The sequence below is a fragment of the Actinophytocola glycyrrhizae genome, assembly GCF_042653545.1.
Classification (GTDB): Bacteria; Actinomycetota; Actinomycetes; order Mycobacteriales; family Pseudonocardiaceae; genus Actinophytocola; species Actinophytocola glycyrrhizae.
This window is the reverse complement of record NZ_JBHSIS010000006.1, coordinates 1,023,966-1,081,636: the sequence shown is the minus strand read 5'-3', so window position 1 is coordinate 1,081,636 and position 57,671 is coordinate 1,023,966. Positions and strand designations below refer to the sequence as shown.

Annotated in this window: 49 protein-coding genes (2 of these 49 cut by a window edge); 26 read left to right on the top strand and 23 right to left on the bottom strand. The window is 70.9% G+C overall.

Annotated elements, in window-relative coordinates; translation table 11 throughout:
• A protein-coding gene (locus ACFPCV_RS15875; RefSeq protein WP_378056894.1) for an ESX secretion-associated protein EspG crosses the window boundary here: on the top strand, positions 1-140 show its final stretch. The gene continues 610 nt to the left of window position 1, outside the view; only the last 140 of its 750 coding nucleotides appear in the window; its start codon lies off the left edge, out of view; its stop codon occupies positions 138-140.
• Here ACFPCV_RS15875 and ACFPCV_RS15870 read toward each other — a convergent pair.
• On the bottom strand, positions 129-1,226 hold the full coding sequence (locus ACFPCV_RS15870; RefSeq protein ID WP_378056893.1) for an MFS transporter: 1,098 nt from the start codon (positions 1,224-1,226) through the stop codon (positions 129-131). The genes ACFPCV_RS15875 and ACFPCV_RS15870 overlap by 12 nt on opposite strands.
• Before the next feature lie 80 nt (positions 1,227-1,306).
• Between ACFPCV_RS15870 and ACFPCV_RS15865 the strand changes: the two genes are divergently transcribed.
• Positions 1,307-2,359 carry an ADP-ribosylglycohydrolase family protein gene (locus ACFPCV_RS15865; protein ID WP_378056892.1) on the top strand — a complete coding sequence of 351 codons (1,053 nt, stop codon included), beginning with the start codon at positions 1,307-1,309 and terminating at the stop codon, positions 2,357-2,359.
• A gap of 10 nt (positions 2,360-2,369) precedes the next feature.
• Here ACFPCV_RS15865 and ACFPCV_RS15860 read toward each other — a convergent pair whose 3' ends face one another.
• Positions 2,370-3,797, bottom strand: coding sequence for a M20/M25/M40 family metallo-hydrolase (locus ACFPCV_RS15860; RefSeq protein WP_378056891.1), 1,428 nt, complete (start codon positions 3,795-3,797; stop codon positions 2,370-2,372).
• Between the two features lie 14 nt (positions 3,798-3,811).
• Positions 3,812-3,961, bottom strand: coding sequence for a hypothetical protein (locus ACFPCV_RS15855; RefSeq protein ID WP_378056890.1), 150 nt, complete (start codon positions 3,959-3,961; stop codon positions 3,812-3,814).
• Positions 3,962-4,390: 429 nt separating this feature from the next.
• On the opposite strand from ACFPCV_RS15855, the gene pdhA reads away from it, so the two are divergent.
• Genes pdhA through ACFPCV_RS15840 form a run of 3 tightly spaced genes read left to right on the top strand, consistent with a single transcriptional unit; the run spans position 4,391 to position 7,932 of the window.
• Positions 4,391-5,596: a pyruvate dehydrogenase (acetyl-transferring) E1 component subunit alpha gene (pdhA, locus tag ACFPCV_RS15850; protein WP_378056889.1), complete on the top strand. Its 1,206-nt coding sequence runs from the start codon at positions 4,391-4,393 to the stop codon at positions 5,594-5,596.
• Positions 5,596-6,612: an alpha-ketoacid dehydrogenase subunit beta gene (locus ACFPCV_RS15845; RefSeq protein WP_378056888.1), complete on the top strand. Its 1,017-nt coding sequence runs from the start codon at positions 5,596-5,598 to the stop codon at positions 6,610-6,612. Before pdhA ends, ACFPCV_RS15845 begins: the two co-directional genes overlap by 1 nt.
• A gap of 3 nt (positions 6,613-6,615) precedes the next feature.
• Positions 6,616-7,932, top strand: a complete 1,317-nt coding sequence (locus ACFPCV_RS15840) for a dihydrolipoamide acetyltransferase family protein (protein ID WP_378056887.1) — start codon at positions 6,616-6,618, stop codon at positions 7,930-7,932.
• Positions 7,933-7,976: 44 nt separating this feature from the next.
• On the opposite strand, the gene ACFPCV_RS15835 is transcribed toward ACFPCV_RS15840, so the two are convergent.
• On the bottom strand, positions 7,977-8,597 hold the full coding sequence (locus tag ACFPCV_RS15835) for an SCP2 sterol-binding domain-containing protein (protein ID WP_378056886.1): 621 nt from the start codon (positions 8,595-8,597) through the stop codon (positions 7,977-7,979).
• Between the two features lie 80 nt (positions 8,598-8,677).
• Here ACFPCV_RS15835 and ACFPCV_RS15830 point away from each other — a divergent pair, with 80 nt between their 5' ends.
• Positions 8,678-9,319: a TetR/AcrR family transcriptional regulator gene (locus ACFPCV_RS15830; protein WP_378056885.1), complete on the top strand. Its 642-nt coding sequence runs from the start codon at positions 8,678-8,680 to the stop codon at positions 9,317-9,319.
• 116 nt (positions 9,320-9,435) lie between these two features.
• On the opposite strand, the gene ACFPCV_RS15825 is transcribed toward ACFPCV_RS15830, so the two are convergent.
• Both ACFPCV_RS15825 and ACFPCV_RS15820 read right to left on the bottom strand, forming a co-directional pair.
• Positions 9,436-10,308: a MaoC family dehydratase gene (locus ACFPCV_RS15825; protein WP_378056954.1), complete on the bottom strand. Its 873-nt coding sequence runs from the start codon at positions 10,306-10,308 to the stop codon at positions 9,436-9,438.
• The gene (locus ACFPCV_RS15820) at positions 10,308-11,642 is read right to left on the bottom strand and encodes a 3-oxoacyl-ACP reductase (protein ID WP_378056884.1); all 1,335 of its coding nucleotides are present in this window, start codon (positions 11,640-11,642) and stop codon (positions 10,308-10,310) included. The genes ACFPCV_RS15825 and ACFPCV_RS15820 overlap by 1 nt, the downstream gene beginning before the upstream one ends.
• 105 nt (positions 11,643-11,747) lie before the next feature.
• On the opposite strand from ACFPCV_RS15820, the gene ACFPCV_RS15815 reads away from it, so the two are divergent.
• Positions 11,748-13,019 carry an acetyl-CoA C-acetyltransferase gene (locus ACFPCV_RS15815; protein ID WP_378056883.1) on the top strand — a complete coding sequence of 424 codons (1,272 nt, stop codon included), beginning with the start codon at positions 11,748-11,750 and terminating at the stop codon, positions 13,017-13,019.
• An 815-nt stretch (positions 13,020-13,834) separates the two neighbouring features.
• Here ACFPCV_RS15815 and ACFPCV_RS15810 read toward each other — a convergent pair.
• The gene (locus ACFPCV_RS15810) at positions 13,835-13,981 is read right to left on the bottom strand and encodes a hypothetical protein (protein ID WP_378056882.1); all 147 of its coding nucleotides are present in this window, start codon (positions 13,979-13,981) and stop codon (positions 13,835-13,837) included.
• A 228-nt stretch (positions 13,982-14,209) separates the two neighbouring features.
• Complete coding sequence (locus ACFPCV_RS15805) at positions 14,210-15,406, bottom strand: AAA family ATPase (RefSeq protein ID WP_378056881.1); 1,197 nt, start codon at positions 15,404-15,406, stop codon at positions 14,210-14,212.
• 168 nt (positions 15,407-15,574) lie between these two features.
• On the opposite strand from ACFPCV_RS15805, the gene ACFPCV_RS15800 reads away from it, so the two are divergent.
• From ACFPCV_RS15800 to ACFPCV_RS15785, 4 genes are read left to right on the top strand one after another with little or no spacing between them, the layout of a single operon-like run.
• Entirely contained in the window at positions 15,575-19,714 is a 4,140-nt protein-coding gene (locus ACFPCV_RS15800) for a glycoside hydrolase family 38 N-terminal domain-containing protein (RefSeq protein ID WP_378056880.1), read from the top strand.
• Entirely contained in the window at positions 19,711-20,469 is a 759-nt protein-coding gene (locus tag ACFPCV_RS15795; RefSeq protein WP_378056879.1) for a peptidylprolyl isomerase, read from the top strand. Before ACFPCV_RS15800 ends, ACFPCV_RS15795 begins: the two co-directional genes overlap by 4 nt.
• 2 nt (positions 20,470-20,471) lie before the next feature.
• On the top strand, positions 20,472-21,341 hold the full coding sequence (locus ACFPCV_RS15790; protein WP_378056878.1) for an ROK family protein: 870 nt from the start codon (positions 20,472-20,474) through the stop codon (positions 21,339-21,341).
• A gap of 34 nt (positions 21,342-21,375) precedes the next feature.
• Entirely contained in the window at positions 21,376-22,308 is a 933-nt protein-coding gene (locus ACFPCV_RS15785) for a bifunctional helix-turn-helix transcriptional regulator/GNAT family N-acetyltransferase (RefSeq protein WP_378056877.1), read from the top strand.
• Here the strand turns inward: ACFPCV_RS15785 and ACFPCV_RS15780 are convergent.
• From ACFPCV_RS15780 to ACFPCV_RS15755, 6 genes are all read right to left on the bottom strand, one after another.
• Positions 22,298-22,879 (bottom strand): peroxidase-related enzyme, encoded by a 582-nt coding sequence (locus tag ACFPCV_RS15780; RefSeq protein WP_378056876.1) that lies wholly within the window; start codon positions 22,877-22,879, stop codon positions 22,298-22,300. The two genes, ACFPCV_RS15785 and ACFPCV_RS15780, sit on opposite strands and share 11 nt — an antisense overlap.
• Before the next feature lie 417 nt (positions 22,880-23,296).
• Positions 23,297-25,120 (bottom strand): phosphoenolpyruvate carboxykinase (GTP), encoded by a 1,824-nt coding sequence (locus tag ACFPCV_RS15775; RefSeq protein ID WP_378056875.1) that lies wholly within the window; start codon positions 25,118-25,120, stop codon positions 23,297-23,299.
• Positions 25,121-25,435: 315 nt separating this feature from the next.
• Positions 25,436-26,206 (bottom strand): DUF6802 family protein, encoded by a 771-nt coding sequence (locus ACFPCV_RS15770; RefSeq protein ID WP_378056874.1) that lies wholly within the window; start codon positions 26,204-26,206, stop codon positions 25,436-25,438.
• A gap of 85 nt (positions 26,207-26,291) precedes the next feature.
• Positions 26,292-28,127, bottom strand: a complete 1,836-nt coding sequence (locus tag ACFPCV_RS15765; protein ID WP_378056873.1) for a dynamin family protein — start codon at positions 28,125-28,127, stop codon at positions 26,292-26,294.
• On the bottom strand, positions 28,124-28,666 hold the full coding sequence (gene grpE, locus ACFPCV_RS15760) for a nucleotide exchange factor GrpE (RefSeq protein ID WP_378056872.1): 543 nt from the start codon (positions 28,664-28,666) through the stop codon (positions 28,124-28,126). The genes ACFPCV_RS15765 and grpE overlap by 4 nt, the downstream gene beginning before the upstream one ends.
• A 5-nt stretch (positions 28,667-28,671) precedes the next feature.
• A complete protein-coding gene (locus tag ACFPCV_RS15755; RefSeq protein ID WP_378056871.1) occupies positions 28,672-30,258 on the bottom strand; it encodes a dynamin family protein in 1,587 nt (528 codons plus the stop codon).
• A gap of 920 nt (positions 30,259-31,178) precedes the next feature.
• Here ACFPCV_RS15755 and ACFPCV_RS15750 point away from each other — a divergent pair.
• The 8 genes from ACFPCV_RS15750 (at position 31,179) to ACFPCV_RS15715 (ending at position 39,151) form a co-directional block, all read left to right on the top strand.
• Positions 31,179-32,336, top strand: a complete 1,158-nt coding sequence (locus tag ACFPCV_RS15750; RefSeq protein ID WP_465251562.1) for a sensor histidine kinase — start codon at positions 31,179-31,181, stop codon at positions 32,334-32,336.
• A 103-nt stretch (positions 32,337-32,439) separates the two neighbouring features.
• A complete protein-coding gene (locus ACFPCV_RS15745) occupies positions 32,440-33,096 on the top strand; it encodes a response regulator (RefSeq protein WP_378056952.1) in 657 nt (218 codons plus the stop codon).
• Positions 33,097-33,292: 196 nt separating this feature from the next.
• Positions 33,293-34,243 carry an ABC transporter ATP-binding protein gene (locus ACFPCV_RS15740; protein WP_378056870.1) on the top strand — a complete coding sequence of 317 codons (951 nt, stop codon included), beginning with the start codon at positions 33,293-33,295 and terminating at the stop codon, positions 34,241-34,243.
• 4 nt (positions 34,244-34,247) lie between these two features.
• A complete protein-coding gene (locus ACFPCV_RS15735; protein WP_378056869.1) occupies positions 34,248-35,009 on the top strand; it encodes an ABC transporter permease in 762 nt (253 codons plus the stop codon).
• 323 nt (positions 35,010-35,332) lie between these two features.
• The gene (locus ACFPCV_RS15730) at positions 35,333-35,941 is read left to right on the top strand and encodes a hypothetical protein (protein ID WP_378056868.1); all 609 of its coding nucleotides are present in this window, start codon (positions 35,333-35,335) and stop codon (positions 35,939-35,941) included.
• 62 nt (positions 35,942-36,003) lie between these two features.
• Entirely contained in the window at positions 36,004-36,648 is a 645-nt protein-coding gene (gene trmB, locus ACFPCV_RS15725) for a tRNA (guanosine(46)-N7)-methyltransferase TrmB (protein ID WP_378056951.1), read from the top strand.
• Positions 36,649-36,794: 146 nt separating this feature from the next.
• On the top strand, positions 36,795-37,835 hold the full coding sequence (locus tag ACFPCV_RS15720) for a nitric oxide synthase oxygenase (protein ID WP_378056867.1): 1,041 nt from the start codon (positions 36,795-36,797) through the stop codon (positions 37,833-37,835).
• Positions 37,836-37,855: 20 nt separating this feature from the next.
• Positions 37,856-39,151 (top strand): amidohydrolase family protein, encoded by a 1,296-nt coding sequence (locus ACFPCV_RS15715; RefSeq protein ID WP_378056866.1) that lies wholly within the window; start codon positions 37,856-37,858, stop codon positions 39,149-39,151.
• On the opposite strand, the gene ACFPCV_RS15710 is transcribed toward ACFPCV_RS15715, so the two are convergent.
• The 5 genes from ACFPCV_RS15710 to ACFPCV_RS15690 all read right to left on the bottom strand — a co-directional run bounded on the left by ACFPCV_RS15710 (position 39,148) and on the right by ACFPCV_RS15690 (position 45,405).
• On the bottom strand, positions 39,148-39,783 hold the full coding sequence (locus ACFPCV_RS15710) for a hypothetical protein (protein WP_378056865.1): 636 nt from the start codon (positions 39,781-39,783) through the stop codon (positions 39,148-39,150). The genes ACFPCV_RS15715 and ACFPCV_RS15710 overlap by 4 nt on opposite strands.
• On the bottom strand, positions 39,783-40,472 hold the full coding sequence (locus tag ACFPCV_RS15705) for an SDR family oxidoreductase (RefSeq protein WP_378056864.1): 690 nt from the start codon (positions 40,470-40,472) through the stop codon (positions 39,783-39,785). Before ACFPCV_RS15705 ends, ACFPCV_RS15710 begins: the two co-directional genes overlap by 1 nt.
• A 9-nt stretch (positions 40,473-40,481) precedes the next feature.
• Positions 40,482-42,506: a PhoX family protein gene (locus tag ACFPCV_RS15700; protein WP_378056863.1), complete on the bottom strand. Its 2,025-nt coding sequence runs from the start codon at positions 42,504-42,506 to the stop codon at positions 40,482-40,484.
• A gap of 45 nt (positions 42,507-42,551) precedes the next feature.
• A complete protein-coding gene (locus tag ACFPCV_RS15695; RefSeq protein WP_378056862.1) occupies positions 42,552-44,591 on the bottom strand; it encodes a PhoX family protein in 2,040 nt (679 codons plus the stop codon).
• 172 nt (positions 44,592-44,763) lie between these two features.
• Positions 44,764-45,405 carry an LUD domain-containing protein gene (locus ACFPCV_RS15690; RefSeq protein WP_378056861.1) on the bottom strand — a complete coding sequence of 214 codons (642 nt, stop codon included), beginning with the start codon at positions 45,403-45,405 and terminating at the stop codon, positions 44,764-44,766.
• Between the two features lie 110 nt (positions 45,406-45,515).
• Between ACFPCV_RS15690 and ACFPCV_RS15685 the strand changes: the two genes are divergently transcribed.
• A complete protein-coding gene (locus ACFPCV_RS15685; RefSeq protein ID WP_378056860.1) occupies positions 45,516-45,914 on the top strand; it encodes a winged helix-turn-helix transcriptional regulator in 399 nt (132 codons plus the stop codon).
• Here ACFPCV_RS15685 and ACFPCV_RS15680 read toward each other — a convergent pair.
• Positions 45,889-46,980 carry an inositol-3-phosphate synthase gene (locus tag ACFPCV_RS15680; RefSeq protein ID WP_378056859.1) on the bottom strand — a complete coding sequence of 364 codons (1,092 nt, stop codon included), beginning with the start codon at positions 46,978-46,980 and terminating at the stop codon, positions 45,889-45,891. The genes ACFPCV_RS15685 and ACFPCV_RS15680 overlap by 26 nt on opposite strands.
• A 93-nt stretch (positions 46,981-47,073) precedes the next feature.
• The gene (locus ACFPCV_RS15675; protein ID WP_378056858.1) at positions 47,074-47,646 is read right to left on the bottom strand and encodes a PadR family transcriptional regulator; all 573 of its coding nucleotides are present in this window, start codon (positions 47,644-47,646) and stop codon (positions 47,074-47,076) included.
• Between the two features lie 265 nt (positions 47,647-47,911).
• Here ACFPCV_RS15675 and ACFPCV_RS15670 point away from each other — a divergent pair, with 265 nt between their 5' ends.
• From ACFPCV_RS15670 to ACFPCV_RS15660, 3 genes are all read left to right on the top strand, one after another.
• Positions 47,912-48,316: a DUF5318 domain-containing protein gene (locus ACFPCV_RS15670; RefSeq protein WP_378056857.1), complete on the top strand. Its 405-nt coding sequence runs from the start codon at positions 47,912-47,914 to the stop codon at positions 48,314-48,316.
• A gap of 82 nt (positions 48,317-48,398) precedes the next feature.
• Positions 48,399-51,287 (top strand): transglycosylase domain-containing protein, encoded by a 2,889-nt coding sequence (locus ACFPCV_RS15665; protein ID WP_378056856.1) that lies wholly within the window; start codon positions 48,399-48,401, stop codon positions 51,285-51,287.
• A 92-nt stretch (positions 51,288-51,379) separates the two neighbouring features.
• Positions 51,380-52,960 carry a glycosyltransferase family 87 protein gene (locus tag ACFPCV_RS15660; RefSeq protein WP_378056855.1) on the top strand — a complete coding sequence of 527 codons (1,581 nt, stop codon included), beginning with the start codon at positions 51,380-51,382 and terminating at the stop codon, positions 52,958-52,960.
• Positions 52,961-53,374: 414 nt separating this feature from the next.
• On the opposite strand, the gene ACFPCV_RS15655 is transcribed toward ACFPCV_RS15660, so the two are convergent.
• Together ACFPCV_RS15655 and ACFPCV_RS15650 are read right to left on the bottom strand one after the other, a co-directional pair.
• Positions 53,375-54,832, bottom strand: a complete 1,458-nt coding sequence (locus ACFPCV_RS15655; RefSeq protein ID WP_378056854.1) for a glycosyltransferase family 87 protein — start codon at positions 54,830-54,832, stop codon at positions 53,375-53,377.
• Positions 54,829-55,599 carry a deoxyribonuclease IV gene (locus ACFPCV_RS15650; protein WP_378056853.1) on the bottom strand — a complete coding sequence of 257 codons (771 nt, stop codon included), beginning with the start codon at positions 55,597-55,599 and terminating at the stop codon, positions 54,829-54,831. The genes ACFPCV_RS15655 and ACFPCV_RS15650 overlap by 4 nt, the downstream gene beginning before the upstream one ends.
• 190 nt (positions 55,600-55,789) lie before the next feature.
• Here ACFPCV_RS15650 and ACFPCV_RS15645 point away from each other — a divergent pair, with 190 nt between their 5' ends.
• The 3 genes from ACFPCV_RS15645 to ACFPCV_RS15635 all read left to right on the top strand — a co-directional run.
• Positions 55,790-56,812, top strand: a complete 1,023-nt coding sequence (locus tag ACFPCV_RS15645; RefSeq protein ID WP_378056852.1) for a hypothetical protein — start codon at positions 55,790-55,792, stop codon at positions 56,810-56,812.
• Between the two features lie 73 nt (positions 56,813-56,885).
• Positions 56,886-57,182, top strand: coding sequence for a 30S ribosomal protein S6 (gene rpsF / locus ACFPCV_RS15640; RefSeq protein ID WP_378056851.1), 297 nt, complete (start codon positions 56,886-56,888; stop codon positions 57,180-57,182).
• A 17-nt stretch (positions 57,183-57,199) separates the two neighbouring features.
• Positions 57,200-57,671, top strand: the 5' portion of a protein-coding gene (locus ACFPCV_RS15635; RefSeq protein WP_378056850.1) for a single-stranded DNA-binding protein. 29 nt of this gene lie beyond the right edge of the window; 472 of the gene's 501 nt are visible here — the first part of the coding sequence; its start codon is at positions 57,200-57,202; the stop codon falls past the right edge of the window.

Sequence of the window (57,671 nt, the reverse complement as noted above, 5' to 3'; positions counted from 1 at the left end):
AGCGCTGGCTCACCGTGCTCGACCTGGTCGACGGGCGGTGGGCGCTGTCGGTCGCGCAGGCGCGCGGACAGCGGTGGATCCACGTCGCGCCGGGAACGCACCAGCACATCGGCGACCGGGTGCTCGAACTAGCGCGCTGACACCACGAACACCACCGCCACCGCGCAGTACAGCCACATCGCCGGACCCAGTCCCGTGTGGTCGGCCATCAGGCCGATCACCAGCGGGGTCGTCACGCCGATCTGGCTCACGGCCTCCGCGACCGACGACGTGGCACCGGCCTCGCCGGGACGCAGCGTCATGTACCGCGCCTGCAGGATGATCCACGCCAGGTTCACCGCAGCCCCCACCAGCGCCATCGAGATCGCCGCCGTGACCGGGGTCGGCACCAGCACCAGCAGGAACACGCCGGCCGCCAGCACGAACGCGCACGGCCGCAGACCGACCCGCCTGCGGCCGGTGCGGCTCGCCCACGCCGCCGCGGCCACCCCGCCCGTCAGGCCCGCACCCGTGGCGACCGTCGCCAGTGCCGGGCTCAGGTCCTGGCCGGTGATCAGGAACGCCACCGCGAACCCGATGAAGGTGTCGTCGAACGCCACGATCACCGCGACCAGCAGGCCCGCGACGATCACCCTGCGGTCGCGGACGACCGACATCAGCGCATCGAACGCGCTCGGCTCGTCCTCGTCGCGCACCGGGCGGGGCAGCGGTCGCGTCGCCAGCAGCACCCCGTACGCGACCATCATCACGCCTGCCGCCCAGAACGCCGCCCGCCAGCCGAGACCAGACCACAGCGCGGTCGCCAGCAGCAGCGGCCCGGCCAGATCGCCCACGGCCGCGAGGAGGTTCGCGCGGGCCAGCGCCGGTTCCGCGTTGTCGCCCGCGATCTCCACCAGCGACACCTCGCCCGCGGTCACCAGGAGGTCGCCCAGCGTCCCCATGACGCACACGGCCGCGAACAGCGCCCAGAAGTCGTCCCCCGCCGCGAACAGGAACAGGCCCGCGCCGTAGCCGAGGCCGCCGACCGCGGCGAGCACCCGGCGGTCGCACCGGTCGACGAGCACACCGAGTGGTGTGGTCAGCAGTCCGATACCGGGGTACAGGAACAGCAGGAACCCGGCCTGTGCGTACGTCAGGTCGACGTCCGCGCGGATGGACTCCACCGCCGCGTACGGCAGGTAGGCCACCGTCTCGTCGAAGAAGCGCACCAGGAGAAGCGACGCCACCAGCGTCGCCGGGAACCTCGGTGCTAGGTCAGATCAATGTCGGAACCATGCGCGCATGCCGTTGATCGTAGCCTTGCCCCATGATCGACGACGACCGTTTTATGGGCTGCGTTCTCGCGGGCGCGGTGGGCGACGCCCTCGGTGCGCCCGTCGAGTTCCTCACCATCGAGACCATCCGCCACCGGTTCGGGCCGGACGGCACGACCGGTTACGAGGAGGAGTACGGCGGCCGCGGCACCATCACCGACGACACCCAGATGACCCTCTTCACGCTCGAAGGGCTCATCCGGGGACACCGCGGTGAGCACGAGGACCCCTTCGCGCCGATGCAGCACGCCTACCAGCGCTGGCTCCACACGCAGGGCATCGAGGTGGACTGGGCCCGCAACGGCGGCGTGTTCGCCACGAAACCGGAGCCGGACGGCTGGCTGATCACCAACAGGGGCCTGTTCGCGATGCGTGCTCCGGGCAACACGGTCACCCGCGCGCTGCGTGCCTTCGCGGATGGCGGGCGGCGCGGCTCGTTCGACAACCGGCTCAACGACTCCAAGGGCTGCGGCGCGGTCATGCGTGCCGCGCCGTACGCGCTGCTGGGCGAGGACGCGTTCGCGTTCGCCGTCGGCAACGGGCTGCTGACCCACAGCCACCCGAGCGGTTACCTGTCCGCGGGCGCGCTGGCGCACCTGGTGCACCTGCTGCTGGCCGACGTCCCGCTGCCCGACGCGGTCGCCGGGACCAGGGCGAAGCTGCTGACCTGGGACGGGCACGAGGAGCAGGTCGCCGCGCTCGACGCCGCGGTCGCGCACGGCAGGCCGACGCCGGAGTCGATCGCCGACCGGCTCGGCGGGGGCTGGACCGGCGAGGAGGCGCTCGCGATCGCCGTCGCCGCCGCGCTCGCGGCGGAGGACCTGCGGGACGGGCTGCTGCTGGCGGTCAACCACTCCGGCGACAGCGACTCGACCGGCGCGATCTGCGGCAACCTCCTTGGCGCCGTGCAGGGCACGAAGGCGATCCCGCCGGAGTGGCTGGCGGAGCTGGAGCTGCGGGACGTGATCGAACAGGTGACCAGGGACGCGCTCGCCGAGTTCGGTGCCGCGCCCCCGGCCTGGGGTGACCGCTACCCGGCCACCTGAGCGGAGCGGGTCAGAGCGTGGTCGCGTGCGCGTCCAGCAGGTGCGCGACCGACTCCGTCACGCGCTTGGCGTGCGGGACGTGCAGCCACTCGTCCGGCACGTGCGGGTTGCTGTCGCCGGCGAGCGCGCCGGTGACCACGAACTGGGCCTCCGGGTACGCCTCCGCCAGTGAGCCCATGAACGGGATCGAGCCACCGAGCCCCAAGGTCAGCCACTGGTTGCCGCCGAACACGGCCTCGCTCAGCGAGTCGAGCGCCGAACGCAGCCACGGCGCGGTCGGCGGCGCGTTCCACCCGGGGCCGACCTCCGGGCCGGACACGGTGACCTTCGCGCCGTACGGCACGTCGGTGGTCAGCGCCCGCTCGACCGCGGCGAGCGCGGCCTTCGGGTCGGCCGTCGGCGGCAGGCGGAAGCTCAGCTTCAGCGTCGTGAACGGGCGCAGCACGTTGCCCGCGTCCTCCGGCTGCGGCAGACCGGCCGCGCCGATGACCGACAGCGTCGGCCGCCACGAGTTGTTCGCCATCAGCTCGTAGTCGTCGTCCGAGACCGCCGACATGCCATCGACCAGCTGGAACGCCGCCTTCGCCGCACCGGGCGCGAGGTCGGCGAGCGCCTTGATCTCCGCGTCGCGCTCCGGCGGGATCGCGCCGTGCAGCTCGGGCAGCAGGATCTCGCCGGTGCCCGCGTCCTCGATGCGGTCCAGCAGCTGCCGCATGATCCGGAACGAGCTGGGCACGACGCCGCTCGCCGAACCGGAGTGCTGACCGGACTCCATGACCCGCACGGTGACCGTGGTCGACACGAGCCCGCGCAGCGACGTGGTCAGCCACAGCCGTTCGTAGTCCTGGCCGCCGGAGTCCAGGCACACGACCAGCGAGATGTCGCCGAGCCGCTCACGGTAGGCGTCCAGGTACGCGTCCAGGTCCGGGCTGCCGGACTCCTCGCTCAGTTCGAGTAGCACCAGGCAGCGCGCGTGCCTGCCACCGGCCGCGCGCAGCGCCTCGATGGCGGTCGCCGCGGCGTAGCCGGAGTAGCCGTCGTCGGCGGACCCGCGCCCGTACAGCCGGTCGCCGCGGCGCACCGGGGTCCACGGGCCGAGGCCCTCGGACCAGCCACCGACCGGCGGCTGCTTGTCGAGGTGGCCGTACAGCAGCACGGTCCCGCCGTCCTCCGGCATGCCCTCGGACGCCGGCACGTCCATCAGCACCACCGGGGTGCGTTCCGGCAGCCGGAGGATCTCGACGGTGGCGCCGGGGATGTCCCGCGCGGCGAGCCAGGCGCGGACGTGTTCGGCGGCGGTGTCGAGGTGGCCGTGCTCGGCCCACTTCGCGTCGAACACCACCGACACCGCGGGGATCCTCACCAGCTCGGACAGGCTCGGCAGGATCTCCGCGTCCCATGTCCGTTCGACCGTTGTGCGTACCTGTGCGTTGTCCACCGGGCGATAGTGCCTCACCACGCGTCGCGCAGCACCGACGGCTCCGGATCGGGTTCCGGCAGCTGCCGGGGCGCGATGGACGAGAGGATCTCCTCGGCCGCCTGTGCCGCGTCCTCCAGGGCCTCCTCGGCCCGTCGCACCCGATCGTCTCGCCAGTCCACCATCACCAAAGGGTAGTTCGGCTCCCGCTGCCGTCGAGCGGAGACGGCTACGATGGGTGGTGACGCAGATCACTTCGGCTGCGGAGGTGGTCCGCCGGACGCCGGGACCGGCGCCGTGCGGGCCTGGGGACCGCACCCGCCCGCGACTGCTCTGAGCTGCCGTGTTCACAGCCCGCCAGGAGGTGGTCACAGCCGCGCCGATGAACGCCCTACTGTCGGTTGTCCTACGGTTTCCGCAGCTCAGCGCCTCGTGGACGCCAAGATGCCAACGTTCGGACCTCACCGGACCGGGCGAACGCATGCCAGGATGAACCCCGAAACCGTCAGCGCCAGCGGCGGTAGAGCCACCCCTTACCCGGGCTGGTGACCGCCGGTGGCGCGGCCGCGCGGGCGCCACAAGCGAACGCCCGGTGTCGACAACTAGGAGAACGCATGTCGTCCCCAGAACAGTGGACGCACCCGGAACCCGGCGTCGGGCCGGCCGCCACCGCGGCCAAACCGACCGCGGAGCAGGTGATCGCCGGTTTGCGCGCAACGAGCGAGGGTGGCCCGGAGCTGGTGCAGCTCCTCACGCCGGAAGGCGAGCGGGTCCCCAACGCCCAGTGGGACCCCTTCGTCGCCGACGTCACCGCGGAGGACCTGCGGAACCTCTACCGCGACATGGTCCTCACGAGGCGGGTCGACCGTGAGGCGAACGCACTGCAGCGGCAGGGCCAGCTGGGCATCTGGGTGCCGCTGCTCGGCCAGGAGGCCGCGCAGATCGGTTCCGGCCGGGCACTGAAGCCGAATGACATGGCCTTCCCGAGCTACCGGGAGCACGGTGTCGCCTGGACCCGCGGGGTCAAGCCGACGGAGCTGCTCGGCATCTTCCGCGGGACCGACCACGGCAGCTGGGACCCCATCGAGAAGCGCTTCCACCTGTACACGATCGTCATCGGCAACCAGGTGCTGAACGCCGCTGGCTACGCGATGGGGCAGCGCTTCGAGGGCAAGGTCGGTGACGACGACGGCGAGGCCACGATCTGCTACTTCGGTGACGGCGCCACCTCCCAGGGCGACGTGCACGAGGGTTTCGTGTGGGCGTCGGTGTACGACGCGCCGCTCGTGTTCTTCTGCCAGAACAACCAGTGGGCCATCTCCGAGCCGACCGAACGCCAGTCGCGGCTGCCGCTGTACCAGCGCGCACGCGGCTACGGCTTCCCCGGCATCCGCGTCGACGGCAACGACGTCCTCGCGACCCTGGCCGTGTCCCGGTGGGCGCTGGGCGAGTGCCGCCAGGGCAACGGCCCGGTCCTGATCGAGGCGTTCACCTACCGCATGGACGCGCACACCACGACCGACGACCCGACCCGCTACCGGCTGTCCGACGAGCTGGAGGCGTGGAAGCTGAAGGACCCGATCGAGCGGGTGCGGGTGCACCTGGTGCGCCACATGGACACCGACAACGACTTCTTCGACGCGGTGCAGGCCGAGTCCGACCAGGTCGCCGCCGAACTGCGCGAGTTCTGCCAGAACATGCCGGAACCGCCGCCAGAGCGGATGTTCTCGGAGGTGTACGCGGAGGCCAGTCCCGTGGTGGACGCCCAGCGCGACGCCTATCTCGAGTACGCGGCCGGGTTCGACGGAGGTGAGCACTGATGGCGGCGCCGGTCATGAACAAGACCCCCGAGTCCCAGAAGACGCAGACCGTCACGCTGGGCAAGAGCCTGAACATGGGCCTCCGTGCCGCCATGGAGGCGGACCCGAAGGTCATCGTCATGGGTGAGGACGTCGGCAAGCTCGGCGGCGTCTTCCGCATCACCGACGGGCTGCAGAAGGACTTCGGTGAGCAGCGCGTGCTGGACACGCCGCTCGCGGAGTCCGGGATCATCGGCACGGCCGTCGGTCTCGCGATCCGCGGTTTCCGGCCGGTGTGCGAGATCCAGTTCGACGGTTTCATCTTCCCCGCGTTCGACCAGATCGTGTCGCAGGTGGCGAAGCTGCGGTTCCGCAGCCAGGGCAGGATCAACCTGCCGATGGTGATCCGGGTCCCGTTCGGCGGCGGCATCGGCGCGGTGGAGCACCACTCCGAGTCGCCGGAGTCGTACTTCGCGCACACCGCCGGTCTCAAGGTCGTCTCGTGCGCCAACCCGGTCGACGCCTACTGGATGATCCAGCAGGCCATCCGGTGCGACGACCCGGTGCTGTTCTTCGAGCCGAAGCGGCGCTACTACGAGAAGGCGGAGCTGGACTTCGACGCGAAGCCCGAGCCGCTGTTCACCTCGCGGGTGCTGCGCAAGGGCACGCACGCCACGCTCGTCACGTACGGGCCGATGGTGAAGACGTGCCTGGAGTCGGCGGCCGCCGCGGCCGAGGAGGGCAAGGAGCTGGAGGTCATCGACCTCCGCGCGCTCTCGCCGATGGACCTGACGCCGGTGTTCGAGTCGGTGCGCCGCACCGGGCACCTGGTGGTCGTGTCGGAGGCGCCGTCGGAGGCGTCGCTGTCGTCGGAGATCGCCGCACGCGTGCAGCAGGAGTGCTTCTACTCGCTGGAGGCGCCGGTGCTGCGCGTGACGGGCTTCGACACGCCGTACCCGCCGTCGAAGCTCGAGGAGGAGTTCCTCCCCGACCTCGACCGGGTGCTGGACGCCGTCGACCGTTCGCTGGGCTGGTGAGGCATGCCTGACTTCAAGGTGTTCCCCCTGCCCGACACGGCGGAGGGGCTGGTCGACGCCGAGATCCTGACCTGGCACGTCAAGCCGGGGGACGAGGTGAAGGTCAACCAGATCATCGTCGAGATCGAGACGGCCAAGGCGGCGGTCGAGCTGCCGTGCCCGTGGGCCGGTGTGGTGACCGAGCTGCACGCGGAGCCCGGTCAGACGGTCAACGTGGGCGAGCCGATCGTGACCATCGACGTCGATCCCGGCGGTGCCGCCGCACCCACGTCCGCGCCCGCCCCGGCCGCCGCCGCACCGTCGGCGGAGAGCAACGGGCAGGCCATGCTCGTCGGCTACGGCCCGAAGGCGTCGACCGCGAAACGGCGGGCACGCAGGGACGCCACCTCGGCGCCGGTCGCGACCGCGCCACCGCCGGTCGCCGAGCCGGTCGCCGTGCCCGACTCGCCCGCGGCGCTGATGGAGCCGTCGGCGCTGGTGCCGCTGGCGAAGCCGCCGGTGCGCAAGCTGGCCAAGGACCTCGGCGTGGACCTGCGGTCGCTGGCCGGTTCCGGCGTGATCACCCGCGAGGACGTCGAACGCGCGGCCCGCGGGCCTGCCGCTCCCGCCGCCACCGCCGCCCCGGGTGCCCGCGAGCGGCGGGTGCCGGTCAAGGGTGTGCGGAAGATGACCGCGCAGGCGATGGTCGAGAGCGCGTACTCGGCACCGCACGTCACCGAGTTCTTGACGGTCGACGTCACGCCGATGATGGAGCTGCGGGCCAGGTTGAAGACCCACCCCGCGTTCCGCGACGTCAAGATCACCCCGCTGACGTTCGCCGCGAAGGCCGTGTGCCTCGCGGTGCGCCGCACCCCCGACGTCAACGCGACGTGGGCGGGCGAGGAGATCGTCTACAAGGACTACGTGCACCTGGGCATCGCGGCCGCCACGCCGCGCGGCCTGGTGGTCCCGAAGGTCCGCGACGCCGACGCCATGTCGCTGCGGGAGCTGGCCGTCGCGCTGGAGGAGCTGACGCGCACCGCGCGCGACGGCAGGACCACCCCGGCGGACATGCTCAACGGCACGATCACGATCACCAACGTCGGCGTGTTCGGTGTCGACACGGGAACGCCGATCATCAACCCCGGTGAGTCCGCGATCCTCGCGCTCGGCGCGATCAAGGACATGCCGTGGGTGGTGGACGGCGAGATCAGGGTGCGGAAGGTGTGCCAGCTGTCGCTGAGCTTCGACCACCGGGTGGTCGACGGCCAGCAGGGTTCGCAGTTCCTCGCGGACGTCGGCGCCGTCATGGCCGACCCCGCCATGGCCATCACGTTCTGACGGCTCTTTCCAGGGGCGTGCCGGACTCCCGGCACGCCCCTGGGTCACGTCTGGGCGGGCCGGGGGAGGTCGAAGTAGTTGATCAGGCCCGCCGCGAACGCGATGTCGCCCTTGACCTTCACCTTGCCGCGCATGAACAGGAGCGCGACGTTGACGCTGCCGGTGACCGCGCGCACGAAGTCCGTCGGCGCCAGGGTGAGCGTGACGCGGGCGTCGGCGGTCGGCGACTGGCCGGACCGGCACGTGCCGTTGTCGATCACGGTCTCGTAGCGGTCGTAGCCGCCGGGGCCCGCGCCGCCGGTCAGGCGCCAGTGCACGACCGCGCTGAGCGTCGCCGCCTTCTCCGGGTCGAGGTGCTCGCCCATGCGCCGGAAGATCTCCGCGAAGACGACGACGCGCAGGTGCGGGTGCGCCATCAGGTGTTCCAGCTGCGGGGTGGACGCGCGGGAGACGAACCAGACGAACGTGTCGGTGCGCATCGCGGCCAGCTCGATGCCCGTGCCGACCCGGCCCAGCATGTCGAGCACGTCGATCAGCTGCACGAACTGCTTCTCGTCGAGCCGTACCGGGTCGACCGCACGCGCGAACGCGTCGATGTCCACGGTGCTCGCCACCACCGGGCCGCTCACCACCAGCGAGTCGGCCGGTTTGCGCCTGAATCGCATATTCCACCTTATCTACTGGCGGGTAACGCTACGTTCGGCTCTGTACCCTGGCAAGGATTGATCGAACCGCAGGAGGATCGGTGACCGTGGAAGAGCGCCGGCGGGTCAAGCGACTGCCGCGCGAGGTTCGCGAACGGCAGATCCTCGACGCCGCGGTCCGGGTGTTCTCCGACCACGGCTACCACAACGCGTCGATGGACGAGGTCTCCGACGTCGCCGGTGTCTCCAAGCCGATGATCTACGCGTACCTCGGGTCGAAGGAGGACCTGTTCGCCGCGTGCATCCACCGCGAGGCCACCCAGCTGCTCGCCGCCGTCGCCGCCGGGGTGCGCACCGAGTTACCAGCGGACATGCAGCTCTGGCACGGGCTCGGCGCGTTCTTCGAGTACGTCGGCGCGCACCGGGAGAGCTGGCGTGTCCTGCACCGCCAGGCCATCTCGCAGGGGGGCCCGTTCTCCGAGGAGCTGCTCGACATGCGCCGCCAGGCGATCAGCCTGGTCGACACCCTCCTGGTCCGGGTCGCCACCAAGGAGGGCCTCGGCAGGGGCGCCACCGAGTCGCTGGCCGCCGCGCTGGTGGGCGCGGCCGAGTCGCTCGCGGACTGGTGGCTCGACAACCCCGACGTGCCCAGCCGGGCGGTCGCGTCGCGGCTGATGAACCTCGCGTGGATCGGCTTCGGCGGCCTCGTCGACGGCCGCACCTGGCACCCCAGCGCGGACTAGGTTCCAGGCTCGTCGGGAGTCGGCGCGGCATGTCCGCGAGGGCTTCGCCGGTCCCCCTCGTTCAGCTCGGCCGGTGCTGGTCGAGGCCGAGCGGCCCAGGCACCACCGCACCCGGTTCACGGTGGGCCACTGATGGTCCCCGTCAGGTGCGGCTTGCCGTTCTTCGCAGAGCTTGCGGAGCGAACATCGGGCACAGTCGCGCCGAACAGGTCGAACCGCCAGCCGTCCCCGTCCTCGCGGGCCGCGAAACCGACCTTCGCGGGCAGCAGTACCGGCAGCTTGAAAGCCACGTCGACGGTGTACGCGCCGGGCAGCCTGCCCTCGAACGCCGCCAGGCAGCGGGCCTTGGTCCACATGCCGTGCGCGATCGCCCTCGGGAAGCCGAACATCTTCGCGGTCACCTTGTACAGGTGTATCGGGTTGCGGTCGCCGGACACGTCGCCGTAGCGGCGGCCGATGTCGGCAGGCACGCGCCAGATCGCCGTCGGTGCGGGCGGTGCCGTGCGCTCCGACCGTTCGGACCGGCCGGTGCCACCGGCGCGGCGCAGGTAGGTGGACACGTCGGTCCACACGACCTCACCGTCCACCAGCGCCTCGCTGACCATGTCGAACTGGCGGCCGCGCGGGTGGTCACGCAGGTTCTCCAGGTGCACGCGCAGGTCGAGCCGCTCGTCGGCGCGCAGCGGGCGGGTCTGCGTGATCCGGTTGGCGACGTGCACCGACCCGACGAGCGGGAACGGGAAGTCGCCACCCGCCATCAGCTTGATCTGCAACGGGAACGCGAGCAGGTGCGGGTAGGTGGCGGGCAGTTCGTCGGTCAGCCGGAAGCCGCAGACCCGGTTGTAGGCGGCCAGGTGCGCGTGGTCGGTGCGCAGGCCGCCCAGTGTGTACACGGTGTCGGGCAGCTCGCCGCCCTTGCGGCGGAAGCCGGTGAGCACGGCCTTCGGGTACAGGACCTTCAGGCTCGGCGGTGAGGACAGCTCGACCATCACGCCCCCAGGAGGCTCTGTCCACAGACCCGCACGACGTTGCCGTTGACCGCGGCCGACGCGGGACTCGCGTACCAGGCGATGGTCTCGGCGACGTCGACCGGCAGGCCGCCCTGCGAAAGGCTGCTCATCCGGCGGCCCGCCTCCCGGATGAACAGCGGCACGGCCGCGGTCATCCTGGTCTCGATGAACCCCGGCGCGACCGCGTTGATCGTGGCGCCGCGCTCGGCGAGTACCGGCGCGAACGCGTCGACCATGCCGATCACGCCCGCCTTGCTGGTGCCGTAGTTGGTCTGGCCCTTGTTGCCCGCGATGCCCGCGATCGAGGAGACGCCGACGATCCGGCCGTCGCGCCTCAGCAGGTCCTCGGCGAGCAGCGCGTCGTTCACCGCGAGCTGGCTGGACAGGTTGACCGCGAGGACGGCGTCCCACGCGGCGTCGGACATGTTCGCGAGCGACTTGTCCCGGGTGATGCCCGCGTTGTGGACCACGATGTCGACGCCACCGTGCCGTTCCCGCAGGTACTGGGCGAGCTGCGCGGGTGCCGAACCGGCGGTGATGTCGAGCTGGAGCGCGGCGCCGGAAACCTTGTTGGCGACGTCGGACAGCTCGGCGCCCTGTGCGGGGATGTCGAGCGCGACCACGTGCGCGCCGTCGCGGGCCAGCACCTCGGCGATCGACGCGCCGATGCCGCGGGAGGCACCGGTGACGAGCGCGACCTTGCCCGCGAGGGGCCGCTCCCAGTCGCCGGGCGTGACGGGCTCACCGCCGTGGGTGCCGATGCGGATGACCTGCGCGTCGACGAAGGCCGACTTCGCGGAGAGGACGAATCGCAGTGTCGACTCGGCGGCGGCCTCGTACCCGGGTGCCACGTGGACGAGCTGGACGGTGGCGCCCTTGCGCAGCTCCTTGCCGACCGAACGGGTGAATCCTTCGAGCGCCCGCTGCGCGACGGCGTCCCGGCCACTGCCCGAGGGCGGGGTGCCGAGCACGACGAGCCGGCCGCAGGTGCCGACCTTGCGCATGAGCGGGTGGAAGAAGTCGTACAGCTCGCGCAGCCGGGCCGGGTCGTCGATGTCGGTGGCGTCGAAGACCAGCGCGGCGTAGCGGTCCGCGGTGTCGGCGTCGCGGACGACCTCCTTCGCGCCGATGGCCTTCAGCACGGTGTGCACGGTGTCGGTCAGCCTGCCCTTGCCGCCGACGAGCGCGGGCCCGTCGAGCGCGGGCGCGCCGGGCACGTGGCGCCGCAGCGGTGTCGGGTCGGGCAGTCCGAGCCGGCGGACGAGCTGCCGACCGAGGCCGGACCGGGCAAACTGCTGGTAGCGGTCGGTCATGATGCTCCGCATCTGAGAAGTTCGGGGCCTCACTCGACGCCAAGCCTACTCGTGAGTAGGTTAGGAGTGCCAGCCGGGACAAGTTCGCAGGGGTGTGATCGAGACATGACTCGCAAGGTGGCGATCGTCGGTGGCAACCGGATCCCGTTCGCCCGGTCGAACAAGCACTACGCCACGGCGTCGAACCAGGACATGTTCACCGCGGCGCTGGACGGCCTGGTGAGCCGCTTCGGCCTGCAGGACGAACGGCTGGGTGAGGTCGCGGCGGGTGCGGTGCTCAAGCACAGCAGGGACTTCAACCTGGCCCGCGAGAGCGTGCTCGGCTCCCGCCTGTCTCCGGAAACCCCGGCGAACGACGTGCAGCAGGCGTGCGGCACCGGCCTGCAGGCGGTGATCCAGGTGGCGAACAAGATCGCGCTGGGCCAGATCGAGTCCGGCGTGGCCGGCGGGGTGGACACCACGAGCGACGCCCCACTGGGCGTGAACGAGGACCTGCGCCAGGTCTTCCTGGAGCTGAACAGGGCCAGGTCGCTCGGCGCCCGCCTGAAGGCACTGGCCAGGATCCGCCCGACGCAGATCGTCCCGGACATCCCGAGGAACGCGGAGCCCCGCACCGGACTGTCGATGGGCGAACACGCGGCCATCACGGCCAGGGAGTGGGGGATCAGCCGGGAGGCGCAGGACGAGCTGGCCGCGGCCTCCCACCAGAAGCTGGCGGCGGCCTACGACCGCGGCTTCTTCGGCGACCTGCTCACCCCGTACCAGGGCCTGACCCGCGACGCGAACCTGCGCCAGGACTCCACGGCGGACAAGCTGGCGAAGCTGAAGCCCGCCTTCGGTGGCAAGGACGGCACGATGACCGCGGGCAACTCGACCCCGCTGACCGACGGCGCGTCGACGGTGCTGCTGGCGTCGGAGGAGTGGGCCCGCGAACGAAGCCTGCCGATCCTGGCGTACCTGACCCACTCGGAGACAGCGGCCGTCGACTACGTGCACGGCGCCGAGGGCCTGCTGATGGCCCCGGCGTACGCGGTGCCCAGGATGCTGGCGAGGGCGGGCGTGGCGTTGCAGGACTTCGACTTCTACGAGATCCACGAGGCGTTCGCGTCCCAGGTCCTGGCCACCCTGGCCGCGTGGGAGGACCCGGACTTCGCGAAGACCCGCCTTGGCCTGGACGAACCCCCCGGCGCGATCGACCGCACGAAGCTGAACGTGAACGGCTCGTCCCTGGCAGCAGGCCACCCGTTCGCCGCGACGGGCGGCCGCATCGTGGCCACACTGGCCAAACTCCTCCACGAGAAGGGCACCGGCCGAGGCCTGATCTCCATCTGCGCAGCAGGAGGCCAAGGCACGACAGCAATCCTGGAAGCCGCCTGACGCGTCGCGTTCGCCCTCGCCGGAGGGGTCTCCGGGGTTGTCTGTTCGTGGTTCGTCCTCGTCGGACTGGTCTCCGGTTGGTGGGTTTGTCCTCGCCGGACGGGCAGGTCTCGGGGGTGGCGGAGGGGCGGGTTGGCTGCGGTTTGGGCGGGTCTGCCTGCCATCCCGTCGACCTCCCAGGGGCTATCACACCGCGCCAAGGGGGGCCGGTTCTTGCTTGGTGTGATTCGGGCTTCCGGCCCCCCTTGACACGGTGTGATCGGGCTACGCCAGGTCGACGGGATGGCAGGGAGCCCCTTGGCGGTGGGCTGACGCCACCGTCGGGGTTGCGCAGGCAGGGCCCGCTTCGCGGGCCCGGCGCGCGGGCCGGGCGCGGAGCGCCCGCTTCGGTGCCGTGAAAGGCGCGTCACGGCACAACAAGTGCCGTCAATGGGCCATTCAGGGCGCTGAGCGCCCTAAACGCGCCTTTCAGGGCATTGCCACGCCGCCAACGCACCTTCACAGCACCAAGGCCGAGCGCAACAAGTGGCGAACCCCCATCCACAAAGCTGCACGAGCAGCCGAGCTGCGCGAGGCAGCGAGAGCAGCGGGAGGCAGCCAAGCTGGGTCAGGAACCAGCCGCACCGTGGGGGGTTTGGGGGGCTCGGCCCCCCAACATGATGACGAAGGGGTCCCTGCGAAGGTGCGCAAGCACCGAGCAGGGACAAGGAAACCCCGTAGCGCTGCCAGGTCGGGGGTCCGCCAGCACTACGGGGTCAACCGGAACATCGTGGGGCGAGCCACGGGTGTTACACGGCGTCGGGAAAAGTTTTTGGTTACCGGATCGTGGTGACCTGGCGCTGCGCCATGATCAGGATCTCGTCACGCATGGCCGGGGTGGCGGCGGTTGCGATCGCATGGTTCACCGCCCGGCGGTTGCGGGACTCGACGCGGCGGGCGCGGAGCTTGGCGGCGATGTTCATGGTGTTCTGCGCTCCCTCTTCGTGCTCTGCTGGCTTCTCCAGCTACTGACCATTATGCCTCTTGCAACGCGCTTTGGCACCCGTTTATTCGGTGAAGCGGCGCACACTCCGGTGAATCGTCGGCGTCTCTCGGGGAACGCCAGGACGTGGGACGATCCTACGATCGTGGTCGATGCAGGCTTATACCGCTCTCTAGCCACAGAGCTAGACAGCCGGATAAAGGTGGAGTCAGTCGTCCATGTTCAGCAGGTACCGGCCGAAGTGCGGCACGGTGAACGCGATGCGGCCGCGTTCGGCGGAGAAGATCAGGCCCTTCTTGATGAGGCTGTCGCGGGCCGGGGACAGCGACGACGGCTTCCTGCCGAGGTGACCCGCGATGTCCGCGGTCGCGGCGCCCTCGTCGGTCTTGCCCTTGGTCAGCTCCGCCATGGCACGCAGGTACTCGCGTTCCGCCGGGGTGGCGCGTTCGTAGCGGGAGCCGAAGAAGCCGACTGCCAGCTCGGCTTCCGCCTCCGGGGCCGCCACTGCGACGTCCTCCGCCGTGATCGGGTCGCTGGGGGCCGCGTCCCAGGCCGCTTTGCCGTACGCCTGGATGAAGTACGGGTAGCCGCCCGCGGCGTCGAACAGGGCGTCCAGTGCCTCGTCCGTGATGCCGGCCTCCTCGCGGGCGATGGGGGCGACCACCGCCTGGTCGGCGCCCGCGCGGTCGAGGCGGTCGATCCGCACGTAGCGGAACAGCCGCTCCGAGTACGACTTCGACGCCGACAGCACCGCGGGCAGGTGCGGCAGACCGGCGCCCACCACCACGAACGGCGCGCCGGACTGTGACAGCTCGTGGCACGCGGCGCACAGCGCGGAGATGTCGTCGGCCATGACGTCCTGCATCTCGTCGATCAGCAGCGCGACGCCCGTGCCGACGTCCTGTGCCAGCTCCGCGACGTCGGTGAACAGCTCGACCAGGTCGATCTCGATGTCGCCGGAGTCGGCGCGGCCCTGTGTCGGGGGCACGTCGATGCCCGGCTGCCACCGGTCGCGGAGCTTCGAGTCGCTGGGGCTCGCGCGCAGTGCGAACGCCTTCAGCACGCCGAGGACCTGCTCGACGCGGTCCGGTGCGCGGTGGCGGACCGCGAGGTCGCGGACCGCGCGGTGCAGCGCGGCCGACAGGGGGCGGCGGAGACCGGCGTCCGGGCGGGCCTCGATCTTGCCGGCGCCCCACCCGCGGCGGATGGCCATCGAACGCAGTTCGCCCAGCAACACCGTCTTGCCGACGCCGCGCAGGCCCGTGAGCACCAGGCTGCGTTCCGGGCGGCCGCGGGCGACCCGTTCCAGCACGACGTCGAACGCCGCGACTTCCTTCTCGCGGCCCGCCAGTTCTGGGGGTCGCTGTCCGGCTCCAGGAGCGAACGGGTTGCGCACCGGGTCCACGCATCAGACGGTATCCGGCTTTCTAGGAAGATCCCGATATTGAGGCAGAAAGACCTACGGCGTGTCGTGGGCCACACGGCGGCGAGGAGCGTGGCGACCGGCGGGACACGGTGGACAAGATCGCCTGGCCGGGTTGTGTCGTGTTGATCGAGGCACCACAGTGCGAGCATGGGTGTTGTCTCCGTGGAGTCGACCGAGTTGTTCGTCGGGTCGGTCGAGGCTCCGCTTCAGGTTGTCCGGGTGTCGTGGGGGGCGGCCGGGACCGCGCGGGTGTACGTCGAGGGCCGGGGGCTCTCGACGCCGGCGCCGGTCGAGGTCAGCGCGGAAGGGCACGTGGGGGTGGAGGTCGGGGTCGACACCCACGGCGCCGCGCCCGGCACGAGAATCCCCGCGCGGGTGGTGGTCGAGGGCACCGGCGAGACCGCGTTCGAGCTGGTCGTCGCCGAGCCGGGCTGGACCATGCACATGGTCTCCCACTTCCACTACGACCCGGTCTGGTGGAACACGCAGGCCGCCTACACGACCGCGTGGGACGAGCTGGACTTCCCCGGCTCGCACCGCGGTGCCCGGCAGCTCGCCGGGTTCGACCTGGTCCGGGCGCACCTGGACCTGGCGCTCGCGGAGCCGGACTACCGGTTCGTGCTCGCCGAGGTCGACTACCTGAAGCCGTACTGGGACACGTTTCCCGCCGACCGCGAGGTGCTGCGCCGCCTGCTCGCGCAGGGCCGCGTCGAGGTCATGGGCGGCGCGTACAACGAGCCGAACACCAACCTGACCGACCCCGAGACGACCGTGCGGAACTTCGTGCACGGCATGGGTTTCCAGCGCGACGTGTTCGGCGGGCGGCCCGACACCGCGTGGCAGCTCGACGCGTTCGGCCACGACCCGGCGTTCCCCGGGCTGGCCGCGGACGCCGGGCTGACCACCAGTTCGTGGGCGCGTGGCCCGTTCCACCAGTGGGGCCCGATGGAGCGGACCGCCGCGGGCAAGGGCGACCCGACGCGCATGCAGTTCCCGAGCGAGTTCGAGTGGATCTCGCCGTCGGGCAAGGGACTGCTGACCGCCTACATGGCCGACCACTACGGCTCGGGCTGGGCGATGGACTCGGCGACGACCCTCGAAGCGGCGAGCGCGGCCGCCTACGCGGAGTTCCTCGAGCTGAAGAAGGTCACCACCGCCAGGCACGTGCTGCTGCCGGTCGGCGGGGACTACACGCCACCCAACAAGTGGATCACCGAGCTGCACACGCACTGGGCGCGCCGTTACGTGTGGCCGAGGTTCGTGTGCTCGCTGCCGAGGGACTTCTTCGCCGCGGTCCGCGCGGAGCTCGCCGGCCGGGGCGTGGAGCCGACGCCGCAGACCAGGGACATGAACCCGATCTACACCGGCAAGGACGTCTCCTACATCGACACGAAACAGGCACAGCGCGCCGCTGAGGCCGCTGTGCTGGAGGCGGAGCCGTTCGCCGCGTTCGCCACGATCCTCGCGGGTGCGGACTACCCGGACGCGGCGCTCGCGAAGGCGTGGGTGCAGCTCGCGTACGGCGCGCACCACGACGCCATCACCGGCTCCGAGTCCGACCAGGTGTACCTGGACCTGCTCACGAGCTGGCGCGACGCGCACGACCTCGCGACCGGCGTCCGGGACCGCGCGCTGACCGTCCTGTCGGGACTGGTCGAGCTGCCGTCCGGGGACGGAAAGCCCGTGGTGGTCTGGAACCCGCTCAACCACGAGCGGACCGACACCGTCACGGTGCGCCTCGCCGCGCCGGTGGCGGGCGCGACGGTCACCGACGACACCGGCGTCGAACTGCCCGCGCTGGTGGCGGACGGCACGGTCACGTTCCTGGCGGCGGACGTGCCGCCGCTGGGCTGGCGGGTGTTCCGGCTCGTCGAGTCCACACAGGACGGTCAGGGCTGGACCGCGGTCGATGGCGATACCGCGGCGAGCGACCGGTTCCGGGTGACCGTCGACCCGGCACGCGGCGGCGGGGTGCGCAGCCTCGTCGAGCTGCCCGGTGGGCGGGAGCTGCTCACGCCGGGCGCGGTCGGCAACGAACTGGCCGTGTACGAGGAGTACCACGACCACCCGACGTTCGGGGAAGGCCCGTGGCACCTGCTGCCGAAGGGCCCGGTGACCACGTCGTCGGCGGCGGCGGCCGGGGTGACCGTCGAGCGCAGCCCCGTCGGCGAACGGATCACGGCGAAAGGCCGGGTCGGGACCGTCGGCTACACGCAGACGATCACGCTGTGGCACGGGGTGAACCGGGTCGAAGCCACCACGACGGTCGACGAGTTCACCGGCTCCGACCAGCTCCTCCGGGTGCGCTGGCCGTGCGCGGTGCCGGGGGCGCTGCCGGTCAGCGAGGTCGGGAACGCCGTGGTGGGCCGGGGTTTCGGGCTCGTCGACGTCGACTCGGCGCAGCACCCGTGGACGCTGGACAACCCGGCGCACACGTGGTTCGGCCTGTCCGCGGCGGCGTCGCTGAAGCTGGCGGACGGGGCGCTGCGGCCCATCGGCGTCGCCGAGATCATCGTGCCGACCGAGGCGGAGGCGGCGCCGCTGGCCCGTGAGCTGGCGGTCGCGCTCGCGCGGTCGGGGGTCACGTCCACGGTCAGCAGCGCGGCCGGTGCGCGCTACGGCGACCTGGGTGTCGACTCGAACCTGCCGGACGTGCGGATCACGCTCGGCGGACCGGAGGTCAACGCGTTCACCGCGGAGGTGGTGGCCCGGTCGGGGATCAGCGGTGACGGTGTCCACTGGGTGCCGCCGGAGAAGGCGCTGCCCGAGGTGTGGCAGCCGAGCGCGGACCTGCGGGACGCGCGGGCCCTCGGCGTGCTGGTGGTGCCGACCGACCGCATCCAGTCCGTTGTGGACGATCTGGCGGACAACGTGGTCGACGTTGGCGCCGGGTCGCCGGGGCAGGACGAGTACGCGGGCCGGTCCGTGGCACTGCTCAACCGCGGGCTGCCCGGGTTCGCCGTCGACACGGCGGGCACGTTGCACGCGTCGCTGCTGCGCTCGTGCACCGGCTGGCCCTCCGGCGTGTGGATCGACCCGCCGCGCCGCACGGCGCCCGACGGGTCGAACTTCCAGCTGCAGCACTGGACCCACGAGTTCCGGTACGCGCTCGCGGCCGGGGACGGGGACTGGCGCGGTGCCGGGATCGCCGAGAACAGCGCGGAGTTCAGCCGCCCGCTGCACGCGGTGGTCACGGCGGACGGTGGCCCGCGCGGGCTGCCCGCGCGGGGTTCGCTGCTGCGTGCCGAGCCCGCCGACCGGGTGCGGCTGGCCGCGGTGAAGGCCGCGGGCAACCCGTTGACCCGCGGTTCCGCCGCGCGGGCCGATCCGCGCGAGTGCCTCGCGGTGCGGATCGTCGCGCACACGGGTGCGCCGTCGGCCGCGACGCTCGCCTCCGACGTGGTCTCGTTGTCCGACCTCACATCGGCGAACCTGCTGGAGGAGCCCGGTTCCCCGATCTCAGGGCCGGTCGGGGTGGCGGGGTGCGACGCGGTCACCGTGCTCGCAAGGCCGACCACCGGATGGTCCACTGTGGACGGCGGCGCGCTCGGGCCGGAGTCAGAGCCCGTGCAGCCGCTGTACGCCAAGTACTGGCTGCACAACCGGGGGCCCGCGCCGCTGGGCGGGCTGCCGCTCGCGGTGCACGTCAACCCGGCCAGGGCCGAGGCCGGGCAACCGCTGACGGTGACCGTCGCGTCCGACGCCACCGACGCCGACCTGCACGGATACGTGCGGCTCGCGCTGCCCGACGGGTGGACCGCCGAGCCGGAGGTACTGCCGTTCGGCCTGCCGCCGGGCGGACATCTGGCCGAGGACGTCGTCGTGACCCCGCCCGCCCACGCCGAGCCGGGCCGCTACCCGGTGCGGGTGCGGGTCGAGCCGACGGGGGACGCGCTGCCGACGAGCTGGCGGCAGGTCGTGGAGGACGTCGTGATCGTGGCCGTCGGCCCGGCGCTCGACCAGGAGAAGCTCATCCGGCTGTCGGCCGACCCAGAACCGCTGCGGCTGGCGCGCGGCGAACGCGGGCGGCTGGCCGTGCGGGTGGCGTCGACGGCGAACGCGCCGGTCACGCTCGAGGCGGCGCTCGTGAGCCCGTGGGGGACCTGGGAGTTCGCCGGGCCCCGGCTCGTGGGCGCCGAAGTGCCCGCCCACGGCGAGGCGGAGCTGTCGTTCGACGTGGTCGTGCCGCCGTGGGCCGCGCCGGGCAGCTGGTGGGCGCTGGTCCGGGTGGCCGGGGCCGGCCGGTTGCTGTACTCGCCGTCGGTGCCGCTGGAGGTGACCGCGTGAGCGCCGTCGCCTGGGTGTCCGGCGACCCGGTCGACGTGTCCGAGGTGGACACGCTGGAGGCCGCGCTGCGGTCGGGTCCCGTCGGGCCGACGCTACCGAGGGAGCGGACCGGCGAAGGAAGGCAGCTGCGGCGCTGGCTCGTGCAGGTGCTGGTGGCGGAGCGGCTCGTCGCGGTCGAGGCGGCGGCCCGCGGGCTCGACGCGGCCGGCGCGCCCGGCCTGTTCGACCTCGCGCCGGACCGGGCCGCGATGCTCGGGCTCGGCAGTGTCGCCGCGGACCTGCTGACGCGGAGTGCGCTGGCCCGCACGGTGTTCGTGGCGGTGACCGAGCATGTCACCGTCACGCCGGACGCGGTGGCGGAGTTTCACGAGCGGAACCCCGAGCGGTTCCGGGTGCCGGAGGAGCGGGTCGTGACCCACACGATCGACGACGGGCCGCCGCGGCGGCGGGTGCTGCGGCGCGGGCAGCTGACCGGGCCCGTCGAGGACGCGGTGTTCGGTGCGGCCGGCGAGCGGGCCGGGCCGGTGCGGGATCCGCTCGGCACGCACACCGTGGTGGTCGAACAGGTGCGGCCCGCGCGGGTGCGGCCGCTCGCGCAGGCGCGGGAGGAGATCACCGCGCACCTGCTGGCCTGCGCGCGGCGGCGGGCGTTCACGGCGTGGCTCGACCGGCACGCGGCGGCGGACGTGCGCCTCGCGCCGGGGTTCGAGCACCCCGGCGACCCCGGTCAGCCCGACAACACCCACCGGCACTGACCGTGCTGGCACTCGACATCGGCGGCACGAAGATCGCCGGGGGACTTGTCGGCACGGACGGCACGCTGCTGCGGCACGCGACCAGACCGACCGGCACCGACCCGTTCGCGGCGCTCACGGCGGTGGTCGCCGATCTGGCGCCGGGGCCGGTGGCGGGGGTCGGGATCGCGTGCGCGGGGCCTCTCGACACGGTCGCGGGCACGGTCGCGCCGATCAACATCCCGTCCTGGCGGGACTTTCCGCTGGTCGCGCGGGTGCGGGAGCTGACCGGCGCGCCGGTCGCGCTGGCGGGCGACGGGCTGTGCATGGCGCTCGGCGAGCACTGGGCCGGTGCCGGACAGGGGTCGTCGGCGATGCTCGGGATGGTCGTGTCGACCGGCGTCGGCGGCGGTCTCGTGCTGGACGGGCGGCCGCTGCGCGGGCGCAGTGGCAACGCCGGGCACGTCGGGCACGTGGTGGTGGAGCCGGACGGCGAACCGTGCACGTGTGGCGGGCGCGGCTGTGTGGAGACCGTGGCGAGCGGGACGCACCTGGTGCGGTGGGCGCGGTCGCGGGGCTTCACCGGGCCGGACGCCGGTGCGCTCGCGGCGGCGGCGCGCGCCGGTGATCCGGTGGCGGCGGAGGCGTTCCGGCGGGGCGGGCAGGCGGTCGGGCTGGCGATCACGGCCGCCGCGGCGATGTGCGACCTGGACCTCGTGGTGATCGGCGGTGGTGTGGCGCAGGTGGGTGACCTGCTGTTCGAGCCGGTGCGGGCGACGCTCGCCACGCACGCCCGGCTGTCCTACCTGCGTGACCTGCGGGTGGAACCGGCGAAGCTCGGCGGGGCAGCGGGACTGTACGGCGCGGCCGCCCTGGCATATTCTTTGATCTAGTCAATGAATTGTTTCACGGGAAACGAGACTCGCCATGGCCGCCATCGTCTCGCCGGAGCGCATTGCCGCTGTACGTGCGTTCAACCGCAGCTACACGAAGTTTCTCGGCGCACTAGACGAACACCTGCTCAGCACTCCATATTCTTTGACTGAGGCAAGGGTGTTGTTCGAGCTGGGCCAGCGGGACAAGACCGAGGTCCCCGCCCTGCGCCGGGTCACCGGGCTCGACGCCGGGTACCTGAGCCGCCTGCTCGGCCGGTTCGAGGACAACGGGCTGGTCCGGCGGGACCGCTCCGGCGCCGACGCGCGGCGGCAGGTCGTCCGGCTGACCGACAGAGGCCGCGACGCGTTCCTGGCACTCGACGCCAAATCGGCCGGGCAGATCCGCGACCTGCTGGCCGACCTGACCGATGAGGAGCAGGTCCGGCTGCTCGAAGCCATGGAGATGATCCGCAACCGGGTCGACCGGCCGACCTCACGACCGGACGTGGCACTGCGCGCCCCGGCGCCCGGCGACCTCGGCTGGGTGATCGAACGCAACGGCGCGCTGTACGCCGCCGAGCACGGGTTCGACTCCTCGTACGAGGCGCTGGTCGCGCAGATCGTGGCCGACTACCTGGGCGGCCACGACCCGGACCGGGAGCGGGCGTGGATCGCGGAGCACAACGGCGAACGGGCCGGCGCGATCTTCTGCGTGCGGGACGACCGGAACACCGGCACCGCGCGGCTGCGGCTGCTGCACGTCGAGCCGGACGCGCGGGGCGCCGGGGTCGGGTCGGTGCTGGTCGAGGAGTGCGTCCGGTTCGCGCGGGCCGCCGGGTACCGGCAGATGGAGCTGTGGACGGTGTCGCTGCTCGCCCCGGCCCGCCGGATCTACCAGCGGGCCGGGTTCACGCTCGTCGAGGAGGACACCCGGCGCCGCTTCGGGCACGAGCTGACCGGGCAGACGTGGCGGCTCACCCTCTAGGAATGCGGCCCATCAGGTAGAACTCGTCGTTCGGGCGCAGGGCGGACAGGTGGGCGATCCGGTTCGACAGGGCGAACAGCGCGGTGATCGCGCCGACGTCCCAGATCTCGTCGCCGGACAGGCCTGCGTCGCGGGCGTCGTCGATGTCCTGTTCGCCGAAGGTGTTCGGCTCCACCGCCAGCGCCAGCGCGAGGTCGACGATGGCGCGCTGCCGGTGGTCCAGCTCGACGGTCCACGGGTTGGTGGCGACGCGGTCGGCGATCGTGGGGTCCTTGGCGCGGATGCGCAGGATCGCGCCGTGGGCGACGACGCAGTACGTGCAGCTGTTGGCGCCGGAGGTGGCGACGACGACCAGCTCGCGTTCGGCCTTCGAGAGCGTGCTGTCCTCGCGTTCCATCACGGCGTCGTGGTAGTCGAGGAACGCACGCAGCTCGCGCGGCCGGTGGCCGAGTGCCGTGAAGACGTTGGGGACGAAGCCGGACCTGTCGGCGATCGCGTTCACGCGGTCGCGCAGGTCCTCGGGCAGGTCATGCGGTTCCACGACGGGGAACCGGCTGATGTTCTCGGCCATGTGTCGATTGTGGGTCGACCCCGCGCATGTGGAGGGTTGGGGGGACCTGCTGCTGCTCGCCGAAGCGCTGACCAGGGCCGTGTTCGGCACCCACGCGGAGGTTTCTCATCCGGCAGCTCGACCGGTGCCGTAGCCCGTTCGGGGACCATTCTGGTAACAGTCGGTGAGGCCCGCTTCTGTGGACAAACTGGGTGTCCACAGCGTTAAGCCGACGTGTTCTTCGCGATGTCGCGCACGTCCCCGCTGGTCACAACTTCGGAATTGACTCAACAGGCTGTGCACAGGGTTATCCACAGGTTGTGGACAAACCTGGGACACGACACTCGATCCAGTGATGTTCTGCCACTGGTCCCGGGTGGCGGTGCCCGCACACGAAACGGGGACCACCAGCAGGCGGTCCCCGTTTCCCCTGACCACTCAGGCCAGGCGCGTCTTCAGCGCGTCCAGCTCGGCACGCAGCAGCGTGGGCACCTTGTCACCGATCTTGGCGAACCACTCCTCGATCAGCGGGATCTCGCCGCGCCACTCGTCGGCGTCGAACGCGAGCGCCGCCTCGATGTCGTCCTTGTCGGCGTCCAGCCCCGACAGGTCGAGGTCGTCGGCGGTCGGCACGTAGCCGATCGGTGTCTCCACCGCGGCGGCCTTGCCCTCGAGGCGCTCGACGGCCCACTTCAGCACGCGCGAGTTCTCGCCGAAGCCCGGCCACAGGAACCTCTTGTCCTCGCCGCGGCGGAACCAGTTGACGTAGAAGATCTTCGGCAGCTTGTCCGCGTCGGCGCGCTTGCCGGTGTCGATCCAGTGCTGGAAGTAGTCACCGGCGTGGTAGCCGATGAACGGCAGCATCGCCATCGGGTCGCGGCGCACGACGCCGACCTTGCCCTTCGCCGCGGCGGTGGTCTCCGACGACAGCGTGGCGCCCATGAACGTGCCGTGCTGCCAGTCGCGGGACTCGGTCACCAGCGGGATCGTGTCGGCGCGGCGGCCACCGAAGAAGATCGCCGAGATCGGCACGCCCTTCGGGTCGTCCCACTCCGGCGCGAGGATCGGGCACTGCGACATCGGTGTGCAGTACCGCGAGTTCGGGTGCGAGGACAGCTCGTCGGAGTCCGGGGTCCAGTCCTGCTTCTTCCACGAGGTGAGGTGCGCGGGCGGCTCGCCCATGCCCTCCCACCAGATGTCGCCGTCGTCGGTCAGCGCGACGTTCGTGAAGATCGAGTTGCCCTTCTCGATCGTGCGCATCGCGTTCGGGTTCGTGTGGTAGTCCGTGCCGGGCGCGACGCCGAAGAAACCAGCCTCCGGGTTCACCGCGTACAGGCGGCCGTCGTCACCGAACCGCATCCACGCGATGTCGTCGCCGAGCGTCTCGACCTTCCAGCCGGGGATGGTCGGCGCCAGCATCGCGAGGTTCGTCTTGCCGCACGCGCTCGGGAACGCGGCCGCGACGTAGTAGACCTTCTTCTCCGGCGAGATCAGCTTGAGGATCAGCATGTGCTCGGCGAGCCAGCCCTCGTCGCGGCCCTGCACCGACGCGATCCGCAGCGAGTAGCACTTCTTGCCCAGCAGCGCGTTGCCGCCGTAACCCGAGCCGTAGCTCCAGATCTCGCGCGTCTCCGGGAACTGCGAGATGTACTTCTCCTCGTTGCACGGCCACGGCACGTCCTCCTGGCCGGGGTCGAGCGGCGCGCCGACGCTGTGCAGCGCGGGCACGAAGTCGCGCTCGGTGCCATCCGGCGCGATGAACCGCTCCAGCGCCGGGGTCCCCATGCGCGTCATGATCCGCATCGACACCACGACGTAGGGGGAGTCGGTGAGCTGCAGCCCGAGCATCGGCTTCTCGGCGGTGAGCGGGCCCATGCAGAACGGGATGACATACATGGTGCGGCCACGCATCGAGCCCCGGTAGAGCTCGGTCATGGTGGCCTTCATCTCGGCCGGGTCCATCCAGTTGTTCGTCGGGCCCGCGTCGTCGGGGTGCACGGAGCAGATGAACGTGCGCTGCTCGACACGCGCCACGTCGTCGGGGTCGGAGGCAGCCCAGAACGAGTTCGGCTTCTTCGTGAGACGGGTGAAGGTGCCGGCCTCGACGAGTTCGTCGGTCAGGCGGGTCCACTCCTCGTCCGAGCCGTCCACCCAGACCACGCGGTCCGGGGTGGTCAGCTCGGCGACCTCCCGCACCCAGGAAAGAAGCCGTCCGTGCGTAGTCGGTGCGTCGTCCACACCTGGGATTGCCACTGCCGTCATCTCGCTTCATCTCCTGACTGGACACCGAATGACGCAGGACGCCGCGGTCCGTCGGTCCGGACTCCGGCGTCCTGAGTGAACGGCGATACCCCCGTCCGGCGCCGCCGAACAGGACTTCGCTTGGGGATACACCGAGGTTAACCACAGGCAGACAGCTCAAACGAGGACTGACGTGTCGGGTCGGCCACAAGACCGATTCGGATATCGATTCAGTACACAGATGTACGAGTGGTCTAACGCACAAAAGCCGATCCCGGCAGGCAGAACGCCTGCCGGGATCGGCTGGGTGGCTGTCAGGTGAAGGAGTGGTTCAGGTCACCGGTCGGCCCAGACGGCGTCCGAGGACGCCGAGGACGAGGACGAGCCGCTGTCGGGCACGTACTCGCCGGAGGAGTCGATGCGGCCCTCCTCGGTGGTGGTCCACTCGTCTTCACCGGTGTGCTCGGCGACGGTCACGTCGCCGTCGGACTCGATGATCACGGCCTGGTCGGCTTCGCCGTCGGCGTCGGTGTCGGTGAAGGCGTAGGTGGTGCCGTCCGCGTCCGTCACGACCGCGGTGTCGTTGGTGCCGTCGCCATCGGTGTCGTACGTGGCCGGACCCGCGTCCACGTCCTCGCCCGGCATGTCGACGGTGATGCTCTCGCCGCCGGAGCCGGAGGTGCCGGTCGTGTCGTCGGTGTCCGTGGTGTCGGTGCCGCCGGTGCCGGACCCATCGGCATCGTCGGCGCCGTCACCGGTCGGCGTCGGGAGGTTCTCGACGTCCTCCTCGGTCCACTCGCCCGTCGTCTCGTCGTACTCGGCGCCCGCGATCGGGTTGCCCTCCGAGTCGTACTCGACGGCGACGTCCGCCGTCCCGTCCCCGTCGGTGTCCGCGAACGCGAGGTAGCCGTCCTCGGTCTCGACGACGGCGGTGTCGTTCTGGCCGTCGGCGTCGAGGTCGACGTTCTCCTCGGCGTGGTACTCCTCGCCGTCGATCTCGACGGTCAGGTCGTCCTGACCCGTCGTGTCGGCCGAGTCCTCGGTGTAGCCGGTCGAGTCCTCGGTGGTGTCGGTCGTGTCAGCGGCGGTGTCGTCGTCCACGTACACGGGGTGCCCCCTTAACAGTGCTTCTGCGTTGTTGCATGTATGACTGACGGTGGGTCCGGTCGGTTCCCTCGACAATTCGCGAGGGTCACGTACGGTCCCGGACCGAGCGGATGCTCGCGAGGAGCTTCTCCGCCCGTTCCCGGCCGGCTGTGATGTCGGCCAGGCGTTTGTTGACCGCGTTGAGGCGCTTCGTCCGTTCCGCGGTGTCCAGGCGCAGTGCCTTGTCTACCTCACGGAGCTCTTCTTCGATACCCGCGATGCGTTTTCCGAGTGCCTCGTCGAGGGAGAGGGACAGCTGCTGCTCCGCCTCGATCAGCTGCTCGGCCAGCAGCTGGTCCACAGTGGAACGGGCGTCCGCGATGGCCTCGGTCAGCCACTGCTTCATGTGCTGCTTGTCGGCGGAGTGCTTGCGGGTCGACGAGAGCCACCAGCCCGCGCCGAGTGCGATGGCGATCGTCGGCACGAGCAGGATCGGCGCCGCGACCACCCCGGCGAGCGGCAGCAGCGCCATCTTGCCCGCGCTGAGCCCGCCGGTGGCGCCCATGAAGACCAGCAGCTTGTCCTCGGTGGTGGGCGGGCGCTTCTCGGTTGGCCGCACGACGATCGGCTGCCCGGCCCGGGCGAACTGCGCGCGGATCACCGCCAGCTCGTCCTGCGTGAACAGCTCGCCGAGCACGGTCTCCGCGACCTGGTTCAGGCGGAAGGCGATGGCCTGGCTGATCCGGCCGGACACCATCTGCAGCGCGGCGTCCACCTGCTGGGGCAGCTCACGCAGCTTCTCCTTGTCCGCGGCGTCGATGGCCTGCCGGAACCACGACTGCACATCGCGCATCTGCCGTTGCACTTCGTGGTTGTTCTCCACGCGGGTGCGCTGGATCTCCGAGCGCATGCGCACCTGCCAGCCCTTGGTGGACGACCTGCGCTCCGAGGTCAGCTCGTCCTTGCGGGCCCGCAGCGTCTCGGCCTCGTCCTCACCGGTGGACAGCGCCCGCTTCTCGGACTCGAGCCGGACCCGCAGCTCGGACAGCGCGGTCGACAGGGACCGCATGGTGTTGGCCTCGCCGAGCATCGCCGACCGGCCGCCGATGAGGTTCACGAGCGAGTCCCGCAGCTCGTCCACCCCGGACCGCTCACGCAGCATCGCCGCGGCCTCCGCGCTGGGCGCCTTCCCCGCCATGTCGTACATCCGGGCGGACACCGGGTGGAACTTCGCGCCCGCGAACCGGGGCGCGTGCTCGGCGAGCAGCGCCTGGTCCTCCTCGAGCACCTGCCGCCAGCCGCGGTAGGCATCCACTTTGGACAACGCGAACACGACGGTCTCGACGCTCTCGCCGACGTTCGCGAGGAAGTTCAGCTCGCCGACGGTGAACGGCGCGGACGCGTCGACGACGAACAGCAGCGCGGTCGCGGAGGCGGCGGCCTCCTTGGCCAGCTCGCCGTGCATCGAGTCGAGGCCACCGACACCTGGGGTGTCCACGATGGACAGCTTGCCCAGCAGCTCGGCGGGGCCGTCGATCTCCACGTAGCGGGGCGGCAGGTGACCGCCGGGCAGCTCGTGCGCGGCCGACACCCAGTTGACCAGCTCCGGCAGCTCGATCGGCACCGGCGCGACCTGCCCCGGGTAGCAGGCACGGGCCTGCCACTCCTCCGCGTGCCCGAACACCAGGTAGGTCGCGGTGGCCACCTCGGCGTCCACCGGCGAGAGCCCCGGCTGGCCGACGAGCGCGTTGACGAGCGAGCTCTTGCCGCGGTTGGTCTCGCCGACCACCACCGCGGACGGCTGGCTCCTGCGCTTGCCCCTGATCTCCTCGACCCAGCGCGCCGAGTCGGGGTTGACGTCCTTGAGCAGCGCCAGCAGCTTCTCGCGGGTCGCCTTGACCTGCTGTGGCAGCGAGGGTTTCTGTTGCGCGGGTGCGGTCACGACGCGCCCTTGCTGTAGACCGTCACGATCGGCACGCGCAGCACCTCGCCGCGGTCGGAGAATCCCACCACCTCGGTCTCGGCGACCACGCCGTCGAGTGCCTCGTCCTCGGTGGCGACCGTGCCGCCCGCCTCGTGGTACGCCGGGTCGAACCGGACGCCGTCGGGGCGGATCGCGTCGACGCCGACCCCGGCGAGCCCTTCCTCCAGCCGCTCCACCACGCCCGCGCTGCGGGCCCGGTCGAGCGCGTAGAGGCACAGCGCCACCAGCGACCTGCGCTCGGCGAGCGCCTGGTCCAGCGCGACGGCCTCCGCGCTGGACGGTGCCTCCTCCTGCTCGGTGAAGTCGCCGCCGGAAACCAGCCCGTCGGCCGCGATGCCGGCCTGCGGCCCCACCTGCTGCCGCGGTGGCTGCTGCTGCTCGGCGGCCCGGACCGCGTCGGCGATCACGTGTGCCTTCACCTCGATGGTCGGGTCGGTCTCCGCCTCCTCGACCTCGGTGCCGTTGCCGTTCTCACGGCGCTTGAACCACGATGCCATGTGCCTCACCCCGCCTGTTCGCGAAGCTGTTGCCAGATAAGGAAATACGCGCGGTGCACGACGTGTGCGACGCGGCTCTGCGCCGGTGTCGCGCCGAACGACGCGAACGACCGCCACCACCCGGCCCGCTCCAGGGCATAGGCGGAAAGTTCTTTGACCGGCCTGCCTCTGAGGCCGAGCTGCTCGCCGATGTCGGCGCTGCTGCCCACCCGCAGCACCTCCTCGGCGAGGTCCTCCGGCATGGCGACCGCGCCGGACGTGACGAGCGTGAGCGCCTCAAGCAGGCGCAGCTGGTGCGCCTCCGGCTTGGCGAGCAGCACCTCGATGGCGTCGTGGACCCGTTGCCGCTCACCGGGATCGCCGGACGCGTGCGCGAGCGCGGTGACCGAGGCGAGCGCGGCGGCCGCCTTGATGCCGTCGGCGCGGGCACGGAACACGGCGTCGAGCTTGCCGCGCACACCGGAGAGCCCGGACGCGTTCAGCAGCACGCGGCGCAGCGTGCCCGCGGTCATGTCGGGGTCGCGACGCAACGCGTCGACGGCGGTGCGGATGCCGTACAGGTCGAGCTTCTCCAGCAGGAGCGTCCTGGTGGCGGCGGGCACCTCGCACTCCCAGGTGACGAAGATGTCCGCGGACATCAGCATCGTCTCCCAGGTCGCGTCGTCCAGTTTGGACAGCGCGCGCAGCGCGTCGGCGTCGGCGGAGGTGAACCCGCCGGACTCGGCGGACTCGGCGAGCAGCCCGATCACCGGGATCACGTCGGCGACGCGGGGCTTGAGCGTGGCGGCCTGCTTCTCGGCGAGCAGCGCGGCGGCCTTCCACACGTCGCCGTCCGAGCCCGCCACCGACTCCGGCGCGATCGTGTCGGCCTTGTTGAGGATGGCGATCGCGTTGACCGGGCCCGCCTCGCGCGACGCGGTGGCGGCGGTGAACGCGGCGAGCGCCTGCTGGTCGTCGGCACGCACACCCTGGGTCACGACGTACAGGACGGCCTCCGCGCCCGCGACGGCGCTGCGGGAGGTGTCGTCGAGGTCGTCGGTGCCCTCTTCCTCCCCGGCACCTTCCGCACCGTCCTCCGGCTTGCGGTGCTTGGCGGCGCCGAGGAGCTGCTCGGTGCGCTTGACCGACGCGGCGTCCAGCGAGCCGAGGCCGGGGGTGTCGATGACCGTGAGGTCACGCAGCACGGCGTTGGTCAGGTACGCCTCGAGGTGGGAGACCTTGTCGAAGTCGACCTCGAGGTCGTTGGGGATCATGCCGTCCGCCGAGAACGGCAGCACCTGCTTGCGCCCGTCGTCGAACACGATCTCCACGCGGTCGACGGTGCCATACTGGAAACGGGTGACCAGCCGGGTGCACTCACCGACGTCGGTGGGCGCGACCCGCCGCCCGATCAGGGCGTTGACCAGCGTGGACTTGCCGGACTTGATGCGCCCGGCAACCGCGACCTGCAGCGGCGCGGACAGCCGCCGCAGCACTTCGCGGAACCCGGCGGCCGTACGCGCGGAAACCTGCGGCTGCAGGCGCGTGCACAGGTGGGCCACCGCGGCCGACAACGGACCGGCGAGGTGCTGCTGCTCGGTAGCCGTCGTCATGTCACCCCCGTTCGAACAGCGTGCGTCCGTGCAGGTGTGATCGTGCCATGGCGGTCCGGTACGCGGGGCCGGGTCCTACCGATCGACGGACCAGACGGCAACACTGCGACGGCGGCCATGCGCGGGCCGGCACCCAGCTCAACGGCCCGCACCACGAACACGGCCACCCACCGCCGTCCCGAAAGACGCTTTTGGGACGTTGAGCGCCCCGAAAGCGCCGTTCGGGGCACCGGCGGACACCGCAGGGCGGGCTGGTGCTGTGAAAGGCGCGTTGACGGCACAACAAGTGCCGTGAATGGGCCTTTTAGGGCGTTGAGTGCCCTGAAAGCGCCTTTCAGGGCATCGCCAACGCCGTCAACGCGCCTTTCACAGCACCAAAGCCAGGGCGCCACGCGCCCGGCCCCGCGAAGCGGGGCTTCAACCCGACGCACCCCCGACGGTGGCGCAAGCCCAACCCAAGGGGCTCCCTGCCATCCCGTCGACCTGGCAACGCCCGATCACACCGCGTCAAGGGGGGCCAGAAGCCCGAATCACCACAGGCAAGAATCGGCCCCCCTTGGCGCGGTGTGATAGCCCGCAGGGAGGTCGACGGGATGGCAGGCAGACCCGAACCCAACCGCCGCGAACAACCCTCCGCCACCCCCGAGACCTGCCCGTCCGGCGAGGACAAAACCCACTCACCTGCGAAAAGCCGCGAAACGGCCGGAACGCAACCCCCACCCGAACCCGGGGGCGTCCCGCCATGCCAGTCTACCGGCCCCCGCCGACAAAACAAGACACACAAGCCCAACTGTGGATAACTACCCCAGCTGTGGACAACTGGAGTCAGCCGCGCGGAGTAGACGTGATCAGACCTCGGCCTGACGCCCCGGGTGGCGGCGGCTGCCTACGCTGAGCAGGTGCGGCGGCTGAGCCTGTGGATGAAGGCGCACCCCATGGTCGGGGACACGCTGCTTGCTGCCGTCATCGCGTCGTTCGACCTGCTGATCTTCGTTGCCAGGGCCGCCGTGACACCTGCGGGGGAGCCGGCGCCCGAGCCCTGGTACATCACGTTGCCGCTGATCGTCGCCGTGGTGTTGCCGATCGTGTTCCGGCGGAAGTACCCGATCACCGCGGCCTACCTGACGCTCGGGCTCGGGGTCGTGCACTCGTTGCTGGAGATCGGCGTCGCGAGCATGTTCACCGCGTGTATCGCGTTGTACACGCTCGTCGCGTACGTGGGCAGGCGCAGTGCGTTGCTGTTCCTGGCGGTCAACGAGGTCGTCACCCTCGTGCAGACCCCGTGGCAGTTCCCGGAGCAGTGGGTCATCACGTTGATCGTCGTGAACCTGTCGCTCGCGTTCTCGTGGGCACTCGGCGAGTTCGTCGGGGCGCGCCGTGCCTACCAAGCCGAGCTGGAGCAGCGGCTGCGGTTGCTGGAGACCGAACGGGACCAGCAGGCGCGGATCGCGGTCGCGGAGGAGCGGGCGCGGATCGCGCGTGAGCTGCACGACGTGGTCGCGCACGCGGTCAGCGTGATGGTGGTGCAGGCGGATGGTGCCGCGTACGCCGTGCGGTCCCAGCCGGACCTCGCCGAGCGGGCCGTGAACACGATCGCCAGCACCGGCCGGGACGCGCTGACCGAGCTGCGCAGGCTCCTCGGCGTGCTGCGCAGCGAGGACGCGGGCGGGGAACGCACCCCGCAGCCGGGCACGCGGTCGCTTTCGGAGCTGGCAGCACGGGTGCGCGCGGTCGGGTTGCCGGTGCAGCTCGACATCGTCGGCAACGTGGACGACCTGCCCGCGGGGGTGGGGCTCGGGATCTACCGGATCGTGCAGGAGGCGCTGACGAACTCGCTCAAGCACGCCGGGCCCGGTACGGCCGCGACCGTGCGGGTCGCGCGGACCGGCGACCGCGTCGATCTGTCCATCGTGGACAACGGGCGGCGGTCGAGCCGGTCGCTCGTCGGGGTGTCCGGTGGCAACGGGCTGATCGGCATGCGCGAGCGGGCGCTGGTGTTCGGCGGGACGCTGGCGGCCGGGCCGCGTGCCGGCGGCGGCTGGGAAGTGACGGCGAGCCTGCCGTTCGGCAGTGGCTAGCGCGTGCCCCTGGTTACCTCAGGGGGAGCCTCCGACGGTCCGCGGTGGCGCCGGGTCAGGACCAACACTTTCAGGTCCGGGGAGGCGGGCTAGCGTGGGCTACGTGATCCGGGTGCTGTTGGTCGACGACCAGGAACTCATGCGTGTCGGTTTCCGCATGGTTCTCGGCGCGCAGGAGGACATGGAGATCGTCGGCGAGGCGGGCAACGGCGAGGAGGCGGTGCGGCTCGCGGAGGAGCACCGGCCGGACGTCGTGTTGATGGACGTGCGGATGCCGGTGCTCGACGGCGTGGAGGCCACGAAGCTGATCACCGAGCGGGGGCTCGCGAAGGTACTCGTCATGACGACCTTCGACCTCGACGAGTACGCCTTGTCGGCGTTGCGCAACGGCGCGAGCGGTTTCCTGTTGAAGGACACGCCGTCGGTGCAGCTGGTCGCGGCGCTGCGGTCGGTCGCCAGTGGTGACGCGGTCGTGTCGCCGAGTGTCACGCGGCGCCTGCTGGACCGGTTCCTCGGCGCGGCGGGCGGGGAGCTGCGGGACGCGTCGATCCTGGAGGTGCTCACCGAACGGGAGCGCGAGGTGCTGCTGCTGATGGCGCAGGGCCTGTCCAACACCGAGATCGCGCGGAAGCTGTTCCTCTCCGAGGCGACGGTCAAGACCCACGTCGGTCGCGTGCTGTCCAAACTGGACCTCCGGGACCGGGTGCAGGCGGTCGTGCTCGCCTACGAGACGGGTCTGGTGCGTCCCGGCGAGGGGTGACCGGGGGTCACCCCTACCTCAGGATGATCACGAATCAGGGTCACCTCAGGGTGGTAACCGATTCCGCCACCCTGTGGGTTGATGGAGGCTACTCCCAGAAGCTGACCCGGACTGGCGACCACAGGTGGACGTGCGGGAACACCGCGTACGACCAGTATTTGCCCCAGGGGACAAACGAAACTTTCAGGGAGAGACCATGATTGAGGCAGTCGGCCTCAGCAAGCGATACGGGAAGACGCTCGCCGTCGACAACCTGTCGTTCTCGGTCCAGTCGGGGCGGGTCACGGGCTTCCTCGGCCCGAACGGGGCGGGCAAGTCCACGACGATGCGGATGATCCTGGGGCTGGACAAGCCGTCCGCGGGCAGCGTCCGGATCGACGGCAAGCGCTACCGGGAGCTGCACAACCCGCTGCGCACCGTCGGCGCGCTGCTCGACGCCAAGTGGGTGCACCCGAACCGGTCGGCCCGCGCGCACCTGCGCTGGCTCGCGAAGTCCAACAGGCTCTCGGCCAAGCGCGTCGACGAGGTGCTCGACCTCGTCGGCCTCACCGATGTGGCCAACCGCCGCGCGGGCGGGTTCTCGCTCGGCATGTCGCAGCGGCTGGGCATCGCGGCCTCGCTGCTCGGCGACCCGCAGGTGCTGCTGTTCGACGAGCCGGTCAACGGTCTCGACCCGGAGGGCATCCTGTGGATCCGCCGGTTCATGCACCGGCTGGCCGACGAGGGCAGGACCGTGTTCGTGTCCAGCCACCTGCTCTCGGAGATGGCGCTGACCGCGCAGGAACTGATCGTGATCGGCAGGGGGAAGCTGATCGCGCAGTGCAGCACCGAGGAGTTCGTCGCGCAGGCGACGGAGAGCACCGTGCTGGTGCGCAGCCCGCAGCTCCCGGTGCTGCGTTCCGCGCTCGGTGAGCTGGGGGCGAGCATCCGCGACGACGGCGAGAGCCTGGTCGTCTCCGGGATGGACATCGCCAAGATCGGCGAGCTGGCCGCGGCGAAGAACATCGCCCTGCACGAGCTGAGCCCGCAGCGCGGTTCGCTCGAGGAGGCCTTCATCCAGCTGACCGGTGACGCCGTCGAGTACCACGCCGCGCTGGGCGACGCCGCTCCCGCGCAGCCCGCCGACCTGATGAAGCTGGGGAAGTGACCTGATGACTCTGCTGGCAGTCGAACGAATCAAGCTCTTCACCACGCGGTCCCCGCTGTGGTGCACGCTGGCCGCGCTGGCGATCACCATCGGTTTCGCCGCGCTGATCGCCGGGGTGGACACCGAGAACCTGCCCACGATCGCCTCGACCCAGTTCGGCATGAACTTCGGCCTGATGGTGATCATGGTGATGGCCACGCTGGCGATCACCACCGAGTACCGGTTCGGCACGATCCGGGCCACGTTCCAGGCGGTGCCCAACCGGCCCGCGGCACTGCTCGCCAAGACGACGGTCGTCGCGGTGTTCGCCGGGATCATCGGCGAGCTGGCCGCGTTCGGCGCGGTCGGGATCTCCAAGCTGATCCAGTCGGGCGCGGACCTCGGCATCAACACGCCGTTCGAGTGGCGTGCCACCGCGGGTGTCGGCCTGGTCTACGCGCTCGCCGCGGTCGTCGCGGTCGCGGTCGGCGCACTGATCCGCCACTCGGCCGGCGCGGTGTCACTGCTGCTGATCTACGTGCTGCTCGTGGAGAGCCTGGTCGCGCTGATCCCGAACGTCGGCGACGACATCCAGAAGTGGATGCCGTTCTACGTGGTCAACAAGTTCCTGACCGGCGACCCGGACGTCACGAACCGGGCGGTCAGCGAGGGCCCGCCGCCGTCGCTGTCGACGCTGAGCCCATGGATGTCGCTGGCCTACTTCGCCGGCTTCGCCCTGGTGATGCTGCTCGTGGCGCTGTTCACGACCAACAAGCGGGACGCGTAGCACTCGGGGGAGTTGCTGCGTCGTCACGGGGGAAGGGGCCCGGGTCACCGTTCGGGGGGTGGCTCGGGTCCCTTATTTTGTCTGCCATTCGAGTGAAAAAGCCACCGAATGCCCACCGTAAGGTAACGGCCCGGACTAGCCGGTCGATGTGCCATGTGGGAGGGATTTGGTGTTGTACACCACACGGCGCGGTTAAGACCACGTTAAGTCGCCGTGATCCCGCCCACAGGATGCGGACAGACCCGGTTGATTGAGGTCATATCGAATCAGTAGCAGTCCCCAACCCGCCCCGACTCCACACGGGCGCACCTGGAGGTGGACTTGTGACGGTGGTTGACACCGGCCCAACTGCTGATGCCGCGGGCGCGGCAGAAGAGCAACGGCGCTCGTCACACCAACCGTCCACGGCCGAGGCGTTACGGGTCGAGCCGCTCCTCGGCCTCGAATGGTCTGCGGCCACCGAACAGTGGGGCGGCGAACAGGACGCCACCACTCCGGCGGAGACCCGGCGTTCCTGGCTGCACCGCGCACCGGAACAGCAGGTCCTCGCCCTGTACCGCACGATCCACGAGGCCGATCCGGCCGCGCCCGCGCCCTGGTGGCTGCGGGCACTCGCGGCGGGCACGCTGTCCTCCCGGCTCGAGGGTTACACGGTCGAGGACCGGGTCGCGAAGCTGCTCACCGCGCGCACCGGCTGGGTGTACGTGCCGTGGGGTCCCGACGGCGACTCCGGTTTCTGGGAGTACGTGCCCTCGGAACGCAAGCTGACCGCACCGGGCGTGCCGACCACGCTCATGCTGACCGACCGGCACACCGGCTGGATCGACGTGATCCGCGTGCATCCCAGCGAGGCCGACCCCGCGCCGGTCGCGGTGGCCGGTCTCGCGGACCTGCGGGCGAACCTGGCGAGAGTGGAATCGCTCGCCCCCTAGGCTCTCCCACCGTGGACGCACCCAGGCGCACTGTCGTCAGCTTCGTGAACCGCGGCGGCCGGATGACCGTCGGGCAGACCCGTGCGTGGGAACGGCACTGGCCATCGCTGGGCCGGGACATCGCCGCCCTGCCACCCGGCCCGCTGGACCTGGACGGGTGGTTCGGCCGGTCCGCGCCGGTGATGCTGGAGATCGGGTCGGGCATGGGTGAGACCACCGCCCAGCTCGCCGAGGCCGCGCCGGACGTGAACTACGTGGCGGTCGACGTGTACCAGCCGGGGCTGGCGCAGCTGATGATGCGGGCCGGGACCGCGGGCCTCACCAACCTGCGCCTGCTGCGCGGGGACGCGGTCGTGCTGCTCGAACAGCACCTGCCCGGGCAGTCGCTGTCCGGGGTGCGGATCTTCTACCCGGACCCGTGGCCGAAGAAGAAGCACCACAAGCGCAGGCTGGTGCAGCCCTCGCTGGTGTCGGTGGTGGCCTCGCGGCTCGTGCCCGGCGGCACGCTGCACCTCGCGACCGACTGGGAGCACTACGCGGAGCACATGATGGAGGTGTGCTCCGCGGAGCCGCACCTGCGGAACCTCTACCCGGACGAGCACGGTGGCTGGGCGCCCCGCCCCCCGTGGCGGCCGCTGACCAAGTTCGAGAGCCGCGCAGAGGAGGAGGGGCGGGTCAGCCGTGACCTCATCTTCGAGCGGGTGTGACCGGATCGGGTGGTTCTTGGCTACCGGAGGTAACGCGCAGGCAGCGAAATGACCGGTTCCGGACCGACCGACCGTAGCTTTTCCACACGACACGCCACACGTCCAGGTAATCCAGTACCGCACAACCGGGGCCGATACCCAATGGTGTGACCGCACTGCGCGACGAGCCCGTCCTCACTCCGGTGCCCGCCCCCGCGCGACCGCGGCTGCGAGCGCAGTCGCTCTATGGCGAGGCCGAGGAGTTCATCCGCGCGTTCCACCACGCGAGACCGAAGGCGGGGCAGGTGGAGGCGCGGCTCGCGAAGGTCCGCGAGGAGATCACGGCCACCGGCACCTACCGCCACAAACCCGCCGAGCTGGCCTACGGCGCCCGGCTCGCGCTGCGGGACAGCGGGTGGTGCCCGGCGAACGTGCCGTGGCGCGGGCTGCTGGTGCGGGACCTGCGGCAGATCCGCGACAGCACCGAGGTCGCCGCCCAGTGCGTGCAGCACCTGCGGATGTCGACGAACGAGGGCGCCGTGCGCCCGATGGTGAGCGTGTTCGCGCCGGACACCCCGTGGCGGCCCGGCCCCCGGATCCGCAACGACCAGCTGGTCCGCTACGCCGGGTACGCCGAGCCGGGCCGCGTGCTCGGCGACCGCAGGTACGTCGACTTCACGACCGCCGTGTGCCGACTCGGCTGGCGCCCGCCGACCGGGCGCACCGCGTTCGACAAGCTGCCGCTGGTGGTGCAGACCCCGCACGAGGGGGTCTCGCTGTTCCCGCTGCCCAGGGACGTGGTGCGGGAGGTGCCGCTCGAGCACCCGGAGCTGCCGTGGTTCGCCACGCTCGGGCTGCGCTGGCACGCGGTGCCGGTGATCAGCAACCGCAGGCTGCGGATCGGCGGCATCTCCTACCCGGCCGCGCCGTACAACGGGGTGTACATCTGCCAGGCCATCGGCGAGGACGTGCTGGCCGACGACGCCGCGTACGGGCTCGCCCGGGTGGTCGCCGACCGGCTCGGCCTGGACACCACCTCGGACCGGACGCTGTGGCGGGACCGCGCGGTCGTGGAGCTGAACCGCGCGGTGCTCCACTCGTTCGACGCGGCGGGCGTGACGATCAGGCACTCGGTGGAGGGGTTCCTGCCCGCGACCGACGGCGGTTCCCGGCCCGCGTTCACCACCTGGGAGGACGTTCCGCTGTAGGCCCCTGGCAGGATCGCGGCATGTTCCGTCTGCGTGCCCCGATCGTCCTGCCCTGCGACCCGTCGTGCGGTGTCCTGCGGGACGCGGTGGTGGACGTCGACTCGTCCGGCCGCCTCGGCTACGTCGGCCCGGCGGACACCGCGCCCGCGTCGGACGCGCCCGTGCGGTCGCTGGACGGCATCCTCATGCCCGGCATGATCAACGTGCACGCGCACAGCCCGATGACGGTGCTGCGCGGCATGGGCGGCGACCTGCCGCTGTTGCGGTGGCTGCAGGAGGTCATCTGGCCCGCTGAGGCGCTGCTGACCCCGTCGGACATCGAAACCGGCATGCTGCTCGGCTCGGTGGAGATGCTGCGGGGCGGCATCACGACCAGCGTCGAGCAGTACTTCCAGCCGGACCACCTGGTGCGGGCCGTGCTCGCGACCGGGGCCAGGATGGTGCTGGGGCCCGCGATCGTCGACACCGCGGGGTGGCGCTGGCGTGCGCAGCTCGACGAGGTCAGCGCACGCATCGACGTCGACGGGCTGCGGCCGCACGACCGCATCGAGATCGGCTACGGCCCGCACTCGGCGTACACGCTGTCGGCCGACGCGCTGACGATGGTCGCCGAGGCCGCCCGCGCCCGGGACGCGCTGCTGCTGATGCACGTGGCGGAGTCGGCGGGCGAGGACGCGGCGCAGCGGGCGTCGCACGGGTCGGTGCCGAAGCTGCTGAAGTCGGCCGGGCTGCTCGGCGGGCGGGTGCTGGCCGCGCACTCGGTGCACCTGTCGGACGCGGACATCGAGATCTTCGCGGACAACGGGGTCGCGGTCGCGCACTGCCCCGGCTCGAACGCGAAGCTGGCGTCGGGCATCGCGCGGGTGCCGGAGCTGCGCGCGGCCGGGGTGCCGGTGGGGCTGGGCACGGACGGCCCGGCCAGCAACGACGACCTCGACCTGTGGGAGGAGATGCGGCTGACCGCGCTCCTCGCCCGGCTGGCGACGATGGACTCCGCGGTGCTGACCGCGGCGGACGTGCTGCTGATGGCGACCAGAGGTGGCGCGGAAGCGTTGTCGCGCACCGACATCGGCGTGCTGGAAACCGGCCGCTGGGCCGACGTCGTGCATGTCGACACGTCGACCGAGGCGTTCGCGGCCGGGCTGTCGGTGCCCGACGAGCACCTGCTGGCCAACCTCGTGTGGGGCGCGAACGCCCGCAACGTGCGGGACGTGTGGGTCGGCGGCGAACAGGTGGTCGCGGACCGCGAACCGACGAGGGTCGACCGCGCGAAGGTGCAGGCACAGGCCGGTGCGGTGACGGCCCGCCTGCGCTAACCGCTGCTGGCGAACCGGTAGACGACGGTGGTGCGGGAGTCCGGGGCCGCGAACGCCTCCGCCTCACCGGTGTAGACCGCGACGAGCGTGTCGTCGTCGCGCCACCACGAGTCCGCGAGGCCCTCGACCTCCGGCACCAGCTCGTACTCGTCGAGGTCGACGACCGCAACCTGGTCGCCGGTGAACCGGGTGACCTGGTGCGCGTTCGCGGCCGCGTGGTTGGCGAGCGCCAGCGACTCCACCCAGCCCTCGACGGTCGCGTGCAGCGGCACCCAGTGGTCGCCGTGGATGCCGAACTCGCCGGTCGGGCCGATCATGAAGCCGTACGGCACCGAGGTGCGCCGCGGTCCGGCCTCGAACCACCAGCCCTCGTCCGGGGACGGCTCCGGGGTGTCGGCGTTGAGGTAGCGGGGGCCGCCGTCGTAGAGCGGCGCGGGCGGGCACGCGAGCCCGCCCCACCGGCGCTGGTAGTCGGCCACCCGGTCGATCTCGGCGGGCGGGACGCCGAACCCGAGCCACTGCTCCCGCCACGCCGCGACGTCGAGCGCGTCGACGCGCACGCAGTGGGCACGCACGAACGCGCGGGCACGCTGGGTCAGCCCGTCCGGCACCCCCACCGGGTCCCAGTTCATCAGCGGTTCGGCTGCCGGATCACGATCTCGTGCACGTGTGCGTCGCGCGGGGTCTCGATCGCGGCCTTCACCACGCCCGCGACCGACTCCGGGCGCATGTACTTCTCCGGCACGTAGTCGCCGCCCTCGAAGTCCCGGACCGCCTTCTGCATGTCGGTGGCCGTGCGGCCGGGGTGCACGGAGGTGACGCGCAGGCCGTTCGGTTCCTCCTCCGCGCGCAGGACGTCCGAGTAGGCCCGCAGCGCGAACTTGCTGGCCGAGTACGCGCCCCAGCCGGGGTTCGCCTTGAGCCCGGAGCCGGAGTTGATCAGGACGACGTGGCCTTCCGCCGCGCGCAGGGCGGGCAGCAGGAGCCGGGTCAGCTCCACGACCGCCACCACGTTCAGCTCGTACGAATCCCGCCAGTCCGCCGCCGTGACCTCGGTCAGCGCACCGAGCCGGGAGATGCCCGCCGAGTGCACGAGCACGTCGAGGCGGTCGATGCCGGCCACCGCGGCCGCCAGCGCCCGGTCGTCGGTCAGCTCCACCGGCCACGGGCGGGCCGACGGCAGCCCGGCGGCCTGCGACGACAACGCCTCCTCGTCGCGGCCGCCGAGCAGCAGGTCGTGGGTGCCCGCGAGGGAATCGGCGACGGCCATGCCGATTCCCCTCGACGCGCCGGTGATCAGGGCGAGCGGACGATCAGTCATGCCTCCACTCTACGAACGGTAGACAGCCACCACCGACGGCCTCGGCTGCGTGTCGCCGCCGTCCGGCCAGTGCGACGCCGGGTTGTCCGCGCTCGCGCCGTCCAGCTCACCGGGGTGCTGCACCGACACCAGCACGAAGTCGTCGTCGATGACCGGCCCGCACGCCTCCGCACCGGCGGGCACGGTCAGGAACTGCTTGACGTGCCCGCGTTCGCGGCCTTCCAGCGGCACCGCGAACACGCCGTCGTTGAAGTCCAGCGCGTTGCCGTCCGTGGAGATCCACAGGTTGCCCCTGCTGTCGAACGCCACGTTGTCCGGGCACGAGATCGGGCTGACCTGGCTCTTGTCGTACCCGCCGAAGTACGTGTCGTCCGCGGCCGGGTCGCCGCAGACCAGGAACAGCTGCCAGGAGAACGTGGTCGCCGTGTTGTCGTCGCGGCGCTCAGCCAGCTCCAGCACGTGCCCGTGCCGGTTCCGCACCCGCGGGTTGACCTCGGTCGCGCCTTCCTTGCCGGGGTTGCCGCGTTCGCTGTTGTTGGTCAGCGCCGCGTACATCCTGCGGTTGCGCAGGCTCGGCTCCACGTCCTCCGGCCGGTCCATCTTCGTCGCGCCGACCACGTCGGCCGCCGCGCGGGTGAAGACGTAGACCTCCTCGGCGGTGAAGCCGGGCACGAGCGACCTGTCGTTGTGCGCCAACGGGATCCACTCGCCGGAGCCGTCGAACTCGCCGTCGGACGGGAGGCGGCCGGAGCCGTCGATCTCGGCCGCGGGGCTGTCGCCGGTGAACTTCGCGACGTACAGCGTGCCCGAGTCGAGCAGCCTCTTGTTGTGCTCACGGGCGTGGCGGCCCTCGCCGCGTTTGAACTTCCCGTCGGAGACGAACTTGTACAGGTACTCGAACCGCTCGTCGTCGCCCATGTACGCGACGACCCGGCCGTCGCGGGCCACGATGACGTTCGCGCCCTCGTGCTTGAACCGGCCCAGCGCCGTGTGCTTGACCGGGTTCTCGTGCGGCGAGCGCGGGTCGATCTCCACGATCCAGCCGAACCGGTTGGCCTCGTTGGGTTCCTTGGCCAGGTCGTACCGGTCGTCGAACCGTTCCCACTTGCGTTCGGTCGCGCCTGCCGGGAAGCCGTAGCGGGCGAGCCGGGCGCGGGCCACCGGGTCGGTCACGGCGTCTGCGTTGGCGAAGTACTGGTTGACGTTCTCCTCGCCGGACAGGATCGTGCCCCACGGCGTGACCCCGCCCGCGCAGTTGTTCTTCGTGCCGAGCACGGTCCGGCCCGCCGGATCGGCGCTGGTGCGCAGCAGCAGCGAGCCGGCGGCCGGGCCACGCACCGTGAACGGGGTGCGCAGCGTGATCCGCCGGTTGTAGTGCCGGTCGAGCTTCACCTCGAGCCGCCCCGCGCGGTCGCGCTCCACCACCACGACCGACAGCCCGTGCGCTGCCCACGCGATCTCGGCCTGCTCACGGGTCGGGTTGGCGGGGTCCCAGCCGTGGAACATGTGGTTCTCGCTGGTGTACTCGTGGTTGGACACCATGAGGTACCGGTCGCGGCCGAGCGGCACGAGACCGCAGAAGTCGTTGTTGAACCCGAACTGCCTGGCCTGCGCGGCCGCGGACTGGTTGGCGAAGTCCCATTCGGGCGCGTCCGGCAGCACCGGGTCACCCCAGCGGATCAGGACGTCCTGCTCGTAGCCGTCCGGCACGACGACCGCGTCGAGGGTGTTGGGGGCGACCGGGGTGAAGTCCAGTCCGTGCCCCGGCCTGCCCGTCTTGCCGGGAGCCGCGGCGACCGGCGCGGAGACCGTCGCCATGCTCGCACCGGCGGCGGCGAGGACGGCACCGGCCTTCAGCACGTTGCGGCGGCTGACGATCTCCCGGACGACGTCGCCGAAGTAGGGGTTGTCCGAGGTGTTGGGCGCCTCGTGGGCACACGCGTCCCCGCACCGGTACCGGCAGGTGGTGGCCGCGCGCCGGGGTGAATGGCCGGTGAACAGTGGCAGAAGTTTTCGTCCGTCAGCAGGGAACATCAGCCGACCGTAGAACGACTGATGTCCCCTGCCAAGAGGAACGGGTCAGCGGCGCTTCTTCCACACCGCCACGACCGAGGGCCTCGGCTGCGAGTCGCCGCCGTCCGGCCAGTGCGACAGCGGGTTGTCCGCGCTCGCGCCGTCCAGCTCACCGGGGTGCTGCACCGACACCAGCACGAAGTCGTCGGTCACGACCGGCCCGCAGGTCTCCGCACCGTCGGGCACCGTCAGGAACTGCTTGACGTGCCCGCGCTCGCGGCCCTCGACCGGCACCGCGAACAGGCCGTCGTTGTGCGACAGCGCGTTGCCGTCCGTGGAGATCCACAGGTTGCCCTTGCTGTCGAACGCCACGTTGTCCGGGCACGAGATCGGGCTGACCTGCGTCTTGTCGTAGCCCGCGAAGTAGGTGTCCGGCGAGTTCGGGTCACCGCAGAGCAGCAGCACCTTCCAGGAGAACCGGGTGCCGGTGTGGTCGCCGCCGCGCTCCGCCAGCTCCAGCACGTGCCCGTGCTTGTTGGCCACGCGCGGGTTGGGCTCGGTCGGGCCCTCCCTGCCCGCCTTGCCGCGGTCGGTGTTGTTGGTGAGCGCGGCGTAGATGCGGCCGTTGCGCAGGCTCGGCTCGACGTCCTCCGGCCGGTCCATCTTGGTCGGGCCGACGACGTCGGCCGCGAGGCGCGTGAAGACGTACACCTCCTCCGCGGTGAAGCCGGGCACGAACGACCTGTCGTTGTGCGCCAGCGGGATCCACTCGCCGGAGCCGTCGAACTCGCCGTCGGCCGGGACCGTGCCGGAGCCGTCGATCTCGGCGGCCGGGCTGTCGCCGGTGAACTTCGCGACGTACAGCGTGCCCGAGTCGAGCAGCTTCTTGTTGTGCTCACGGGCGTAGCGGCTGTTGCCCGGCTTGTACCTGCCGTCGGTGACGAACTTGTACATGTAGTCGAACCGCTCGTCGTCGCCCATGTAGGCGACCACGTGCCCGTTCCGCGCGACGATCACGTTCGCGCCCTCGTGCTTGAACCGGCCGAGCGCGGTGTGCTTCACCGGCGCCGAGTGCGGGTCGAGCGGGTCGATCTCGACGACCCAGCCGAACCGGTTGGCCTCGTTGGGTTCCCGCGCGAGGTCGAAACGCTTGTCGAACCGCTCCCACTTGCGCTGCGACGCGCCGCCCGAGAGGCCGTAGCGGCTGTTGCGTGCCTTGGCGACCGGGTCGGTGACGGCGTCGGCGTTGGCGAAGTACTGGTTGAAGTTCTCCTCGCCGGACAGGATCGTGCCCCACGGTGTGACCCCGCCCGCGCAGTTGTTCTGCGTGCCGAGTACGCGGCGCCCGGTCGGGTCGGCCGAGGTCCTCAGGTACTTCGAGCCCGCGGCCGGGCCCCGCACCGCGAACGGGGTGGTCATCGTGACGCGGCGGTTGTAGTGCCGGTCCAGCTTCACCTCGAGACCACCGCGGCGGTTCTCCTCGACCACGACGACCGACAGCCCGTGCGCGGCCCACGCGATCTCCACCTGCTCGCGGGTCGGGTTGGCCGGGTCGTAGCCGAAGAACATGGCCGACTCGGTCGTGTACTCGTGGTTGGACACCATGAGGTACCGGTCGCGGCCGAGCGGCACGAGACCGCAGAAGTCGTTGTTGTAGCCGAACTGCCTGGCCTGCGCGGCCGCGGTCTGGTTGGCGAAGTCGAACCGCGGCGCGCCCGGGAGCACCGGGTCGCCCCAGCGGATCACCACGTCCTGCTCGTAGCCCTTCGGCACGACCAGCGCGTCGAGGTCGTTCGGGGCGACCGGTTCGAAGTCAAGGCCGCCGCCGTGCCCACCGCCGTGCCGCCCCGGCGTCGCGACCGAGGTCCCGGCGCCGACGGTGGCCAGGCCGGCACCCGCGACCGCGATCACCGCACCCGCCTTGAGCATCTTGCGCCGGTCGACGACGTCGGCGACCACGTCGGCGAAGTAGGTGTTGTCCGAGGTGTTCGGCGCGTCGTGCGCGCAGGCGTTGCCGCACCGGTAGAGGCAGGTGATCGAGGACCGGCCGCCCTTGGGGTTGCTGGTGAACAACGGGAGGAGCCGGGGTTTGTCGGCTGGGGACACGCTTGGCCTCCACTGTCAGGTCTGGGAACGGCCCGACGCTAGGAGGCGAAGACCAGCGGCATGCGTGGTCCGGGTGAAGTCAGGATGAACAGCTGATTGTCCGCGCCGGTCACACGGACTGTGATCAGGTGATCGCACTCCAGCACGCCGAAGCCCTGCGTCGAACCCGGGTTCAGAAGCCGATCGCCTCCCTGGTCAGCACGACGGTCGCACGGTCGGACAGGAACTCCCGCTCCAGGATGAGGGTCTTGCCCACGGCCGAGTCCATGCCCCGCTCCCGCATGACGTTCCGCACGAGCGGCAGGCTGTGGGCGCGGACGCGACGCAGCGCGGTGTCGAGGTCGGGGACGACCTTCTGCGCGCCGACGACGTAGACCACCTGCTCCGCGCCCGCGGCGTACGGGCCCAGTTGGCTGCCGGTGAACGAGGTCACGACCAGCAGGCCGTCCTCGGTGACCGCGTGCACGCTGCCGAGGATCACCTCCGGCGTGGCGCCGATGGTGATCTGCGCGCGGATGTCGGCCGGGTCGACGCCCGCGAGCCTGGCTCGGACGGAGACGAACTCGCCGCCCTCGTCGATGTCGGCGCCCAGGCCGGAGAGGCGGACGCTCTCACTGTTGGCGGTGAAGATCGCCTTGTCGCGGGGGAGCAGGTCGCGGACGAGCGCGCGGGCGTCGGCGACGGTGTCGACGACGTGCGTGGTGTAGTTGCGCTCGGACAGGCCCTTGGCGGCCCGGCTGATCGCCTCGTGGTCGGCGGGCCGGGCGAACGCCTGGTCGACGGGCAGCGGGTCTGTGGTGGCCTCGATGGTCATGAAGTTCCCTTTCAAGGGCAGTTCCGACTGGTAACTGACCCCATCGTGAGGAACTATGGTGACGCTGAGAAGAAGGCACCTTTTTCTGCTTCGGTGAGCTGGAGGTAACCGTGGAGCTAGCGGACGCGCCGGACCCCCGGCTGTGTCACGCGCGCCACATCCTGGACCGCGTCGGCGACAAGTGGTCGATCTCGGTGATCTACTCGCTCGGCGCCACCACGCTGCGGTTCACCGAGCTGCGCCGCGCGATCGACGGCATCAGCCAGCGCATGCTGACCTCGACCCTGCGCACGCTGGAACGGGACGGGCTCGTCGAGCGCACCGTCCACCCCGTGGTGCCGCCCCGCGTCGACTACCGGCTCACGAAGCTCGGCCTGACCCTGTCCGAGACCGTGTGCGCGCTGATGAACTGGGCCGTCGACCACTCCGGCGAGATCGACGAGGCCCGCGCGGCGTACGACCGCCGCGCGGACCACCAGCCGGTCAGCGCTCCAGCTCACCCGCGATGAACTTCTCCACCGCGTCGTAGGCCTCCGTGTCGGAGTACTGCTCCGGCGGCGACTTCATGAAGTACGACGACGCCGAGAGGATCGGGCCGCCGATGCCGCGGTCCAGTGCGATCTTCGCGGCACGCACCGCGTCGATGATCACGCCGGCCGAGTTCGGGGAGTCCCAGACCTCCAGCTTGTACTCCAGGTTCAGCGGCGTGTCGCCGAACGACTTGCCCTCCAGGCGCACGTAGGCCCACTTGCGGTCGTCCAGCCACGGCACGTGGTCGGACGGGCCGATGTGCACGTCCGCCTTCGCCATCTCGTGCGGGATCTGCGAGGTCACCGACTGCGTCTTGGAGATCTTCTTCGACTGGAGCCGCTTGCGCTCCAGCATGTTCATGAAGTCCATGTTGCCGCCGAAGTTGAGCTGGTAGGTGCGCAGCAGCTCGACCCCCCGGTCCTCGAACAGCTTCGCCATCACCCGGTGGGTGATGGTGGCGCCGACCTGGGACTTGATGTCGTCACCGACGATCGGCACGCCCGCCTCGGTGAACTTGGCCGCCCACTCCGGGTCCGACGCGATGAACACCGGGAGCGCGTTGACGAACGCCACCCCGGCGTCGATCGCGCACTGGGCGTAGAAGCGGTCCGCGTCCTCGGAGCCCACCGGCAGGTAGGACACCAGCACGTCGACCTTCGCCTCACGCAGTGCCGCGACGATGTCGACCGGCTCCTCGTCGGACTCGGTGATGATCTCGCTGTAGTACTCGCCGAGGCCGTCGAACGTGTGGCCGCGCTGGACGGTCACGCCGAGCGGCGGGACGTCACAGATCTTGATCGTGTTGTTCTCGCTCGCGACGATCGCCTCGGAGAGGTCGCGGCCGACCTTCTTGGCGTCCACGTCGAACGCGGCGACGAACTCCACGTCCCGTACGTGGTAGTCGCCGAACTGCACGTGCATCAGACCGGGGACGCGGGTCTCCGGGTCGGCGTCACGGTAGTAGTGGACGCCCTGCACCAGCGACGCGGCACAGTTGCCAACGCCGATGATGGCCACCCGGACGCTGCGACGCTGTTCGCCCATGCCGGTTCTCCTTCTCCCTGTGTGAACCACGACTCCCGAGTCGCGGTGGTCCGAAGTCGCAGATCCGCACTGACCTGCCGGTGTCCAGCGCTGTCACTCGACGCCGTCCTGCCGTTCCCTGTGTTCCCGCTGCTCGGTCGCGATCAGCTCGTTGAGCCAGCGGACCTCCCGCTCGCTGTGTTCGAGCCCGAGCCGGTGGAGCTCCCTGGTGTAGCGGTCGATCTGCTCACCGGCCCGCGACACCGAGGAGCGCAGCCCTTCGCGGCGTTCCTCCACCCGGCGCCTGCGGCCTTCGAGGATGCGCATCCGCACCTCGGCAGGCGTGCGGGAGAAGAACGCCATGTGCACGCCGAACCCCTCGTCGTCGTAGGCCTGGGGGCCCACGTCGGCGAGCATCTCGGCGAAGCGCTCCTTGCCTTCGGCGGTGAGCTTGTAGACCCGCTTGGCGCGTTTGCCCCACGAGCGGGCGGCGCGTTCGTCCTCTGGTTCCCGCTGGCCGTCGTCCTCGACGATCAGGCCGGCCTTCAGCAGCCTGCGCAACGTCGGGTAGAGCGAGCCGTAGGAGAACGCGCGGAGCGTGCCGAGCATGTCGAACAGCCGTTTACGCAGCTCATAGCCGTGCATGGGGGCCTCGTGCAACAAGCCGAGGATCGCGAACTCCAGCATCGCGGGCCCCCTTTCGTGTGCACTGACCTACTGGCTCACTATATCGCTCCGATACATCAGAGTGGTATCCCAGAGGTGGACGTGGCAGTGATCACGCCTTCTCAGGACACGGTGGCGTCTCGGTTCGGTCACAGCGCAACCGCAGGTCACGGCCGTTGACAAACGGTGACCACGTCTCTTCTTCAACGCAGAGTGGCGACGGCACCGCGCGCCGTGTGCCAATCAGCGCATGGACGTGATAACGGTGCCGCGTAGGCTGTGCCCCGTGCGTACACAGCGGCAGGTGGTCGACTACGCGTTGCAGCGCAAGGCGCTGCTCGCGGAGGTGCACTCCGGTCGTGTCGGCACGATGGACGTGTGCGACGCGAACCCGTACCTGCTGCGCGCCGCCAAGTTCCACGGTGAACCCAGTGACGTGACCTGCCCGGTCTGCCGCAAGGAGCCGGTGACGAAGGTGTCCTGGGTCTACGGTGACGAGCTCAAGCACGCGTCGGGCTCGGCGCGCGCGCCGGAGGAACTCGTGCGGATGGCGGCGCTGTTCACCGAGTTCACTGTGTACGCCGTCGAGGTCTGCCGCACCTGTGGATGGAACCACCTGGTGCAGTCATACGTCCTGGGGACGGGTGGACTCGACACCCGTAAGCCACGGAGGAGGACAGCGGCGGAGTGAAACCGACGGTTCTGCCTGCTCAGCCGCCGATTACCGCCATGCGGCGCACGCTGCCATGCGCTGCTCTGGGAGGCCTGTTCACGTGAACGACCATCGCAACCACCGGTACCGCGAGAGCGGCCCGGCATGGCCGACTGGTGACGATCCGGACCCGCGCGCGTCCGGCAGGGCCGGACAGGAGGAGTCCCAGGAGCGCACCGGCTTCTGGAGCCCCCTGTGGGAGGACGACGACGAGCCAGCAGGCCGGCCCGCGAACGGGCACGGCCGCGGCGGGCACCCGAACGGGCACGGCCGCCACGAGGCCGCGAGCAACGGCAGGCCCCGCCACGAGGCCGCCGACAGCGGCGCGAACGGTCACCGCTGGCCGGACGCCGACGCGGGCGACCGCCGCTGGCCCGACGCCGAGCCGCCGCCCGCCGCCCCGCCGCGTCCCGCACCGCCGCGCCCGGCCCCGCGTTCTTCGGGACCGGTGTGGCCCAGCGGTGACCCTGGCGCCCCCGGCGCCCGCAGGCCGGGTGGCCCGCACACGCCACCGCCGGGCGCGGGCTTCCCGAACGGTGCCCCCGGCCCGAACGGCGCCCGCCCGCCGGCAGGCCCGGCCACCCGCGTCGTGCGGCCGCGGCCCGCGGGCCCGCCGCGCCCCGGTGCTCCGGCAGGCCCCGAAGCGGAGGGCCCGACCGAGCTGCTGCCGCCCGTGCACCGCGGCACCGGCCCCGAGCCACAGCTGCTCACGCACCGCGAGCCGGACTACGACGAGGACCTCAACGACGACCCGGACCTCTACTACGACGACGAGGACGAGGACCGGCCGCTCGGCGCCGACGACCGCAGGCGGCGGCGCAAGAAGATCTGGCGCCGGGTGCGGCGCACGGCGTACGTGATGACCGCGCTGATGATCATCGGTCCGATCGTCGCGTTCTTCGTCGCCTACCAGGTGGTCGAGGTCCCCGACGCGCGGGCCGTCGCGGACAGCCAGGGCCAGGTCGTGACGCTGAACTACTCGCAGGGCGAGACGCTGTCGCAGATCGTGCCCGCGACCGGCACCCGGCAGATGGTGACCTACGAGCAACTGCCCGACGTGGTCAAGCACGCCGTGTACGCGGCCGAGGACGCCGACTTCGAGACCAACCCCGGCTTCGACATCACCGGTGTGCTGCGCGCGGGCTGGAACCAGGTCACCGCGGGCACCGGCGGTGGCTCCACGATCACCCAGCAGTACATCAAGAAGGCCACCGGCGACGACGACGCGAGCTACTCCCGCAAGGCCGTCGAGGTCGTCAAGGCCTACAAGATGAACAACACCTACACCAAGGAACAGATCCTCACCTCCTACCTGAACACGATCTACTTCGGCCGCAGCGCCAACGGCATCGTGGCCGCGGCCGAGGCGTACTACGACAAGGAGCTCGACGAGCTGACCGCGTCCGAGGCGGCCCTGCTCGCGGGCATGATCCAGCTTCCCGGCATGGACGACGACATGGCCTACATGGAGCGCCGCTGGAAGTTCGTGATGGGCCAGATGCTGGACAAGGGCTGGATCACCGCGGAGGAGCACAAGGCCGCGACGTTCCCCGGTGACGCCCTCCGGCCCAAGGACGAGGCCCGTCCGGACGCCGCGACCGGCCCCGCCGCGCACATCCAGACGGCCGTGCTCAAGGAGGCCGAGGCGGCCGGCTACCCGCTGGAGACGTTGCGGCGGAAGGGTTACCGTATCCAGACCACGATCCACAAGGGCGCGCAGGCCACCGCGGAGGCGGCCATCCAGGACACCCTGGACGGCGAGCCCGCGAACCTGTTCCCCGGCATGGTGGTGGTCGACCCGAAGAACGGCGAGGTGCTCGCCTACTACGGCGGCAAGGACGGCAACGGTCTCGACTGGGCGAAGGTACCGCAGGAGCCCGGCTCGTCGTTCAAGCCGTTCGACCTGGTCGCGTTGCTCGAGAAGGGCAAGGGGCTCGGCGAGACCTACGACGGGCGGACCGACCGGATCCTGGGCGGCCGCAAGGTCCGCAACGCCAGCGGCGCCTCCTGCGGCGAGAACTGCACGGTCGCGCTGGCGATGAAGAAGTCGATCAACACGGTGTTCTACGACATCGCGCTGAACGAGGTCGGCACGAAGAACGTGGCCGAGGCCGCGCGCAAGGCGGGCATCACCTCACCGCTCATGCCGGAGGGCGGCGGGAACCCGGACGCCAACATCTCCATCGGCGGCGGCAAGACGCAAGTCAGCACCTACGAGATGGCGTCGGCGTACGCGACGTTCGCCTCCGGCGGCATCTACCACAAGCCGCACCTGATCAAGGCGATCCTCGGGCCGGAGGGCGAGACGGTGTGGCGGCCCGACCAGAAGACGATCGACGGCCAGCTCGCGTTCGACGCGGGCAACCCCGAGCGCAACCGGCAGATCGCGCGGAACGTGACCGAGTCGCTGCTGCCGATCCCGGAGTACTCCGACATCGGGTGCGACGACAACCGCCCGTGCGCGGGCAAGACCGGCACGCACCAGTACCGCGACACCGAGGACAACGCCAAGGCCTGGATGGTGGGCTACACCCCGCAGATCTCGGTCGCGGTGTCCCTCGCCGCCGAGGAGAACCGGAAACAGGTGCCGCTGAAGGACAAGAACGGCGCGATCATCTATGGCTCCGGTCTCCCGGGGGAGATCTGGCAGGCGTTCATGAACAGCTGGCTCGAGAAGGCCGACAAGATGACGTTCGGCAAGTACGAGCCGATCGGCAAGACCGCGTCGGAGGGCGAGAAGTCCGACGACGACGACCGGGACGGCGACCGGGGCAACCAGCGCTCTTCGGACAAGCCGCCGTCGAAGACCAAGACGAAGACCAACACGCCGAGCAGCCCGACGACCGAGTCGTCGGAAACCGAAACGGAAACCACGACCGACACGTCGGACACCGATGAGCCGGGCGGGCCGCCCCTCCCGACGTTCGGCCGACCACCGGGCGACAACTGACAAGCTGACAGAGGCCCCCGAGCGGGGCCTCTGTCCGTTTCCGGGGAGAGGCGCACGGCCGGACGATCACCGGGCCCCGTAGCATCGCGGCCGTGCCAGGCGAAAGGGAGCCAGACGACGCGGCGGACGGCGCCGCCGAGGTCAGCGACACCGCGACGCTGCGCCCGGCGGACCGCGTGATCCCGACGTGGACCGAACCGCTGGCACGGGCGGGCAGCGCACCGATCGGCGGCCCACTCGGCGCGCACGCCGCGATCGGCCGCCACTGGTTCTGGACACCGCTGCGGGTGGCGCTGCTGATCGCCGTGATCGCACTGACCATCGGCTGGTTCGGCAAGGCCGCGTGCGTGCAGCAGTACTACAACGAGGAAACCAAGCAACTGGAGCTGGACTGGCGGTCGAACCGCCCGTTCACCGCCATGTGCTACTCGGACATCGTCCCGCTGTACTCCGCGGAACAGCTGGACAAGGGCGGCTTCCCGTACCGGACCAGCTGGTACGACGACGCGGGCAAGCCGACCGAGCACCAGCGCTGGATGGAGTACCCGGTGCTGACCGGCCTCTTCCAGTGGGTGAACGCCAAGCTGACCGACGGCTGGCTGAGGGTCGCCGAGTCCGGCTGGCTGCCGACCGGCCTGGCCGTCACCGTGTTCTTCGACATCTCCGCCTTCTGGCTGGCGCTGGCGTGGCTGGTGACGATCTGGGCGGTCACCAGAACCGCCCGCCGCCGCCCGTGGGACGCGGTGCTGGTCGCCGCGTCGCCCCTGGTCATGGTGCACGCGTTCACCAACTTCGACACCCTGGCCACCGCGTGCGCGGCCACGGCCCTGCTCGCATGGGCACGAAAACGCCCGCTCCTGGCAGGGGTCCTGCTGGGCATCGGCGGCGCGGTGAAGCTGTATCCCCTGTTCCTGCTCGGCGCGCTGCTGGTGCTCTGTGTCCGGGCTGGCAGGATGCGGGCGTTCACGACGACGGTGCTCGCCGCGCTGGTGACGTGGGCGGTGGTGAACCTGCCCATCGCCCTGCTCTACCCGAGGGGCTGGTGGGAGTTCTTCCACCGCAACAGCCTCCGCGGCGCCGACCCGGACTCGCTGTACAACGTGGTCGCCCAGTTCACCGGCTGGCAGGGCTTCGACGGCCCGCTGGCGTTCGGCGAGACCCCGACGGTCCTCAACATCGTGACCGCGGCCCTGTTCCTGTTGTGCTGCGCTGGCGTCGCGTTCATCGCACTGCACGCCCCGACCAGGCCGAGGGTGGCGCAGCTGGCGTTCCTCGTGGTGGCGGCGTTCCTGGTGACCAACAAGGTGTGGAGCCCGCAGTACTCGCTGTGGCTGGTCCCGCTGGCGGTGCTCGCGATCCCGAGATGGCGCCTGCTGCTCGCGTGGATGACCGTCGACGCCCTGGTCTGGGCGCCCCGGATGATGTTCTACCTCGGCGACGACAAGAAGGGCCTGCCGATCGACTGGTTCCTGTCGTTCGTGGTGCTCCGCGACCTCGTGGTGCTCGGCCTGTGCGCCCTCGTCATCCACGAGATCTACCACCCGGCCCGCGACCTGGTCAGGGCCGCGGGCGACGACGACCCGGCGGGCGGGGTGCTGGACGGCGCCCCGGACCGGGTCGTCATGAAGGGCCGTCGCCGCAGGACCGAGGAGGAAGTCCCGGAACCGGCGTGAGGGGGCCCGGGCTTTGGCGTGGCAATGCCCTGAAAGGCGCGTTCAGGACGCTGAGCGCCCTGAACGGCCCATTCACGGCATTTGGCTGCCCCTGCGGGGCTCGCCCGCTGTGGACAACTGCCCAGCCTGTGGACAACTCGGTCCGCGACGGCCGGGAACGTCGGTGGTCGCGCGTACGCCGGCAACCGGGGGCCGGAGGGCGCCCCCACGTCGTCAGGCGGGCGGAAGTCGTTGCGGGGCCCGGGTTTCGAGCAGGTGCCAGGGCGGCGGGCTTGGCCTCCGGCCCCCTCGAACCACGCTACCGGAGGGCACCGACAGGATCGGGCTCGCCGGGACCGGGCCTGTGGACAACTCGGCGGGTCCGGAGCTTCAGGGGGCCTTCCGTTGTCGCCGTGCGCGGACGAAAGCCGACGCTCAGACTGTCAGGCGTTCCCGGTCGTCCCGAAATGTCTCCCTCGCCGTGAGGAACGCGCAGAACAGGCCGACGAGCAGCGCTGCCCTGCCCCACACGCCGATCATCACCGCCTGCGCGGAGAAGCCGTCGAAGATGTCGCCGTGCTCGCCGTAGAAAATCTCGTAGTACCAGCGGAAGATGCCGATGCCCATCGCGAGGTCGGCCACCAGGTACGCCAGGATCCAGCCCCACCTGATCCGCAGCAGCACGAACATCGGGATCAGCCACAGCGTGTACTGCGGCGAGTGGACCTTGTGGAGCAGCAGGAACCCGCACAGCATCGCCGCGGACACCGGCAACCACGGATACGTGCCCTCCCGCTGGTAGCGCATCCAGCCGATGCCGCACGCGACGACGAACGAGATCATCATCAGCAGCGGCGACAGGACCCCGATCAGCTCCTGCACCGGCGCGTTGTCCGGGTTGGAGTCCGGGCGCAGGCCCCAGAACCAGATGGAGTTCGTCGTGATGTCGGCCTTGCGCAGCAGCTGGAAGGTGAACGACGCGCGCCAGCCCTCGAAGCCCGCCACCATGAACGGGATGTTCACCGCCACCGCGGTGCCGAGCGCGACTCCGGCGATGCGCAGCGCGCCCTTCCAGTCCGGGCCCGCGCGGCCGGGGGACTCCGCGCCGCCCCGGCCGCCGGTCAGCACGTAGAGCATCAGCGGCAACACGAAGATGGCCGGGTACACCTTGAACGCGAACCCCAGCCCCAGCAGCACCGCGGCGACCGTCGCGCGCGTCAGCAGGGGACGGTCGGCGCCGCGTCTGCCCCACCCCCTGTGCACCACGTAGAACGCCGCCGTGGCGCACAGGACGACCGGCAGTTCCCAGTTGTGGAACGCGTACAGCACCAGCGGCGGGCTGATCGCCCACAGCAGGGCACGCCACCCGGACATGCGTCCCAGCAGCCACGCCGTGGCCAGGCCGAACGGGGCCAGCAGCAGCGCCGAGTACAGCAGGAAGTCCGCGTCGGTGCTCGCGAAGATCGCCGAAGCCCAGATGAACACGCCGGTCAGCACCGGGTACTCGACGACACCGCCGATGGGCTGGCCGTCCTCGGTGAGGCTGCCGTGCACGTACGGGAACACGTGCCGGTCGATGTCCCGGCCGATCCACAGCGTCTGGATGTCCGAGTAGCAGACGTCCTGGTACCGCCGCTTGTCGAAGTCCGGCTGGCTGCGGCCGTACTCGTCGAACCGGGGGCCCGTGCAGCGGTCCTTGTTGACGAACCCGAGCACCAGCGTGATCCCGCACAGCACCGTCAGCACGATCAGGCCGAACGAGGTCAGGCGGGCACCGGCTCCCGGCCGGCCTGCGGAACCGTCCGCCGCCGCGCCCACCTCCTCGGGCACCTCGTCCTCTCCTGACCCCGGCCGCGACTCGGGCGCCGCCGCGCCGGCCGGCACGGTACTCACCGACCCATGGCCTCACGCAGGAACGCGATGTCGTCGGCCTGCCCGTCCGCGGGGGTCTCCACCACCACGGGCGCGCCTGCCTCCTTCACGACGGCGGCGAGCTGTTCGGCATCGATCATGCCAGTCGCGATGTTCGCGTGCCGGTCCCGAGACGAGCCGAACTCGTCGCGGGAGCTGTTGAGGTGCACGAGGTCGATGCGGCCGGTGATGCCCCTGACCCGCTCGACGATGCCGACCAGGTCCTCACCGGCGGCGAACGCGTGGCAGGTGTCGAGGCAGAAGCCCGCGCCGAACTCGCCGACCTGGTCCCACAGCCGGGCCAGCATGTCGAAGCGGCGTGCCATGGCGTTGTCGCCGCCCGCGGTGTTCTCGATGAGGACGGGCAGCGGGAAGCCACCGGCCTCGGCCTGGCGCTCGAAGAACTTCCGCCAGTTGGCGAGGCCCGCGGCCGGTTCCTCGCCCTGCGTCACGTGACCGCCGTGCACGATCAGCCCCTTCGCCCCGCTCCTCGCCGCCGACTCGGCGTACTGCGTGACCGTCTTTCGGGACGGGATGCGGATCCGGTTGTTCGTCGACGCGATGTTCACCGGATAGGGCGAGTGGACGAACACGTCGATACCCGCCTCGCGCAGCGCGTCCGCCTGTGGGTGGGGCGGCTGCGCCTTCCAGCTCTGGGGGTCGCCGAGGAAGAACTGCACGACGTCCGCCTTGCGGTCCCGTGCGGCGCCGAGGGGGTCGTCGCTGTGGATGTGGGCGCCGATGCTCATGGCCCGCGAGCGTAGTCGGCCGCACCGACACAAAGTGGAGGTGTCCGGCCTACACCCGGCCGTGTGCGTTGTTGGGCCGGATGGTGTAACCGCTTACTTCTGGTCGCGGATTTGCCTGGTCACCGTCACCGAGCCGGGTTACGGTCGTTGAACCTGTAGGTGTTACCCGCGAGTACCAGGAGGGACGAGCATGCGCAGGCGCCTGAAGAGCCTTGCCACCGCGGTCGCGCTCGTCCTGAGCATGTCGGCGGCAGGGCTCCTGGCCGGCAGCGGCACCGCCGCCGCGGCCGAGCCGATCGTCATCGGCTCCTGCGCCGCCTCGGTCGAGGGCAGCCCGGGCCAGCCCGTCTCGCTCGCACCGGCCGCCGTGCTCGGCGTCGTGACCGACGCGGTCCGCGCCGTGCCGGTACTCGGGCCACCGCTCGCGGGTGCGGCCAACCAGGCCTTCGCCGCCCTGCCACCCATCCCGATCGGCGCCCTGCCGACCGGCAAGGGCTACATCACCGGCGGCACGATCGCGAACGCCGTGACCGCCGAGCTGAAGAAGATCCCGCTGCTCGGGCCCGTGCTCGCGGCGGTCGTGAAGACCGTGCAGGGCGTGCTGAGCCTGGGCTGCGGCGTGACCGTCAACGGCGTCAACGCGGTGTCCGCACCCGTCCAGGACGGCGCGGACGCGGTCGCGGACACCTCCGAGCAGGTCACCGCGAAGGTCATCGAGAGCATCCCCGGCCTGCCCGGCGCGCCGGGCGGCGGCGGGGGCGGCGGCACGAACAACCCGGGCACGAACGATCCCGGCAACCCCGGCACGAACGACCCCGGCACCGGCGGCGGCATGCCCGCCCCCAACCAGCCGCCGCTCGGCGGGCTCTCCGGCGTCGGCCTCGACCTCTACCAGCCGGGCCTGTCGAACTTCGGCCGCTGGCCCATGGCCGACTACTCGAACATCCCGTTCGCCCGCGCCGGCCTGTGGGCGCCCTCGCCCGGCGTCCGGTACGGCGGCGGCGTGCCCGGCTACTCACCCGAGTTCGGCATCGTCGGCGACACACCGCCCGACGACGGCGTTTCCGTCGCCGGCCGCGCGGAGGCCATCGACCCGCCCGCCGGTCAGCGCGTGGAACTGCCCGTGCTGCTCGCGGTGCTGGCACTGTCGTGCGTGATGGCCGCGCTGGTCCGCACGTGGGTCCTGCGCAGGGCCCCCCGGCCCGCCCTGTAGCCTGTCCCGAGCAAGACCCCTCCTGCCACGGAGAGTCCGTGGCCGCCGAGTCCACAGGAGGTGAGTGGTCTTCATGCGTCATTACGAGGTAATGGTCATCCTCGATCCCACTTTGGACGAGCGGACCGTGCAGCCGACCCTCGACACCTTCCTCAACGTGATCCGCACTTCCGGCGGGAACGTGGAGAAGGTCGAGGTGTGGGGCAAGCGCCGTCTCTCGTTCGAGATCAAGAAGCACACCGAGGGCATCTACGCCGTGCTCGACGTGAACTCCGATCCCGATGCGGTCAAGGAGCTCGACCGCCAGCTGGGCCTCCAGGAGTCGGTGCTGCGGACTAAGGTCATGCGGCGCGACACCGCGGGGGCCTGAACACCGGAGGTAACAACATGGCCGGCGACACGATCATCACCGTTATCGGCAACCTGACCGCGGACCCCGAGCTGCGCTTCACGCAGTCCGGCGCGGCGGTCGCCAACTTCACGGTGGCGTCGACACCCCGCACCCTCGACCGCCAGAGCGGCGAGTGGAAGGACGGCGAAGCCCTCTTCCTCCGGTGCAACATCTGGCGGCAGGCCGCGGAGAACGTGGCGGAGTCACTCACGCGCGGCGCCCGCGTCATCGTCAGCGGCAGGCTCAAGCAGCGGTCCTTCGAGACCCGTGAGGGCGAGAAGCGCACCGTCGTGGAGCTCGAGGTCGACGAGATCGGTCCGTCACTGCGCTACGCCACCGCGAAGGTCAACAAGGTGGCCCGCGGCAGTGGTGGTGGCGGCGGCGGTTTCGGTGGTGGCGGCGGCGGCGGTGGCGGCAGCGCCCCGGCCGACGACCCGTGGGGCTCGGCCCCGCCCGCCGGTGCCAGTG

Bases quoted from the DNA above. Each gene is read 5' to 3' on its own strand.
- ACFPCV_RS15755 (WP_378056871.1), bottom strand. From the start codon at position 30,258: ATGACGACGGCTACCGAGCAGCAGCACCTCGCCGGTCCGTTGTCGGCC.
- ACFPCV_RS15820 (WP_378056884.1), bottom strand. From the start codon at position 11,642: ATGACCGACCGCTACCAGCAGTTTGCCCGGTCCGGCCTCGGTCGGCAG.
- ACFPCV_RS15800 (WP_378056880.1), top strand. From the start codon at position 15,575: ATGGGTGTTGTCTCCGTGGAGTCGACCGAGTTGTTCGTCGGGTCGGTC.
- ACFPCV_RS15680 (WP_378056859.1), bottom strand. From the start codon at position 46,980: ATGGGCGAACAGCGTCGCAGCGTCCGGGTGGCCATCATCGGCGTTGGC.
- rpsF (WP_378056851.1), top strand. From the start codon at position 56,886: ATGCGTCATTACGAGGTAATGGTCATCCTCGATCCCACTTTGGACGAG.
- ACFPCV_RS15835 (WP_378056886.1), bottom strand. From the start codon at position 8,597: ATGCGATTCAGGCGCAAACCGGCCGACTCGCTGGTGGTGAGCGGCCCG.
- ACFPCV_RS15710 (WP_378056865.1), bottom strand. From the start codon at position 39,783: ATGAACTGGGACCCGGTGGGGGTGCCGGACGGGCTGACCCAGCGTGCC.
- ACFPCV_RS15775 (WP_378056875.1), bottom strand. From the start codon at position 25,120: ATGACGGCAGTGGCAATCCCAGGTGTGGACGACGCACCGACTACGCAC.
- ACFPCV_RS15740 (WP_378056870.1), top strand. From the start codon at position 33,293: ATGATTGAGGCAGTCGGCCTCAGCAAGCGATACGGGAAGACGCTCGCC.
- ACFPCV_RS15810 (WP_378056882.1), bottom strand. From the start codon at position 13,981: ATGAACATCGCCGCCAAGCTCCGCGCCCGCCGCGTCGAGTCCCGCAAC.
- ACFPCV_RS15855 (WP_378056890.1), bottom strand. From the start codon at position 3,961: ATGGTGGACTGGCGAGACGATCGGGTGCGACGGGCCGAGGAGGCCCTG.
- ACFPCV_RS15785 (WP_378056877.1), top strand. From the start codon at position 21,376: ATGGCCGCCATCGTCTCGCCGGAGCGCATTGCCGCTGTACGTGCGTTC.
- ACFPCV_RS15690 (WP_378056861.1), bottom strand. From the start codon at position 45,405: ATGACCATCGAGGCCACCACAGACCCGCTGCCCGTCGACCAGGCGTTC.
- ACFPCV_RS15715 (WP_378056866.1), top strand. From the start codon at position 37,856: ATGTTCCGTCTGCGTGCCCCGATCGTCCTGCCCTGCGACCCGTCGTGC.
- ACFPCV_RS15675 (WP_378056858.1), bottom strand. From the start codon at position 47,646: ATGCTGGAGTTCGCGATCCTCGGCTTGTTGCACGAGGCCCCCATGCAC.
- ACFPCV_RS15845 (WP_378056888.1), top strand. From the start codon at position 5,596: ATGGCGGCGCCGGTCATGAACAAGACCCCCGAGTCCCAGAAGACGCAG.
- ACFPCV_RS15645 (WP_378056852.1), top strand. From the start codon at position 55,790: ATGCGCAGGCGCCTGAAGAGCCTTGCCACCGCGGTCGCGCTCGTCCTG.
- grpE (WP_378056872.1), bottom strand. From the start codon at position 28,666: ATGGCATCGTGGTTCAAGCGCCGTGAGAACGGCAACGGCACCGAGGTC.
- ACFPCV_RS15705 (WP_378056864.1), bottom strand. From the start codon at position 40,472: ATGACTGATCGTCCGCTCGCCCTGATCACCGGCGCGTCGAGGGGAATC.
- trmB (WP_378056951.1), top strand. From the start codon at position 36,004: ATGACCGTCGGGCAGACCCGTGCGTGGGAACGGCACTGGCCATCGCTG.
- ACFPCV_RS15735 (WP_378056869.1), top strand. From the start codon at position 34,248: ATGACTCTGCTGGCAGTCGAACGAATCAAGCTCTTCACCACGCGGTCC.
- ACFPCV_RS15815 (WP_378056883.1), top strand. From the start codon at position 11,748: ATGACTCGCAAGGTGGCGATCGTCGGTGGCAACCGGATCCCGTTCGCC.
- ACFPCV_RS15865 (WP_378056892.1), top strand. From the start codon at position 1,307: ATGATCGACGACGACCGTTTTATGGGCTGCGTTCTCGCGGGCGCGGTG.
- ACFPCV_RS15825 (WP_378056954.1), bottom strand. From the start codon at position 10,308: ATGGTCGAGCTGTCCTCACCGCCGAGCCTGAAGGTCCTGTACCCGAAG.
- ACFPCV_RS15780 (WP_378056876.1), bottom strand. From the start codon at position 22,879: ATGGCCGAGAACATCAGCCGGTTCCCCGTCGTGGAACCGCATGACCTG.
- ACFPCV_RS15650 (WP_378056853.1), bottom strand. From the start codon at position 55,599: ATGAGCATCGGCGCCCACATCCACAGCGACGACCCCCTCGGCGCCGCA.
- ACFPCV_RS15700 (WP_378056863.1), bottom strand. From the start codon at position 42,506: ATGTTCCCTGCTGACGGACGAAAACTTCTGCCACTGTTCACCGGCCAT.
- pdhA (WP_378056889.1), top strand. From the start codon at position 4,391: ATGTCGTCCCCAGAACAGTGGACGCACCCGGAACCCGGCGTCGGGCCG.
- ACFPCV_RS15750 (WP_465251562.1), top strand. From the start codon at position 31,179: ATGAAGGCGCACCCCATGGTCGGGGACACGCTGCTTGCTGCCGTCATC.
- ACFPCV_RS15840 (WP_378056887.1), top strand. From the start codon at position 6,616: ATGCCTGACTTCAAGGTGTTCCCCCTGCCCGACACGGCGGAGGGGCTG.